This window comes from Massilia mucilaginosa, from assembly GCF_011682145.1.
Classification (GTDB): domain Bacteria; phylum Pseudomonadota; class Gammaproteobacteria; order Burkholderiales; family Burkholderiaceae_D; genus Telluria_A; species Telluria_A mucilaginosa.
Map to the genome: position 1 here is coordinate 1 of NZ_WHJH01000053.1, position 49,218 is coordinate 49,218.

Sequence of the window (49,218 nt, forward strand, 5' to 3'; positions counted from 1 at the left end):
GGTGGCCCCCGCCCGCCCCCCCCCCCCGGGTCCATTGCCGGGGCCCCCGCCGGGCCCCCCCCGCGCTAAAAACCCCCCCCGGGCCCCCCGCCCCCCCCCCCCCCCCCCCCCCCCCCCCCCCACGGCGGTTTTCATTTGCGCGCGTGGTTTGGTCGCCGGCACACAGCAATATCCCGAGACAAAGTGTCTCAATCTGGACATTTTCATGTTTCGCGCAACAAATGTTCTATTTTAGTTTTCCACAGGCGCGCCGCGCTGCTCTTCGGCAATAAATCCACTTTTCCCTGCTAAGCCCGCCATCCTGGTATTGACGGTCGGCAATGCACGTGTTGCTTCACCTAACGAAACATCCTCTTCTTGAGAAACACATTTCCAAATGTAAATACTTTGTCACGGAAACGTCATGCATAGTTGCGAGAATTCAGTTGTCTGTACCTATTCATGTTAACGGGATTCCTATGCGCCACCTCACCACCTTCAAGCTGTTCCGCCCGCTCGCCATCGCCCTGGCGCTGTCCGCCAGCCACGCCGCCATGGCATCCGAAGCCGACCATCAGGAATTCGAAGCCACCCTGCATGTGCCGTATGCGGCCGCCAGCGCGGCGCGCACCTTCACGCTCGCCTTCGACTACCCGCATGCCGAGCGTGCGCAGGAAGTGAGCTGGAAACTGGAACTGGTCAGCCCGGGCGGCCAGGTGGTCCAGCAATGGACGGGCGTGCAGCGCATGTTCCAGAAGCCGGTCGATGTCAAAGTGCGCTGGGCGGGCAAGTCCGGCCTGGCCGACGGGGTCTACCAGGTGCGCATGCAGGCGGTTTCCAACGACGCAGCCGAGCGCGGCCGCGCCCCGGACCAGTCGCCGGAATCCGTGGAGCGGCTGCTGGCGGCCGGCGCCGACGAGATGGTGGAACAAAGCTGGGACCTGGCGATCGGCAAGACCGCCCAGGTCGCCATGCCGGCCTTCCGGGCTTTGCCCACCAACAAGGTGAACGGCAAGGCGGGCGAGCTGTCGTCCGTGCAAACGGCCGCGCCCGCGCCCGGTTCGCTGCCGTACACCGTGTATTTTGCCAACCTGCACAGCCAGACCAATCACAGCGACGGCGGCGGCGCCCTCGGCAGCTGCAGCGGCTCGCAAGCGCCGCAAAGCGCCCCCTTCGGTCCGGCCGATGCCTTCGCCTACGCCCGCAACAAGGGGCTCGATATCCTCGCCACGTCCGAGCACAACCACATGTTCGACGGCTCCGACGGCACCAACAGTTCCGCCAGCCCGGCCACGGCCAAGGCCCTGTTCAAGTCCGGCTTGAGCGCCGCGGCCGATTTCAATGCCGCCAATCCCGACTTCCTGGGCGTGTACGGCATCGAATGGGGCGTGATCAACAACGGCGGCCACCTGAACATCTTCAACACCCCGGAACTGTTGCAGTGGGAGCTCAATAGCAGCGGCCAGCTGATCGGCGACACGCTCACGCCCAAAGGCGACTACAGCGGCCTCTACACCCTGATGCGCCAGCGCGGCTGGGTGGGGCAATTCAACCATCCTTCATCGAGCGGACAATTTCTGGTCGGTGGCGTGCCGCTCGGCTACACGGCTGACGGCGACGAGGCCATGGTGCTGTGCGAAGTGCTCAACACCTCGGCGTTCTCGACCAATACCAGCGAAACCGAAACCGGGCGCAGCAGCTTTGAAAGCGCCTGCAACAAAGCGCTTGAGTCCGGATTTCACATCGCCTTTGCCACTAATCAAGATAATCACTGCGCCAACTGGGGCGCCTCCTACACCAACCGCACCGGCGTCTTGATTCCCAACGGCACGCCGCTGACGCAAGCGAGCTTCATCGAAGCGCTCAAGGCGCGGCGCGTGTTCGCCACCATGGACAAGACCTCGCAACTGGTGCTTACCGCCAACGGCAAGGTCATGGGCGCGCGCATGACCAACAGCGGCCCGCTCAACCTGATCGCCAACTTCGCCAGCACCAGCGGCAGAGTGGCGTCGACGGTATCGATCGTCGAAGGCGTGCCGGGGCGCAAGGGCACGGTCAGCCAGCTCGCCAGCAGCGCCAACACCACCATCACCCCATCGGTGGGCGAGCACTTTTACTATGCCAAGCTGACCCAGGATGACGGCAAGATTTTGTGGTCCGCGCCGATCTGGGTGACGCAGACGGCGGGCGGCGGCGGGGGCGACACCACGGCGCCGACGGTCAGCGCGAGCCAGAGCGGCAGCACGGGCAACATCACGCTGGCGGCGACGGCGAGCGATGCCGGCGGCATCAGCCGGGTCGAGTTCTATGTCGACAACGTGCTCAAAGGTGTCGACAGCACCGCGCCGTACGCGCTCAGCCTCGACTCCGCGACCCTGAGCAACGGCAGCCACCAACTGACCGCCAAGGCGTACGACGTGGCGCTCAACAGCGCGGTATCGGCGCCGATCGGTTTCAGCGTCAGCAACGGCGGCACGGCGCAGCAGCAACTGCTGATCAATAGCGGATTCGAATCGGGCGTGAGTGGATGGGTGGCGTCCGGCGGCGTGATCAACGCGACGGGCCAGGCGGCGCGTGGCGGCAGCTGGAAGGCCGCGCTCAACGGCGAAGGCGCCGCCAACACCGACACCGTGTACCAGCAGGTGGCGATTCCATCGACGGCGACCAGTGCCACCCTGGCATTCTGGATCAAGGTGGTATCGAGCGAAACGACGACGACCAGCTCCTACGACAAGCTGAAAGTGCAAGTGCGCAGCGGCAGCAACGCCGTGCTGGCCACCTTGGCGACCTACTCCAACCTCAACAAAGGCAGCAGCTACGTGCAAAAGACGTTCGACCTGACGGCCTACAAAGGGCAGACGGTGCGGATCTACTTCGAAGGCGTGGAAGGCTCGACGATCCCGACGGCATTCCTGATCGACGACGTCACCCTCACGACGCAATAAGCAACACCCACACCGGGGTCAGAGCTCTAACACCCACACCGGGGTCAGAGCTCTGACTCGAAACTTTTTTGTTGCCGCCACACCGGGGTCAGAGCTCTAAATTGCAATTTTTTTGATAAAAACGGGGATGCGTAGCATTATCACGACAGAACCTTGTCCACTTCGCAGTTATCGAACCAATCTTGCCACACGCTGCGCCACCGGCAACTTGTAAAATCGGTATGGGTCGCCAGTTTTGCAATGTTTCGAATTAGAGCTCTGACCCCGGTTGTAGGAGTCGGAGTCGGAAATTGGTAGGAATTCAGAAGCCGAAGCGGGCGCCGGCGCCGAGCAGGGTGAGAATGCCGAGCACGGCGAAAATGGCGGCGGCGATGCCGTGCACCAGTTTCAACGGTACTTTGTTGGCAATCCGCTCGCCGAAATACACCGCCGGCACGTTCGCCAGCATCATCCCGAACGTGGTGCCGGCCACCACCGCCAGCATCGATTCGTAACGCGCCGCGAGCGCCACCGTGGCGATCTGGGTCTTGTCGCCCATCTCGGCCAGGAAAAATGCGATCAGGGTCGTCAGGAAGACACCGTATCGCCCCAAGCCCGGCTGTTCGTCGTCATCGAGCTTGTCGGGCACCAGGGTCCACGCGGCCATCGCCAGGAACGACACGCCCAGCACCCAGCGCATCACGTTCGGTCCGAGCAGGGTACTGACCCACGCCCCCACCGCCGCCGCAAACGCATGGTTGGCCAGGGTCGCCACCAGGATCCCCAGCACGATCGGCACCGGGCGCCGGAATTTGGCCGCCAGCAGAAAGGCCAGCAGCTGCGTCTTGTCGCCAATTTCGGCGAGGGCGACGATGCCCGTTGATACAAGAAAGGCGTCCATACAATGTGATCCGAGGGGCAAGCGCGGATCATAACAGAGCCGCCAGCGTCGCTGCACGCCACACGGCGCCGTCAATACGCGCCTGCGCGCTTTCGTCCGGCCTGCGGAAGTGATATTCTGCCTGCGCCAATCCACATGCCACCGACCCGGAAAGACCATGAAGACTTCGACCCTCCTGCGCGCCACCGCCTGCGCCGTATTCTGCCAATTGAGCGCCCATGCGTATGCCCTCGATCCCCTGAGCTACGCGCGTTACGACCAGGTGAAAACCAGCGCCCTGCACATGGACCTGAAGGCCGATTTCGCAAAAAAGACGCTGTCCGGCCACGCCGAACTGACCTTGAACTGGATCGATAAATCCGCGCGTATTCTGGACCTCGACACGCGCGCGCTGACCGTCTCCAAAGTACAGGCGCTTGATGCCAGCGGCAAGTGGGTCGGCGTGCGTCATACGATCGATAAACTCGATGCCGAAAAAGGCCAGGCCATGCACATCGACCTGGCCGCGCTGCCCGCGCAGCCGGAGAAGGTGCGCATCTACTACCGCACGTCGCCGAGCGCCACCGCGCTGCAGTGGCTCGCGCCGGTGCAGACCATGTCGGGCAAGCAGCCGTTCATGTTCAGCCAGTCGCAGACGATCGACGCGCGTTCGTGGGTGCCGCTGCAGGATACCCCTGCCGTGCGCTTCACCTATAGCGCCCACATCGAGGCGCCCAAGGACCTGCGCGTGGTCATGAGCGCCGATAACGATCTCAATGCCACCGGCAAGGGCGGCTGGGACTTCAAGATGCCGCAGCCGATTCCATCCTACCTGCTGGCCATCGGCATCGGCGAGATCGACGTGCGCGCCCTCGGTTCGCGCACCGGCGTCTACGCCGAACCAAAACGCATCGGCGCCGCCGCGTATGAATTCATCGATACCGAAAAGATGGTCGCCGCCGCCGAATCGCTGTACGGCCCTTATCGCTGGGGGCGCTACGACATGCTGGTGCTGCCGCCGTCGTTCCCGATCGGCGGCATGGAAAACCCGCGCCTGACCTTCCTCACGCCGACCATGATCGCGGGCGACCGCAGCCTGGTCGACCTGATCGCGCACGAACTGGCGCACAGCTGGTCGGGCAACCTGGTCACCAACGCGTCGTGGAAGCACTGGTGGCTCAACGAAGGCTTCACCACCTACGTCACCACCCGCATCCTCGAATCCTTGTACGGTTCCGAAGTGGCCGACATGAACCTGCAGCTCGAGCAGGAAGAAGCCATCGCTTCGCTGGCCACCATCCCGGCCGCCAAGCAGGCCTTGCTGACCAAGGACCCGGACACCTCGTCGGCCAACTACACCGATGAAGGCCTGGCCTACCCGAAGGGCGCGTGGTTCCTGCGCACCCTGGAGCAGCGCGCCGGCCGCGCGGTGTTCGATCCCTTCCTGCGCGGCTGGTTCGACCAGCATGCATTCCAGAGCGTGACCACCGAGCAGTTCGTGGCTTACCTGCGCAAGAACCTGCTGGCGAAAAATCCCAAGCTGCTGACCGACGCCGAACTGGAAGAGTGGCTGCACGGCGCCGGCATTCCGGCCAGCGCCAAACGCGTCGCCTCGACCCGCCTGGCCGCCCTCGATGCGACCCGCGCCGGCTGGCTGTCGGGCGCCACGCCGACCGCCAGGCTCGATACCAAGAAATGGACGTCCACCGAGTGGATGAAGTTCCTGAACGATATCGACAACAAGGCGACCGCCGCGCAGCTCAAGGAACTCGACCAGGCTTTCCGCCTCGCCAAGAGCACCAATAATGAAATAGCCTTCCGCTTCTTCCGCGCGTCGATCAACGCCGGTTATGCCGACGTGCGCATGCCGCTGGAAGCTTTCCTCATGAGCGTGGGCCGCCAGAAGTTCGTGGTGCCGCTGTATGCCGCACTGCGCGCCAAGCCGGCCGACAAGGTCTTTGCGGAGTCGGTCTACAAAAAGGCGCGCGCGCGCTACCATCCGGCCACGCAGACCAGCGTCGACAAAAAAATGGCAGGCAAATAAGAGGATCGGCACCGTGCTCCATTTGAACCGTATCGCGGCGGCGACCCTGCTTGCCTTGAGTAGTTTTGCGGCCGTCGCGCAGGCGCCAGCCACGCCAGGCGCCCCGGTCGCGGCCGGCGCGCCGGCGCGCGCCTATGACCTCGACGCCGATGTCGCGCGCGTCATGCAGACCTTCGATGTTCCCGGCATGGCGATCGCCATCGTCAAGGATGGCAAGGTGGTGGCTACGCGCGGCTTCGGCGTGCGCAAGCTGGGCGAACCGGCGCCGGTCGACGGCAAGACCATCTTCGAGGTGGCGTCCAATTCCAAGGCCTTCACCGCCGCCGCGCTGGCCATGCTGGTCGACGATGGCAAGCTGGAATGGGACGACAAGGTCATCAAGCACCTGCCCGACTTCCAGATGTACGATGCCTACGTCACCCGCGAGATGACGGTGCGCGACCTGCTGGTGCACCGCAGCGGCCTGGGGCTGGGCGCCGGCGACCTGCTGTGGTGGCCGACCACCAGTTTCACGACCGACGAAATTATCCAGCAGCTGCGCTACGTGCGGCCCGCCACGAGTTTTCGCAACAGCTACGCCTACGATAACCTGCTGTATATCGTGGCCGGCAAGATCATCGCGCAAAAGGCCGGCAAGCCGTGGGGCGATGCGGTGCGCGAGCGCATCCTCACGCCGCTGGGGATGAACACGACTACCACCAGCCTGGCCGAGAATGCGGGCAACCCCAACGTGTCGGCTCCGCACAGCAAAATCAACGGCAAGATCGCCGCGGTGCGCGCGCTGCCGGTGCCGAACGCGGTCGGCGCTGTGGGCATCAACACCAGCGCCGAGGATATCGCGCGCTGGATGACGGTGCTGCTCGATGGCGGCGCCATCGCCGCCGCGCCCAAGGATGCGCAGGGCAATCCGGCGCGCCTGTTCAGCGAGGCGCAGAGCCGCGAAATGTGGACCGCGCAAACGCCGATGAAAATCAGCGAACCGAAACCGACGCTGGCGGCGACCAGGCCGAATTTCTTCGCCTATGGCCTGGGCTTCCAGCTGCGCGACTACAAGGGCCGCAAGCTGGCCTTGCACGGCGGCGCGCTGCAGGGTTTCTATTCGCGCGTGGTGATGGTGCCGGAGGCGAAGCTGGGCATCGCGATCCTGACCAATGCCGAAAGCGGCGGGGCCATGACGTCGCTGCAGTATCGCCTGCTCGATCATTATCTCGATGATTCCCTCAATCCTGCGCCGAGCGACTGGATCACCTTGATCGGCGATGTGGAAACTGACATGCGTAACAAGGATTTGGCCAGGCAGAAAACCGCCAGCGCCACCCGCGCCGCCGCCTCGCGCCCGTCGCTGCCGCTGGCAGCCTACGACGGCGAGTACCACGACGCCTGGTACGGCGCGGTGACCATCAAGCCGGCCGGGGGCAAGCGGGTCATGAGCTTTACCCGCACGCCCGACCTGACCGGGGAACTGGAGCACTTCCAGCACGATACCTTCATCGTGCGCTGGAAGGAGCGCAACTTCAACGCCGACGCCTACGTGACGTTTTCGCTGAACCCGGACGGCAGCATCGAGCGCGTGAAGATGGCGCCGGTGTCGTCCGAGACGGACTTCAGCTACGACTTCGCGGACCTGCTGTTCACGCCCGCGAAGAAGAAGGACACCAAGGACGCCAAATAGGGCTTAGCCCTTCGGCAGCGCGGCGGTCAGGTCGACCCAGCTTTTCGGCTGCGGTTGGCCGCGTTCGCGCACGCCGAAAAAGCTCACCACCTGCTCGCCCTCGTTGTCGTAGAACTCGACCGAGGTCACGCCCGCGCGCCGCACCACCCAGCCGCTCTTGAAGGCGCTGTCGCGCAGGTGCAGGTTAAAGGCCGGATCGAGCACGTTGTACCAGCCCGCGCTCGGCGCCGTTTTTGTGATCTTGCCGCTGAAGATCTGGATCACCGCGCCGTTGCCCAGGAAGGACATGAGCGGCAACTGCTGTTTGGCCGCTTCGTCGAGCAGGGTGCGTACCGCTTCGGGTTTCAGGCGCTGTACCATGCCGGCCGGCGCCAGGCGCATCGCCTGTTCGCGCGTGATCTTGAATTCGGTCAGCAGGCGGTTGAACTGGTGCACGTCGCTCATCTCGTTCCAGGCCTGCTGGAATTCCTTGACATCGACTTTGCTGTCGGCCAGTTCGGCGGCTTTCGGCGCGCGGGCGGCCACCTTGAGCGCCGCGTTCTGTTCGGGATGGCGGAAGTCGGCCACCAGCTTGTCGAACACCGCCACGCCAGCGGCGTCTTTCGGATAGATCTTGTGGATCGCGGCGCCGTTCTCGTCGAAGAATTGCAGGCTGCGTTTGACCACGCCGTCGGAGCCCGGCTGCGCCACCGCGAATGCGTGCTTCCATTTCGAGAAGGTGAAGCGCAGGTCGATCTCGCCACCGAGGTAGCCGCCGGCGATGTTGCGCTGGCGCGCTTCGCGCTCTTCATCCTTCACCACCTCTTTGTCGTCCTCCGGCTGCGCTTTGACCTTGGTCGCCACGCCGGTGCGTTCGATCACGCCATTCTCGTTGCGCGTCAGCGCCAGCACGGTGCCCAGGTCGAGCGCGCGGCGCATGATTTCGCGCGGGTCGTTGCCGTCGCTGCGCAGGCGCGTGACGGTGCTGCCGATGCCGGTCGCCAGCAGGTCGGCTTCCGATACGCCGAGCGTGCGCGCGGCGTCGCGGATCATCACCTTGGGCTGTTCGGCGCGGAGCTGGCTCCAGCGCTCGCTCAGGGTGGCGGCGCCGGCGTGGCCGGCCAGGACAAGCAGGGCGCCGGCAATGGCCAGCGGAAGGGTGCGTAAGCGTTTCATGGAAGTCTCCGGGTGGTGAAAAAGAGTGGTTAGTACTGGAACGTCAGCATGGCCGCGGCATTGCGGCCGGGGCGTGTCTGGCGTTCGATGTCGGCCAGCGTGGCGGCGTCGCCGCCTGCGGCCAGCGAGCGCGATGTCGCGTAGTCCCAATAGCGCTTGTCGCCCAGGTTGTAGATGCCGACGTTGAGTTTGACGTTCTTGCCGATGTTCCAGTAGGCGGCCAGGTCGGCCACGGTGGCGCCGGCGATCCGGAAGCGCGCCACGCTGGTGTTGCCGATGGTGTCCGAAGCCGGCCGCTTGCCGGCGGTGGCCACGGCGCTCAGCGAGACGCCCCAGGCATCGCCCGGCGCATCGTAGGCGAGGGTGGCGCTGGCCTTGCGCGGCAGGGTGGAGGCCAGTTCGCCTTCCTTGCCGGTGCCGCTGTCGCGCGCCTTGCCGTGCGAGACACCGGCGGCCGCCGCAACGCTGTAGCCGGCCAGCCCTGGCGCCCACGTACCCGGCTCCGCGCGCAGCGACGCTTCGCCGCCCCAGGTGCGCGCGCTGCCGTTGTTCTCCGGCCGGTACAGGCCGCGTGTGATGGTCGGGTAGTTCACCGGGTCCGGCGCTTGCGCCACGTAGTCGATGAAGTTCTTGTACTCGGTGCGGAACACCGATGCGCTGATCTGCATGCCTTTGGCCGGGCTGCTTTTCACGCCCGCCTCGAACGCCTGGCTGGTTTCCTTTTTCAGGTTCGGATTGCCCAGCACCGCGTAGCCGACACCCGATCCGGTGTAGCTGAACGAGTCGTAGGTGCCGGTGCGTTCGGCCGCCGTCGGCAGGCGCGCGCCGCGATTGAGGCGCGCATACACCGACAGGTCGTCGCTCAGTGCGACCGACAGATTCAGGCTCGGGGTGGCGTAGGCATCGCTCTCGGGCTTGATCTCGCCGGCCGCCGATGGCACGGCGACCACGTAGCCGCCCAGGTTCTTGGGCGTGAGCTTGCGGTATTCGGCGCGCAGGCCGGGCGTGAGCGTGGCCTTGTAGCCGCCCAGCGCGAAGCCGAATTCGCCGCGCAGGTAGGCGCTCGCCTTGTCGCTGTCCATGTCGGCCATGCGGTTCTTCATCGTGAACTGGTGCGCACCGCTGGCGATGACGGTACGGTCTTCCAGCCACGGACGGCGCGTCCCGGTTTGCTCCCAGGCGGCGCCGTAGGCCAGGCTGAGCGAGTCGTTCAGCCTCAGGGTGGCGTCCGCCGCCGCGCCGGCGCTCTTGTTGAAGTAGCCGGTGTCGATATTGCGCAGGTAGGGCTGGTTGCCGGTGATATAGCGCGCGCGGGTGCGGTCTTCCACGCTGGCGTCCTGCAGATACAGGCGGCTTTCGAGTGTGTCGAAGATGCCGTTGGCGGCGCCGCTCATGCGATGCTCAACACTCACGCGTGTCCGTTTGGTGTGCGAATCCTGCAGCACGCCGTTCGGATACAGGCCGCCGGTCTTGTTGACGTAGCTGCGCGCGTTGTCGCGTTCATAGCCGTCCAGGGTCAGGCCGATGCGTTGGCCCTGCACTGGCGTCCACTGGAACTTGGCCAGCACCGCGTTCGAATCCCAGTCGTCCGGATTTTCCGCCACGCTGCCCTTGTTTTCAAGCTCCTTGCCGCTGCGGTGCACGGCCACGGCCAGCGCATCGAGGGCGCCGATGCGCGCGGCGCCGGTCAGGCTGTGCGAGCGGCTCTTGTTGGCGGCGCCGTAGCCGAGCGCATAGGCCAGGTAGCTGCGCTTGTCGTCGCTCAGGTAGTCGGACGGCGACTTGGTGGCAAAGGCGACGCTGCCGGCCAGGCCGGGCGTGCCCGCCGCCGCCGGGCCGGTGCCGGAGCCGATGCGCACTTCGCGGAACATGGCCGGGTCAAAATAGTCGCGTCCGATGCCGAAGGTGTTCATGGCGGTGCCGTCCGGCTTGGGGGCGGCGTCGGGCAGGGCGATGCCGTCGATGTCGAGGCTGACGCGATTGCCTTCGACCCCGCGGATATTGAAGCCGGTGTTGCCGGCGCCATCCCACACGCTGCCGCTGCCGCTGAAGGCGGCCGGCACGGACACCAGGGGCTCGTAGCGCGCAATGGCGCTCATGTCGCCGGCGTTGCGGCGCGCCAGTTCCTCGGCGCTGATGACGGCCACGCTGCCTTGCAGCGCATCGGCCGCCTTCTCCTTCTCGCGTACGGGGGTGACGACGATATCGGACAACTGCTGCGGCGCGCGCGGGCCTTGCGCATGCGCGCTGCCTGCGCCGAGGATCGCCAGCATGGCGGCGTTAAGGGTGGTGTTGAGAAGGCGGCGCGCTGGTGCGGCGGCAGGCCGGCGTGCAATCGCGCGTGCCGGCAGCGGGGTCGGAGTGGTCATGGTGGTCCAGGTCGAAGAGTGTCAGGCTGGCTCTCGGACCTGGCGACGCGGGCGCGTCGCGCAGGAACACTTGCTGGCGGGTGTCAAATGATAACAAGAATCATTATCATTTGCAATGCATCTCCACCCGGCGCGTGGCTGACGCGTGGCTTACTTGCGGTTCCAGACGTCCATCATGTCCTGGGTGCCCTGCAGGCGGATGCCGTTATCGGACAAGATACTTTCGGTAGCGTCGACCATGTCCTTGCGGCGCAGGACGATGTTTTCGCCGCCGCGCTGGTCGAAATGGATCACGATCAGCTCGTCCTTCGAGTCGCGCAGCAGCTGCACCATATGCGCCAGGCTGCGCACCGGGACCTTGTTCACCGAGTAGATCACCGAGCCGAAACGGTTGGAGTAGCCGGCCACCGATTTATGCGGGAAGAAGGGCGAGCTGACCACCACCAGTTCCTGGCGTTCCGGCGTCGGCGGGTCGCCGCGGCGCGTCACCAGCGGGCTGGCGATGTAGCTGGCGGTCGCCATCACGTTGACGCTCGAATTGAGAAAGGCCAGGAAGTCGGTGCTGGCGCGCGAGAGCACGATCGGACCGTAGATGAAGTACGACGGATAGCCGTTGTTCAGGTCCGCAATGAGCAGCTTGCGCCCGCCCACGGCCGGTACCTTGACATTCATGCTTTTGCCGGCGCGGACAATCGTCAATGGTACCGCGCCATCTTTGGTCACCTGCTGCACACGGTACTGGAAGCGCACGCGCAGGTTGGTGCCCAGCTTGACCATGCCCTGGTTGTCGATCGGCGAATCGCCGATGTGGGTGATCACGTCCCACTCCTTGAGCGGATAGGCCGCGTCGTTCTGGTTGGGGCGCTGCACCACGGCCCCGGCGACCGACTTGTCGAGTTTGAGGAATTCGCGCAGGACCGGGTTTTCCAGCGTCTGCACTTCGTCGGTCAGCGATGGCTTGCCGTCGTATTTGCCATCGGCGACATCGCGCAGGAACAGGTCTACTTCTTCGTTCGGGATGATGTAGCCGATGTTCTGGGTGTTGGCGGCGCCGCCGAAGGCCAGGCCCACCATCTTGTCGTTGGCGATGGCCGGCCCGCCGCTGTTGCCGGGGTTGATGGCGGCGTCGATCTGGATGCGCAGGCCGGTGGTGCCCATGCTGTAGTTGGCGAATTCGATGCGCGAGACGATGCCCTTGGTGATCGAGAGCGAGGTGCCGCCGGTCGGGTAGCCGTAGGCGAAGACCTGGTCGCGCACGTCCGGCAGCACGCTGGCGCGCGCGACCGGCGCGTGCGTGTCGAAGAACGATTCGTCGTCGAGTTTCAGGATGGCCAGGTCGATCCCGCGCGCGACCGCCACCACCGTGGCCGAGACCTTGCCGCCGGCCTGGCTGGCCTGCACCTGGACCTGGCTGGCGTAGCCGACCACGTGGGCGTTGGTGAGAATGCGCTTGCCGTCGATGACCACGCCGGAGCCGGTTACCTCTTGCGGCGAGGCCTTGGTCCACGGCTTGTACGGGTCCGGGCGGCGCAGGGTGGCGAACACCTTGACGACCGAATTTTCCAGGTTGGCGGGAATGGCGGCCACCGGCGCTGCCGGAGTGGCAGGCGAAACTGCGCTCGTGACATCCTGTGCCCCGTGGGCCAGTGAAGCGTGGGCCAGCAGGCTTGCCGCGGCAAGGGCGGCGGCGGCGGCGATACGCGATATGTTCATTGGGTAATTTCTGGTTGGGAGAAGGAGCGGCGAGCGTTCATCATACACGCGCGCGGCGCGCCGTTCCAGCGCCTGGCCGGGTGGAATCGGCAGGCAAAAAAACGGCCCCTTGCGGAGCCGTTCTTGTCTGTTACTGCTTCACGAACTTGAGCGTCATGCGGTCGCTCTCGCCGATTGCCATGTACTTCTCGCGGTCGACATCCTTGTTGGCCAGCACCGGCGGCAGTGCCCACACGCCCTTGTTGTGGTCAGCCGTATCCTTTGGATTGGCGTTCACTTCCGATTTGCCGGCCAGCTTGAAGCCGGCGCTTTCAGCCATCTTGATCACGTACGCTTCCTGCACGTAGCCGCTGTCGGCTTTCGGCGCCTTGCCGGCCGGCGCGCGGTGCTCCACCACGCCGAACACGCCGCCCGGTTTCAGGCTCTCGTGGACCTTCTTGAAGACTTCCTTGACCTTGTCGTCGCCGTTGCCGGTCCAGTTATGGATGTTGCGGAAGGTGACCACCAGGTCGGCCGTACCCGGCTTGGCGAAGTCGTACGCGGTCGGCACTTCGAACACGCCGCGCTGGACCTTGTCGAACATGGCAGGTTTCGATTCGAGCTTCTTGGTCAGGTTGGCGGCGTACTTGCGCGCGCCTTCCTTGGCCGACGTCGGCGACTCGCCGGCGGCGATCAGCTTGCCCTTTTCGCGCAGGTAGGGCGCCAGGATTTCGGTGTACCAGCCGCCGCCCGGCGACAGCTCGACCACGGTCATGGTCGGCTTGATGCCGAAGAAGGTCAGCGTTTCGTAAGGATGACGGGCGCTGTCGCGCGCGGCGTTGGCAGGGGTGCGCTCGGTGTTGGCGATGGCCGCCTTGAGTGCGTCGTCGGCGTGGGCTGCGCCGGCCATGCCTGTGGCCAGCATCGCGGCCAGGATCAATCGTTTCATGTTGTCGTCTCCGGTATCGGTAAGTACTGCGGGGGCGATGCAATATCGCCAACTAGCGCGATGATCGAGGATGCACGCTTGAAGGTCAAGCCGAATTTCATATGTACATACTGTCCGCCAGAGCGAGCGGACACAGCTGCGGACACTGCGGACAGCGTCCGCCGGACACTCGCGGATTCGCGAATCAAGCACTTAGCTTGTGGCACAAGTTTTGCGTATTCTTTTCGCCATTTTGCTGGTAAGGTTTCTGTTGATTTTTTGGTTCAGGCCAGCGATCGGCATGGTGCCGATGAGCAGAAAAACAAAGAGCGCCCGCGCAGTGCGGCGGGACGCGTACCTTGGTGGTGATTGTCAGGAGATACTATGGAACGACGTGCTTTTCTCAATATCAGCGGGCTCGCACTGGGCACGATGCTGGTGCCGGTGTTCGGCAACGCCATCGCCGCTGAAGAATTACTCAATCCCCTAGCGGCAAAGTTCAAGAAGACCCTGGCCGACGTGGCCCTCAATGCCGCCACCGGCGCCGGCGCGACCTACTGCGACGTGCGCATCGGCCGCTACCTGAACCAGTTCATCACCACGCGCGACCTGAACGTCGAAAGCGTGACCAACACCGAATCGGCCGGCGTCGGCGTGCGGGTCATCTGCAACGGCGCCTACGGCTTTGCCGCCACCTCCGACATGTCGCCCGATGCGGTGGCCGGCGCCGCGCGCCAGGCGGTCGCCATCGCCAAGGCCAACGCCAAGCTGCAATCCGAACCGGTGCGCCTGGCGCCCGTCAAGGGCGTGGGCGAAGTGGCCTGGGCCACCCCGATCAAGAAGGACTGGCGCACGGTCCCCATCAAGGAAAAAGCCGAGCTGCTGATCGCCGCCAACAAGGCCGGCATGGACGGCGGCGCGAGCTTCATGCAGTCGCTGATGTTCCAGGTGAACCAGCAAAAATATTTCGCCTCGACCGACGGTTCCTATATCGACCAGGACGTGCACCGCATGTGGATGCCGGTGTTCGCCACCGCCGTCGACAAGGCCACCAACAAGTTCCGCTCGCGCCAGGGCTTGTCCACGCCGGTCGGCATGGGCTACGAATACCTCGACGCGCGCGCCGAAGACAAGATCAAGGCCGCCGGCGGCGTCTGCACCCTGTACAAGAATTCCTACGACCTGATCGAAGACGCGCGCGCCTGCGGGCGCCAGGCCAAGGAAAAGCTGACCGCCAAGTCGGTCGCGCCTGGAAAATACGACCTGGTGCTCTCGCCCGAACACCTGTTCCTGACCATCCACGAATCGGTCGGCCACCCGACCGAACTCGATCGCGTGCTGGGCTACGAAGCCAATTACGCCGGCACCAGCTTCGCCACGCTCGACAAGTGGGAAACCAGAAAATTCAAGTACGGCTCCGAGCGCGTGAATATCGTGGCCGACAAGACCGCGCCAGGTTCGCTGGGCGCGGTCGGCTACGACGACGAAGGCGTACCGGGCAAGCGCTGGGACATCATCAAGGACGGCATCCTGGTCAACTATCAGGCAACGCGCGACCAGGCCCACATCATCGGCGAAAAGGAGTCGCACGGCTGCTCCTACGCCGACAGCTGGAGCAGCGTGCAGTTCCAGCGCATGCCCAACATTTCGCTGGAGGCGGGCAAGGCGAAACTCACGCCGGACCAGATGGTCAAGGATGTCAAGAAGGGCATCTACATCGTCGGCGCGGGCTCGTTCTCGATCGACCAGCAGCGCTACAACTTCCAGTTCGGCGGCCAGCTGTTCTACGAAATCAACAACGGCAAGATCGGTGCGCCGCTCGAAGACGTGGCCTACCAGTCGAACACCCAGGAATTCTGGAACGCCTGCAGCGCCATCTGCGACGAGAGGGACTGGCGCATGGGCGGCTCCTTCTTCGACGGCAAAGGCCAGCCAAGCCAGGTCAGCACGGTGTCGCACGGGTCGAGCACGGCGCGCTTCAATGGCATCAACGTCATCAACACCGCACGCAAGATCGGCTAAGCCAGGGAACCGCACATGAAGATTCTGACTCAAGAAGAAAGCAAGCGTATCGCCGACCGCGTGATGGCATTGACCCGCGCCGACGAATGCACGGTGCGCGTTTCCGGCGGGCGCACCGGTAACATCCGCTACGCGCGCAATAACGTCTCCACCGCGGGCCTGGTCGACAACGCCGACCTGGTGGTGCAGGTCGCCTTCGGCAAACGCCAGGGCACCGCCACCATCAACGAATTCGACGACAAGTCGCTCGAAAAAGTCGTGCGCCGCGCCGAGGACCTGGCGCGCCTGGCACCGGAAAACCCGGAGTTCATGCCGGCCGTGTCGAAGCAGGCGTTCAAGGCCTCGCAGACATTCAGCCGCGCCACCGCCGCCGTCGACCCGGAGTTTCGCGCGCAAACGGCGGCCTACAGCATCGAAGCGAGCCGCAGGAACAAGCTGGTATGCGCCGGCTTTTTCACCGACAGCCATGCGTTCCAGACCATCGCCAATTCGAACGGCGTGTTCGGGCATCAGGAAGAAACCAACGTCGACTTCACCTGCACCGTGCGCACCGAAGACGGACGCGGATCGGGCTGGGTCAAGCGCTCGGCCACCGACGTGGCGCGTTTCGATGCGCGCGAAGCGTCCGACGTGGCGATCGAAAAGGCCCTGCGCTCGGTCGACGCCAAGGCGCTGGAACCGGGCCGCTACACGGTGATCCTGGAGCCGGCCGCCACCTCGGACCTGATCGGCTTCATGCTCGCCGGTTTCGACGCGCGCCAGGCCGACGAGGGCCGCAGCTTCCTGTCGAAGAAGGGCGGCGGCACGCGCCTGGGCGACAAGCTGTTCGATGCGCAGGTCAATATCTGGTCCGACCCGTGGGACAAGGATGTGCCGGTGCTGCCGTGGGATGCGGGCACCATGCTGGCGCGCGAGCGCATGAACCTGATCAAGGACGGCAAGGTCTCGGCGCTCGATTATTCCTTGTTCTGGGCGAACAAGAAAGGCGTGCGCGCCATTGGCTCGCCGGGGAATATGATCATGGGCGGGACCGACAAATCGACGGCGGAACTGATCGCCGGGACCAAGCGCGGCGTGCTGGTCACGCGCACCTGGTACATCCGCGAGGTGGACCCGCAGTCGGTGCTGCTGACCGGTTTGACGCGCGACGGCACGTTTTACATCGAGAACGGCAAGATCAAGCACCCGATCAAGAACTTCCGGTTCAACGAAAGCCCGGTGACGATGTTGAACAATATCGAGGCGATCGGCAAGCCGCAGGTGATCGCGGGTGACGAGGTGCAGTATTCGATGCTCATTCCGCCGATGAAGGTCAGGGATTTCAACTTTACGTCCTTGTCGGACGCGGTTTAAGCGTTGCGCAGGGACGCGGCATCAATCATTCGATAGCCGTCGTCCCCGCGAAGGCGGGGATCCATAGCACATCGGCTAAACGACGGTGCTATGGGTTCCCGCCTTCGCGGGAACGACGGAGCCTTGCAAGCAGGAGCAAACAGTGGAACGACGTACCTTCCTGAAAATCAGCAGCGGCGCCGCCGGCGTCATGCTGGTTCCCGTGTTCGGCAACGCCATCGCGGCCGAAGAGTTAATGAACCCGGTCGCCATCGCGTTCAAAAAATCGCTGGCCGACGCCGCCATGAACGCCGCCACCAAGGCCGGCGCCACCTACTGCGACGTGCGCATCGGCCGCTACCTGAACCAGTTCATCACCACGCGCGACCTGAGCGTGGAAAACATCGTCAACACCGAATCGTCCGGGGTGGGCGTGCGCGTGATCGCCAACGGCGCCTACGGCTTCGCTTCGACCAACGACATGTCGCCGGACAGCATCGCCGCCGCCGCGCGCCAGGCCGTCGCCATCGCGCGCGCCAACAGCAAGCTGCAAAGCGAGCCGCTGCGAATGGCGCCGGTCAAGGGCGTCGGCGAAGTCGCATGGGCCACGCCATTCACCCGCGACTGGCGCACGGTGCCCATCAAGGACAAGGCCGAGATGCTCATCGCCGCCAACAAGGCGGGCCTGGACGCCGGCGCCAGCTTCATGACCTCGACCCTGTTCCAGGTGAATCAGCAAAAGTACTTTGCCTCGACCGACGGCTCCTACATCGACCAGGACATCCACCGCCTGTGGGCGCCTTTGAGCGCCACCGCCGTCGACAAGGCCAGCAACCGGTTTCGCACGCGCGACAGCCTGGCCGCACCGGCCGGCATGGGCTACGAATACTTCGACGCGCGCCCGGCCGACAAGATCAAGGCCGCCGGCGGCGTCGCCACGCTCTACACCAAGTCCTACGACATCGTGGAAGACGCGCGCGCGGCCGGCCGCCAGGCACGCGAAAAACTCTCCGCCAAGACGGTCGAACCGGGCAAGTACGACCTGGTGCTCTCGCCCGAACACCTGTTCCTGACCATCCACGAATCGGTCGGCCACCCGACGGAGCTGGACCGGGTACTCGGCTTTGAGGCCAATTACGCCGGCACCAGCTTCGCCACGCTCGATAAATGGCAGACCAAAAAATTCAAGTTCGGCGCCGACCGGGTCAACTTCATCGCCGACAAGAACGAACCCGGTTCGCTCGGCGCGGTCGCCTACGACGATGAAGGCGTGCCGGCCAAGCGCTGGGACATCATCAAGGACGGCGTGCTGGTGAACTACCAGGCCACGCGCGACCAGGCCCACATCATCGGCGAGAAGGAATCGCACGGCTGCTCGTACGCCGACAGCTGGAACAGCGTGCAATTCCAGCGCATGCCGAACGTGTCGCTTCAAGCAGGCAAGGAACGCCTGAGCCCCGACGAGATGATCAAGGACGTCAAGAAGGGCATCTACATCCTCGGGCGCGGTTCGTACTCGATCGACCAGCAGCGCTACAACTTCCAGTTCGGCGGCCAGCTGTACTTCGAAATCAAGAACGGCAAGATCGCCGGTCCCCTGGAAGACGTGGCCTACCAGTCCAACACCCAGGAGTTCTGGAATGCGTGCAGCGCCATCTGCGACGTGCGCGACTGGCGCATGGGCGGCTCGTTCTTCGACGGCAAAGGGCAGCCCAGCCAGGTCAGCGCGGTCTCGCACGGGTCCGCTACCACCCGTTTCAACGGCATCAACGTCATCAACACCGCCCGCAAGATCGGCTAAGGAGGCCACGCAATGAAACAGTTGAACCAGGAAGAAGCAAAACGCATCTGCGACCGCGTGCTCGGGTTTTCCAAGGCGGACGAATGCCGCGTGGCGATCAGCGGCACCCGCACCGGCAATATCCGCTACGCCCAGAACAGCGTGTCCACGGCGGGCCTGAACGAAAACATGCAGATGACCGTGAGCGTCGCCTTCGGCAAGCGCCAGGGCACCGCCTCGATCAATGAGTTCGACGACAAGTCGCTCGAAAAAGCTGTGCGCCGCGCCGAAGACGTGGCCCGCCTGGCGCCCGAGAATCCGGAATTCATGGCGGCCATCGGCAAGCAGGAATACAAGGCCTCAAACGCGTTTGCCCGCGAGACCGCCGCCATCGACCCGGAGTTCCGCGCCGAAGTGGCATCGCACAGCATTCTGGCGGGGCGCAAGAACAAGCTGGTGACGGCGGGCTTCTTTGTCGATAACACCGGTTTCGAAACCATCGCCAATTCGAACGGCGTGTTCGGCCACCACGAATTCACCAACGTCAGCTTCACCTGCACCGCGCGCACGGAAGACGGCCGCGGTTCCGGCTGGGTGACCCGTTCGGCCAACGATGTGCGCCGATTCGACGCGCGCGAAGCGTCCGCCGTGGCCATCGAAAAGGCGCTGCGTTCGGTCGACGCCAAGGCGCTGGAACCGGGCCGCTACACCGTGATCCTGGAGCCGGCCGCCACCTCCGACCTGGTGGGGCGCATGTTCGGCGCTTTCGACGCGCGCCGCGCCGACGAGGGCCGCAGCTTCCTGTCGAAAAAAGGCGGCGGCAATCGCCTGGGCGAAAAGCTGTTCGACGAACAGGTCAACGTGTGGGCCGACCCGTGGGACAAGGATGTGCCGGTGCGCCCCTGGGACACCGAATCGATGCTGCCGCGCGAACGCATCGACATCATCAAGAACGGCAAGATCGTCGCGCTCGATTACTCGCTGTTCTGGGCCAACAAGCAAAAGATGAAGGCGCGCGGCCGTCACGGCAACATGATCATGTCGGGCGGGTCCAAATCGCTCGATGAATTGATCGCCTCGACCAAGAAGGGCATCGTCGTCACGCGCACCTGGTACATCCGCGACGTCGATCCGCAATCGCTGCTGCTCACGGGCCTGACGCGCGACGGCACCTTCTACGTCGAAAACGGCAAGATCAAGCATCCGGTCAAGAACTTCCGCTTCAACGAAAGCCCGGTCTCGATGCTCAACAATCTCGATGAACTGGGCAAGCCGCAGATCCTGGGCGGCGACGGCATGAACTTCCAGATGATGATCCCGCCGATGAAAATCCGCGACTTCAACTTCACGTCGCTGTCGGACGCGGTGTAAGGCGGGCAGGGCGATGCGCAACTACGATTTCTACTTCACGCGCCTGATGTACGAGTCGGGCGACTGGGACGTGGACATCCGCATGCCCAGCAACGTGCTCAATTCGCTGGTGGAGTACACCACCCTGCGCGTCGATCCGGTCGAGCGGGTGATCGCGCTGGCGGACGCGAAGATGCTGGAGTCGCCCTTCTGCTACCTGGCCGGGCACAAGCTGGTGCAGTTCACGCCGGCCGAGCGCAAGAATTTCGAGCGCTACGTGCGCGGCGGCGGCTTTGTCTTCGTCGACGACTGCAACCACGATATCGACGGCCTGTTCGCCAAGTCCTTCGAGTCGGAAATGGCGCGCATCTTCGGCCCGAAGGCGCTCAGGAAGATCCCCAACAACCACCCGGTGTATTCGAGCTTCTTCCAGTTCGACGGCCCGCCCAACACCGGCAATGAGCTCAATGGCTGGGGCGACGACCTGGTGCACGACTACCTCAAGGCGATTGAGATCAACGGGCGCGTGCGGGTGCTGTATTCGAACAAGGACTACGGCTGCGAGTGGGATTACGACTTCCGCAACAAGCGCTGGCTGGTGGTCGACAATACCCGCTTTGCGGTCAATATCATTCAGTATGCTTTGGGAGCGTGACAGTGTCAGTAGCCTGGGAAGAAAAAGAAATCGCCGACCTGACGGCCAAGATCGGCGCGCTCAAGGCGAGCATGTCGAGCGTGATCATCGGGCAGGATGCAGTGATCGAATCGCTCGTCATCTGCCTGCTGGCGGGCGGCCATGCGCTGGTCGAGGGCGTACCGGGCCTGGGCAAGACCTTGCTGGTCAAGTCGCTGGCGCAAGCCACCGACCTCACATTCCAGCGCGTGCAGTTCACGCCCGACCTGATGCCGTCCGATATCATCGGTACCGAAATCCTCGAAGAAAATCAGACTACGCGCCAGCGCCTGTTCCGCTTCCAGCCCGGCCCCGTGTTCACGCAGGTGTTGCTGGCCGACGAAATCAACCGCGCGCCGCCCAAGACCCAGTCCGCGCTGCTCGAAGCGATGCAGGAACGGGCGGTGACCTTTGCCGGCGTGACCCACGCGCTGCCAGCACCATTCTTTGTACTGGCGACGCAAAATCCGATCGAGCAGGCCGGCACCTACCCGCTGCCAGAAGCGCAGCTCGACCGCTTTTTGCTGCGCATCGACGTCGGCTACCCGAGCGAAGATGAAGAAATGATGATGGTCTCGCGCACCACCCACGCGGGCCTGCTTGATGCGCCGCAGGTGATGGATGTGGACAGCCTGCTGCGCCTGCAAAAACTGGTGCGCGATATCGAAATCGGCGAACACCTGCTGCGCTACGCCACGCGCCTGGTGCGCGCCACGCGTCCGCAGGAGTCGCGCGTTGCCGCCGTCACCAAGCATGTCGGCTGGGGCGCCGGGCCGCGCGCCGGGCAGGCACTGGTGCTGGCCGCCAAGGCGCGCGCGCTGATGCACAAGCGCCTGGCGGTAACGCGCGACGACATCGGCGCCATGCTGCTGCCGGTGCTGGCGCACCGCGTGCTGCGCAATTTCGAGGCCGAAGCCGACGGCGTATCGATTGCCGACATCCTGCTCGCCCTGCGCGCCGAGATCCGCGCCGACAAGGATTAGCCATCGCATGCTGTCGACGTCCGCGCTGCTCGCGCACACCAATGACCTGAACCTGATCATCCGCCATGTGCTGGCGGGGCTCGGTCACGGCATTCATGCGGGCCGTGAGCGCGGCGCCGGCGTCGAATTTTCCGAGTACCGCGCTTATGCGCCCGGCGACGAATGGCGCCGCATCGACTGGAAGCTTCTGGCTCGCGCCGACCGTTACTATGTGCGCGAAGCGGAGCGCGACAGCCACGTGGCAGTCTGGCTTTGGCTGGACGCCACCGCATCGATGGCGGAGCCGAGCCGCAGCGGTGTGTCCGGCCTCGACAAACTGTGGTACGCGCGCACCATCCTGGCCTGCATCGCCGCCATCGCCCAGCGCCAGGGCGACGCCTTTGGCCTGGTCATCTGCAACGGCGAGCGCGTGCAGTTCACACCCGCCGCGCGCGGTCCGCGCCAGATGCAGCGCGTGCTGGCGCAATTGCAGCGCATCGAAGCGGGCGGCATGCTGCCCGATAGCGAGACCCTGCGCGCCAGCATGCCGTTCGTGCGCTCACCCAGCCTGGTGTTCGCCGCCAGCGATTTTCTCGACTGGCCTTCGAGCCAGGCCGAAGCCCTGCTGCGACTGCGCCGCATGCGCCACGACGTGCGCATGCTGTGCCTGCAAACGCGCGCCGAGTGCGACGCCAGTTTTCCTGCCGATTCAATCTGGCGCGATCCCGAAAACGCCGACGGCGTGTTCCGCTTCGCACCCGATACGGTCGGCGTGTACCGCAAGAACCGCGACGAACATGTCGAGCGCATGCTGGCGCAGTGCCGTCACAACGATATTGCGGTGCTGGCCACTTGCATCGAAGATCCCTTGCCCGCCGTGCTGCGCACCTGGTTGCGCCGGGGTGCGCGCGCATGACTGCGCTTTGGTGGCTGGGACTGGCCCTGCTGGCGTTGCCGGTGCTGTGGCACCGCCAGCGGCGCCAGCGCGTCCAGCAGGAGCCGCTGGCCACCGCGCGCTTCCTGCCGCGTACCGATCCGCAGCAACTACGCGTCTGGCGCTGGACCGAGCGCCTGCTGCTGCTGGTACGCTGCCTGCTGATCGTCGCCGTCCTGGCCTGGCTGGCCGACCTGGTGCTGCCGTGGCGGCGCGACGCGGTACTGATCCCCGCCGGTACCGATAGCGACTGGGCCGAGCGCCAGATCAGGCAGGCCGGCTTTTACGACGCCAGCTGGATCGCGGTGCCGGGCGACGATCCCTTTGCCTGGCTGGCGCGCCACGACCGCGAATGGCGCTCCGGTTCGCGCCTGCTGGTGCTAGGCAACGTGCCCATGCCCGCCGTGCCGCCACGCTCGCGCCACCAGATCGAGGTGCGCAGCAGGGCGCCGGCCTTTGCCAGGACCGAACAGCGCGTGGTCGTCGTCAGCAAGCGCGCGGCGCAGTGGCGCGCCCTGTTCGCCGCGCTCGACGGCCCGCGCCGCTACAAGGTCGACGAAACGCCTGAAGGCGCGGCTGAACTGGTGATCTGGGACGTGCCGCAAACGCCGCCCGCCGGCCTGCGCGCGCCGCTCTGGTGGGCCGCCGACGTCAAGGCGTTCCCGGAACTCGGCAAAGCGCCGCAGGTCGACGGCATTGCCTGTGCATCCAGCGTGCGTGGGCGCGTCTGGACGGCGGCGAGCTGGCCGCCGCTCGCCCCTGATGCCGCACGCGGCCTGTTCGAACACTGGCAGCGGCTGCACTATGCGCCGCTGCCCTACACCATGCCATCGCAAACGATCGCAGCCACAGCCACGGCTGCGCCGGCGCAGTCGAGCGGCGCCTTGCGCTACCTGCTGACGCTCGTGCTGCTCGGGCTCTTTGCCATGGAACGGATACTGGCCCATGCAAGCCGACGCTGACATCCTTGTCCGCTTGCGGCTCGCCGCCGTCCGCCGGCGAGCGCCGCTGTGGATCGCGGCCATCCTGCCTTGGGTGCTGCTGCAGTCGCTTCCTGGCGTCGTGGCGTGGGGTGTGTGGACGGCCTGGGATGGCCGGCGCCTGTTCTCCCGCGTAGATCGCGACTGGACCGGCTGGATCGATGCCACCGTGCCCGCGCTGGAAGACAGCACCGCGCTGCTGGCCGGCGCCACCAGCGCCATCGGCCAGCTCCAGCGCCGCCGCCTGCTGGCGCGCATCGCCACCACGCTCACCGACGACGTGCTGGCGGCCATCGCCAGGGAACGCGTGCGCTTCGATGCGCGCTGGGTCGCGTTAAGCGTGTGCGCGGCGCTGGCCTTGTTCGCATGGCGACTGGTGGAAGCCGTGCCGCCCACGCCGCACGAAGTGAAAGCCCTGATTGCAAAGCAGACCAGCGAGATTACCGTGCGCGTGACGCCGCCCAAATATACCGGTGTCGCCAAATCCGAGGGCGCGCCGCGTGAGTTGCAGGTGCCCGAGCACAGTGTCGTGGAATGGTGCCTGCGCGCGCCGCAGCCGGTCGATACGCCAATTGAGCTGAGCGACGGCCAGTCGCTCAAGATCGGCCGCGAGTGCGCGCGCTGGACCGCGACCGAATCGGTGTTCTGGCGCTGGCGCGGCGCGCGCTACAAGCTGCGCGTCATTGCCGACCAGGCGCCCGAAGTCACCTTGTCCGCGCCGCGCGAGATGATCCACACGCTCGCCCCGGATGCCGCCAGCGCCACCATCACGCTGGCGGTGCGCGACGATTACCAGGTACGGCGCGCCACCCTGCACCTGACCCTGGCGCGCGGCAGCGGCGAGAACATCCGCTTCAGCGACCGCGAACTGCCGCTGCCTGAGTCCAGCGACCCGCGCACGCGCAACTGGCACAAGCAGTGGACGCTGGCCGAACTGGGCATGGAGCCGGGCGACGAACTGTATTTCTTCGTGCGCGCGACCGACAACGCCGAACGGCCGCACACCACCGTCTCGCCGACCTACACCCTGCGCCTGCCCGGACCGGTGGAAGAGGGCGACGAGTCGTCGGCGCAGCCGATGCTGGTCAAGCCCGAGAACCTGCGCAGCCAGCGCCAGATCATCATCGACACCGAACAACTGCTGGCCGACCTGAAGGCCGCGCCAGGCATGAACCCGGCCACGGTGCGTGCGCGCAGCGAATCCATCGCCGACGACCAGGCCCAGCTGCGGCGCCGCTACGGCCAGTTCCTGGGCGAAGAGTCGACCCTGTTCGGCGGGGAAGAGCATCACGACGACGATGAAAAACACGACGTGGTCGCCGAATTCGGCCACACGCACGACCAGGCCGAAAACGCGACCCTGTTCGACGAGTCGACCAAGAAGATCCTGCGGCGCGCCCTGAGCGCGATGTGGGACGCCGAAAAGGCCCTGCGCGCCATCACGCCGAAAACCGCGCTTGCGCCCGAGCACAAGGCGCTTGAGGCGATCAAGCAGTTGCAGCAGGCCGACCGCATCTACCTGCACAAAACGGCCTTTGTGCCGCCGCCGCTCAAGGAAGAGATCCGCATGACCGGCGACGTTGCCGGCACCAAAAGCTACCGCCGCGAGCAGGGCACGGCGGCGGTGCCGATTCCCGACGAGCTGCGGCGCCTGATCGAAGCGCTCGATGGCGATGGCGCCTTGCCCGCCCTGTGGAGCCGCGGCGCGCACGAGTGGATTCGCGAACGCATCGCCAGCGACGAACAGCGCCTCGAAGCGCAGCGCGCCGTGCAGGATGTGGCGGACGGCTGCGCCACGTGCCGCCCGGTGCTGCGCGCCTGGCTGCGCGGCGCCATCACCCGGGCGCCGGTGCTGTTACAGGCCAAACCCGCCCCGCAAACCCCATTCACCCGCGCGCTGCGCAAGGAAGTCCCACGATGATTGCCGCAGGCCTGATTTTCCTGATCGGCGCCGGCAGCGCCGCCGTCTACCTGTGGCGGCGCCAGTGGGTCGACGCCTTGCTGATCCTGCTGGCCGCTGCGGCGCTGGGCGTGATCGTCGGCGACTTCAAGCTGCCGGCGGGGGTGGGTGGGACACTGTCGATCGACTCCGACGCCGAAGCGATCGACCTGAACGAGGCGGCGGCGGTGCGGCTTGCCGGCGACGGCCTGTCCGCCGCCCAGTGGCACGACCTGCCGGCGCGGCCCTTGCTCTGGGAGGCGCCCAGCAGCGAGGTGCTGCATCTGGATTTTCCGCGTGAGCTGACGCTGGGGCGCATGTTCGCGCTGACCGTGCGCCGCAGCCAGGCATCGAACTGGCGCCTGCAACTGCTGGCCGAGAACAAGCAGGTGCTTGCGGACGTTGCCGGCAACGGCGCGGTGCTGACGGTGCAGTGGCTGCCGCCGGTGGCCGAAACGCTGGTGCTCAGCGCGCGCATGCTCGACGCCAGCGGCAAGGTGCTGGCGCAGGGGCCTGTGCCGTTTTCGGTATCGGCGCAGGTGCCGCTGCAAGTGGTGGGGCGCTTCGGCGCACCATCGTTCGATGCGCGCACGCTCAATGAACTGCTGGTCAACAGCCATGCGGCGCTCGACTGGCAGGTCGTGCTGGGCAAAACCGTGACCCGCAACGAGTCGCCGCGTAGCGCGCTCACGCAGCCCAATTTGCTGGTGGCCGACGCCGCCCACGTGGAGCGCCTGGGCGACGGCGCGCGCGCGGCGCTGCTGGCGCAGGTGGCGGCAGGCACGCCGCTGGTGATCCTGGCGGCCAATGCGCAGGACAAGCAGCTGTGGTCGCGCGCCGTGCAGCTGGAACTGCGCGAGCAGGCCGAGGCCCGGCCTTCCGGCACGCCGCTGGCACTGGCATCAAGCCCGCTCAATCCGGCCGGGACGTTGGGCCAATGGCGTGCGGCGGGTGACCGCATCTGGACGCGGCCGTGGGAAAAGGGCCGCATCGTCTGGCTTGGCGTGGCCGACTGGCACCGCTACGCGATCAGCGAGCCGCAGGCGCTTGGCCTGTGGTGGCAGGGTGTGCTCGACCGCGCCGGCATCGAGCGCGCACAGGATGTGGCCTGGCTCGACCCGCAAGAGATGCCGCTGCCCGGCCGGCGCCTGGAAGTGTGCGCGCTCGGCGTGCAGGGCAACGTCACCTTCCCGCAACTGAAACAGACGCTCGCCTGGCAGCGCCGCCCGGACAAGGCCGACGCCTCCTGCGTGGCCGTGTGGCCGCGCAAGGCCGGCTGGCTGGCGATGGAAACGCGGGGCGAAAAGCCGGTCGCGGGCAAGCTGTACGTGTACGACAAGGCCGACTGGCCGCTGTGGCAGAAGGCGCAGCGGCGCGAGGCCACGGCGCGCTACGCCGCGCGCACGCCGGTTGCCGCGGCGGCGGGCATGGCGCCGCTGCCGGCGTGGCCGTTCGCGCTGCTGTTTGCGGCGGCGATGCTGCTGCTGTGGTGGCGCGAGCGGCGCTGACGGCTTGGCAAGTTCACGACTTCGGTTAAGATGCTGTTGCCAATCTGCCCGCCCCCCTTCACCCTGGAGTTTTGTCCGCATGGCCGCCCATATCCTGTCACGGCTGTTTTCCTTGCGCCCAAGCGCGCTCGATGCGCATCTGCTGGGGTTTCACGCGCGGCCCGGGCTCACCGGCATGACGCGCTTTGCGGTGGAGTTTCTCTACTTCGGCATCAAGGAAGCGCGCGCCTGCCTGTTCGCCGGGCTGTTCTTCGCGGCGGTGTTCCTGGTGCCGCGTACCGGCTTGTGGGGCGTGGCGCGCTACGACGTGCTGCTGATCGTGGCCCTCTCCATCCAGGGGGCGATGATCTGGTCGCGGCTGGAGACGCTCGATGAACTCAAGGCCATCACCCTGTTCCACCTGATCGGCTTTGCGCTGGAGGTGTTCAAGACCTCCGGCGCGATCCAGTCATGGTCGTATCCGGACTTTGCCTGGACAAAGGTCTTCGGCGTGCCGCTGTTCTCGGGATTCATGTACGCGGCCGTCGGCAGCTACATCATTCAGGCGTGGCGCTTGTTCGACCTGCGCGTCGAGCATCACCCGCCGTTCTGGATGGGGGTGGTGATCGCACTCCTCATCTACGTCAATTTCTTCACGCACCACTACATCGGCGACTATCGCTGGTATGTGGCGGCATGCGCGCTCGGGCTGTATGCGCGCTCGTGCGTCATCTTCCGCCCGCTCGACGTCGAACGCCGCATGCCCTTGCTGCTGGCGTTCGTGCTGATCGGTTTTTTCATCTGGCTGGCCGAAAACCTCAGCACCTTCTTCGGCATCTGGAAGTACCCCAACCAGCTTGGCGCGTGGTCGATGGTGCACGTCGGGAAGTGGAGTTCGTGGTCTTTGCTGGTGGTGATGACGTTTACGATCATCGTCAACCTCAAGCACATCAAGGCGCGGATTCACGTGCCGGCATAAAAAAGGCCACGCCGTCGCCGGCGTGGCCTGTTCATGCAACGTGAACCGGCTTAGAAAGCCCAGTCAACCTTCGCGTACATCTGACGGCCGTTGATGCCGATCGGGCAGGTTTCCCAGCAGCGGGTAAAGCCCAGTTGCGGGAACGGTGCGGCGCGGGTTTTGTCCCACTCGGTCGGGTAGGTGTCGAACAGGTTGTTCACGCCGAACGAGGCGCTGAGCTTCTTGGTGAACGAGTAGCGCAGCGACATGTCGACCAGCCATTTGGCTTCCCAGGTCTGGATGAACGGGGCGGTGAAGCCCTGGCCCTGCACTGCGCCGTAGTAGTTGGCGCGGGTGTTCACGTTCCATGCGCCGTTCGTGTAGTCGGCGGCGATCACGTGCTTCTTGCGCGGCTGGCCGCGTTCGATCAGGGTCACCTGGGCGTCGTCGAACAGCTGGGCGCCGGTCAGCACCGGCGACTGCGATTTGCGGTTCTTGACTTCGGTCTTGTTAAAGCCCATCTGGCCCGACAGCACCAGGGTCGAGCCGGGCCACTTGGTGGTGTGCTCGGCCACGATGTCCAGGCCGTCCGTGGTGGTGTCGATCGCGTTGGTGAAGAACTGGGCCTGGCCGACCTTGAGCGGATCGAGGATCGACTTGACCGGGCACTTGGAGGCCGGTACGCAGTTACCCGATTCCGGCGCGATGTTACTCGAGAAGACGATGCGGTCGTCGATGTCGATGCGGTACAAGTCGGCGGTGACCGAGAAGTTGGGCATCGGGCGCAGGATCATGCCGATGCTGGCGCTCTTCGAGGTCTCTTCCTTGAGCGGCGAGATGCCGAAGGCGCGCGTGACGGCGCTGCCTTCACGCGCGGTCAGCGTTTCGGTCAGCACGCCGGCCGAATTGAGGTTGGTCGAGACGGAGCTGTAGAACTTCTGCTGCACGCTCGGTGCGCGGAAACCGGTCGAAACGCTGCCGCGCAGGCCGAACTGGCGCGTCGGGTCGTAGCGCATGCTCAATTTGCCGGTCGTCGTGTTACCGAAGTCCGAGTATTTTTCGAAGCGCACCGCGGCCGCGACCAGCAGCTTTTCGGTGATGTTGTGTTCCGCATCGAGGTACATGGCGATGTTGTGGCGGCCCTGGTCCACTTCGGTGCCCGGCGTGTAGCCCGGGAAGCCTTGCGCACCCGATGCCGCGATGCCGCCGACCTGGTCGAAGATCTTGATGGCCGGGTTGTTGGTGCGGCCGTACTGGTACGAGACCGGGTCGCCCGCTTCGATCGCGTAGTTGTCGCTGCGGTACTCGAATCCGGTCGCCAGCTGCACGGTACGGTCGCCGAACTTGAGCGGGCCGCGGATGTCGGCATTGAAGGTGGTCTGGTTGAATTTGAGCTTGCCGGTGTCGGCTTCGAGCGGCGATTCGGCGTAGATGCCGCCACCCGGTTTCGGTTCGTACCAGTAGCTGACGTTGATCGAATTGCGTTCATGGAAACCGAGTTCGCTGCGGCCGTGGTTCACGCTCACGTCGAACTTCCATTCGTTGGCCAGGTCGCGCTTGTAGCCGACGGCGAACGAGGCGTCCTTCACAGTGGTCATGATGTTCGGCAGGTAGCCGTTCGGGTACACGGCCGGCACGGTGCGGCCGTCGCCAGGCGAGCGGAAAAAGCCCGCCGAGTCGCCGGTACGCTTGGAGATGCCGCCGAAGGCATAGAACTCGCTGCTGTCGTCGATCGGCAGGCCCGCATTCCACCACAGGTAGGCGTCCTTGGCCAGGCTGTCGCCGATGCGCTGGGTCACGCGTGGCGGATTGACGCGCTCGGAGTCGACGCCGGCGCGGTTGGTTTCGTTGCGGCGGCGGCCTTCGACCGACAGATTCAGGTAGCCGCTTTCGCCCAGCTTGAAGCCGGTGTTGGCGCTGCCGGAGATCAGGTCGCCGTCGCCTTCCGAGGTGGTGCCGATGCTGCTGCTCAATTGCGTCTCGTTGGTCTGCTTCTTGAGGACGATGTTGATCACGCCGGCGATGGCGTCCGAACCGTATTGGGCCGCCGCGCCGTCGCGCAGCACTTCGATGTGGTGAATGGCCGACAGCGGAATGGCGTTGATGTCGGTACCGGCCGAGCCGCGTCCGATGGTTTGCTGCACATTGACCAGTGCCTGCTGGTGGCGCCGCTTGCCGTTAACCAGCACCAGCAGCTGGTCGGGACCGAGGCCGCGCAGGGTCGCAGGGCGGATGATGTCGGTGCCGTCGCTGATAAACGTCGAGGTGAAGTTGAACGACGGGTCCAGGGTTTGCAGCAGCTTGCCCAGTTCCAGCGGGCCGGCGGTCTGCATGTCCTTGATGTTGATCAGGCCGACCGGCGCGGCGGTATCGAGCGAGGTCTTGGCGGTCGAGCGCGAGCCGAGGATTACGACGGAAGCGGGGCTGTCTTCGCCGCTGCGGGCGGCTGGAGCTGCGCCCTGCTGCGCGTAGGTGCTGTTAAGCGCGAGCAGGAGCGCCGATGCGAGCAAGGTGCGTTTGAGGTGCGGGCTGCCTGGGGTATTCGTCATGTAGATGTCTCGTTGTCGTTTTCATTTTTAGGGAATTCACTGGACACACCCTCGTGGGGCCAGCCAATGTGAAAACGATACTACCTGACGAGTTTTGCGACGTGCAACGAGTCATGTGAGAGTGTTGTAAATGCGTGCAATGGCAGCAATCCGCAGCAAAATGTAGTGCTTGTACCTACAAAAGGCTGTAATCTCGACTACGTACACCGCGCGCGCGCATCACTTATGCGCTCACGTTATATGCTTAGAACCTGCCTCGGTAGAACGGCGCCGGTTCTTATCCCTGCTGGTCCTGCATCCAGCCTTTCAAACCTGTCACCCAGTTCTTGGCCGGCAGGTTCATGCTCTTCTTGATGGCCCCCGCGCGCTCGTACAACACCGAAAAATCGATCGACGGCGCGCGCTTGAACGCCACCACGATGATGTTCGCGTCATGCACTTCGGGTAGCCACACCACCGCATCGAACACCAGTTCCATGTTCTGCAGGTTCTTGTCGTAGCTGGCAAAGTCGCCGAACACATTGGTGGTCATGATGCCGTCGTCGGACAGGCAGTCCATGCAGGCCTGGTAGAACTCGGGCGAATCGAGCACCGGGCCGCGCGCGTCTTCGTCGTACAGGTCCACCTGCAGCACGTCGACCTTGCCGTGATTGGCCGGATCGAGCACGAAATCCATCGCATCCATCTGGCGCACGTCCAGGCGCGCGTCGTTCGGCGGCAGGCCGAAATGCGCGTGGCAGACGTCGATCACGTTGGGATTGAGTTCGGCCACCGTCACCCGCGCCTGCGGGAAGCGCTGGTAACTGAACTTGGTCAGGGCCGCGCTGCCCAGTCCCAGCTGGACGATGTGTTTCGGATTGTCGAGGAAGAGCATCCACATCATCATCATCTGCACGTATTCGAGCTCGATGTTGTCCGGCTTGGCCAGGCGCATGGCGCCCTGCACCCACGAGGTGCCCAGGTGCAGGAAGCGCACGCCCTTGAATTCGGTGATGGTGGCCGGCGGGTGGCCGGGTGCGTCGAAACGGGTGGAAGTGGGTGTGTCGGACATCGCGCGCGGAGAAGAAGTGGAAGCGCGATCTTACCATTTGCCCGCCGCTGATTACGCGGGCAGGATCAGGGTCACCGTCAGGCCGCCGCCGTCGCGGTTGCCGAGCGTGATGCGTCCGCCGTGCGCTTCGGCGATTTCGCGCGCCAGCGCCAGGCCCAGGCCGGTGCCGCTGCGCTTGGTGGAGTAGAACGGCACCAGCGCATTGGTCAGCACCGCGTCATTCATGCCCTGGCCGCGGTCCATCACCTCGATGCGCAAGCTGCCGTGCGCCTGGCGCACCCGCAGCGCCACCTCGCCCGCCGGCGAGCCCGATTCGTGGGCGTTCTTGAGCAGGTTGAGCAAGGCCTGCTCCATCTGGGCCGGGTCGAAGCGGGCCGCTTCAAGCGGCAAGGCGCCGGCTACCGTCAGCGTCACCTGCGACGCCAGTTGCTCGACAAAAGCGGGCCATGGGCATCGTTCCATGCGCGGCGAGGGCAGCTTGGCGAAGCGCGCGTAGCCGAGGATGAAGCTCTCCAGGTGGCGCGTGCGCTCTTCGATGGTTTCCAGGATTTGCGGCAGGCGCTCGGTCTGGCCGCGCCGCACCAGCTCCGCGCCCGAGTGGGCCAGGGAGGTCAGGGGCGCGAGCGAATTATTCAATTCGTGGCTGATGACGCGGATGACCTTTTTCCAGGTCTGCACTTCCTGGCGTCGCAGTTCGTGGGTCAGCTGGCGCAGCAGCAGCAATTCATGCTTGCGGCCATTCAGGCTGAAGCTGCGGCGCGCCAGGTGGTAGACCTCTTCTTCCTCGCCGTCGCCGGCGGAAAACAAGCCGTCGCCACCGCGCGCCAGCGCGTCCACCAGCGCCGGCGAGGCCTGGCTGAGGATGTCGGACAGGCGGTGGCCTTCGAGCTTGCGGCCTTCGCCCAGCATCTGGCGCGCCGACAGGTTGGCGTAGACGATGGCGCCGGGACTGCCCGCCGCGTCGTCGACCAGCAGCATCGCCACCGGCGTGTTCTGGACCATGGTATCGAGCAGCAGTTCGCGCTGCACCAGCGCCAGGCGCTGTTCGCGCAGCACGTTGCCGAGCGCGTTGTGGGCCGCCACCAGGTCGGCCAGTTCGTCGTTGCGCGGCCAGTGCAGGCTGAAGGAAAAGTCGCCGTCCTTGTAGCTGGTCACCGTGCCTTCAAGCGCGCGGAACAAAGACAGGATCGGACGGATCTGGGCGCGCAGGGCGATCACCGCGACCGGCACCACGCAGGCCAGCGACAGGGCCAGCACCAGCGGCGCGCGCCCCGGCAGCAGGGAGTCCAGTCCCAGCGCGATGCTGATCCCGAGGGCCAGCAGGGCGCCGACCAGGATGGAGCAGCGCGTCATGAGCGAAAGGCGCAGCGACAAGCGCGGTGACATGCGCATCGGCTAGCGCGCGATCCCGAGCCGCTCCATGCGCCGGTACAGCGCCTGGCGCGACAGGCCCAGGTCGGCCGCAGCCTGCGCCACCACGCCGTTGGCGCGCGCCATGGACTGCACGATGGCGTCGCGATCCGGCTCCACTTCGACGCTTGCCGCAACCGTGACCGGCAGCCCCAGGTCGGCGGCCTTGATGATGTCGCCGGCGGCCAGCAGGCTGGCGCGCGCCATCACGTTTTTGAGTTCGCGCACATTGCCGGGCCAGGCGTGCGCCAGCAGCGCGGCCTGGGCGCAGTGGTGCAGGCTTTTGCCGCGCGCCAGAAAACTGCTAGCCAACGGCAAGATGTCGGCCGGGCGCGCCGCCAGCGCCGGCAGGCGCAGCTCGATCACGTTGAGGCGGTAGAACAGGTCTTCGCGAAAGGTGCCGGCGCGGATCATCGCGCCCAGGTCGGCGTTGGTAGCGCTGATCACGCGCACCTTGACCTGGCGTTCGCGGTTCGATCCAAGGCGCTCGAAGCGCCCGGTTTCGAGCACCCGCAAGAGCTTCATCTGGCCGGCCAGCGGCAGGTTGCCGATTTCATCCAAAAACAGGGTGCCGCCGTCGGCCGCTTCGAACTTGCCTTCGCGCGCGCGCGAGGCGCCGGTGTAGGCGCCCGCTTCGGCGCCGAACAGTTCGGCCTCGATCAGTTCGGCCGGCAGCGCGCCGCAATTGAGCACCACGAACGGGCCGCCGGCCACCAGCGAATTGGCCTGGATGATCTCGGCGATGCGTTCCTTGCCGGTGCCGTTGGGACCACTGATCAGCACCGGCACGTCGGCCCGCGCCACCTGGCAGGCCAGGTGCAGCACACGTTCGGTGGCGGCGTCCTGCCACACCATGCCGCGCAGGTCGAAGCCCTGTTCCAGGTCGCGCCGCACGCGCCGCTCCTGCTGCACGCGCTGGCGCAGCGAGCGGTTGGCCTGCCCCAGTTCGATCAGGTTGGTCACCGTGGCGATCAGGCGGTTGTCGTTCCAGGGCTTGGACAGATAATCGGCCGCGCCCGACTTGACCAGGTCGACCGCCGCGTCCAGGTGGGTCCAGGCGGTCAGCAGGATCACCGGCAGGTCGGGGTGGCGCCGGCGGATGTCGCGAAACAGCGCCGTGCCTTCCTCGCCCGAAGTGGTGTCGGCCGAAAAATTCATGTCCTGGATGACCAGGTCCACGCTGGTATGTTCCAGGATGGCCAGGCCTGCTTCGGGAGAGGTGGCGCTCAGCGCACCGATGTCGTGCAGCGAAAACAGGACATCGAGTGCGATGGCGACGGCGGCGTTGTCGTCGATGATCAGTACAGTAGGCATGGGCGCTAGCATACCATCGTAACCGTCAGACGCTGCGGGTGGCAGTGGCCGGCGAGATCGAGGCGGCGCGCCAGGCCGGCCCGTACACCGCCGCCATGCCGAGCACCCAGAACACGCCCGCGCCCACCACCAGGTAGGCCAGCGGCAGGCGCGCCATCTCGAGCTGGGTCACCAGCAGCTGGTTCAGCGCGGCCGACAGCGCCACCCCGCAGGCCACGCCCACGCTGGTGATCATGAAGTTCTCGGTGATGAAGTAGCGCAGGATGTCGACCCGGCGCGCCCCCAGCGCGCGCCGCACGCCAATCTGCTTGCGGCGCTGGGTGACCCACAGGCTGGCCATGCCGACGATGCCGCTGGCGGTAATGAGCAGCAGCAGCGCGCTGACCGCGATCAGCATCCACGACAGCGCCATGTCGGCCCGGTAGCGTTCCTTGCGGTGCTCGTCGACGGTTTTCATGGTGATGATGGCGCGGCCCTGGTTACTGGCGCGCATGGCCGCTTCCGCTTCCTTCATGACGCGCTCGCGCTGCCCGGCCTCGGCGCGCACCGCGAACATGGTGGCGCCGAATGACTTGCGCATCGGGACGATCAGCGCGTAGGCGCCGCGCGGCGCCACTTCCGCGCTCTGGGTTTGCAGCGTTTCGATCACGCCGATCACGGTGGCGGCGTTGGCCTCCGCCCCGGTGCCGAAATAGACGGTCTTGCCGACAGCCTGGGTCGAGCCCGGCCACAGCGCGGCGGCCAGCGCCTTGGTAACGAGCACGGACTTGGGAAACAGTTCGTCGGGCGAGGTATTGCCGTCGATGTCGACCACATCGGCCGGCATCAGGTCGCGTCCTTCCGCCAGGTTCAGCCCCCAGGTCTTGACCAGCGAATCGCTGGTGTAATACAGCGAGGCGGGAGCGCTGTCTTTGCGTGACGTGCGCGAGTTGGCCAGGCTGGTGGTCCAGCCGGACTGCGACATCGGCGCCTGGCTGGCAAACGCCATCGAGGTAACACCGCCGATGGCGCGCAAGGCCCTGGTTTCAAGCTCCTGGCGCGCCAGCTGCTCCTCGTGGCTGCCTTCGACCAGATGGCGGATGCGCAGGTAGAACACCTTACCCTCGTCGGCAATGCCGCTCGGGCGCGCCGCCACTTCCTGGCGCACGCTCACGATGTGCAGCGCGTTGGTGAGGATCGCCAGGCTGATGGCCACTTGCAGCGCCACCAGGATGGCGCCGGTTTTGCTGCGCATGAGCGCTGACAGGATGGGACGGATTTCCATGACGGGTCTTTCGTAAGTTACTGCGATTTGAGTTGAATGGCGGGCGTGACCTGGCAGGCGCGCCAGGTCGGCAGCAGGCCGGCCAGCATGGCGGCGCCGAGCGCCATCAGGAAGGTCATGCCCAGCATCCGCCAGTCCATGTTGGCGATGGCGTTGAGCTCCTTCGACTGCATGCGGATCAGGGCCAGCGCGCCGAAGGCCAGCACCAGTCCGAGCAGGCCGCCGGCCAGGCCGATGACGGCGGTCTCGGTCAGGAACTGGCGGAAGATCTCCTTGCGCGAGGCGCCCAGCGCGCGCCGGATGCCGACCTCGGAGGCGCGCACCGAGAATTTGGCCAGCAGCAGGCCGACGGTGTTGACCAGGCAAAGCAGCAGGAAGCCGAAGGCCAGCCAGGCCGCCAGGCGGCTGTCGTTGGCCACCACCTTGCGAAATTCGAGCCACTGCATGACGTCGTACAGGCGGTTTGGCTGCTTGCGCTTGAGGCGCCCCAGCTTGCGCTGTTCGGCGGCGTAGTTGTCGAGGTAATCCTGCAGCTCGGCGCGTCCTGCGGCGGTTTTGGTCTCGAAGAAGACCTGCAGCCAGGTGCATTCGGAATCGAGAAAGCCCTGCCATCCGGGCTCCGCGCGGCCACGGCAACTGACGCTGCCTTCCGGGCCCGTCTCGTGCCGGATCGCGGTGGCGAACGGCAGCATGATCTCGTCTTCGTCGCCGAAGGCGCCGCTGCCGATCAGGCGATAGAACTTGGGTACCGGCAGCCAGGGTTTGAGCACGCCCACCACCTGGAACTGCGTGTCCTTCAGGCGTATCCGTTTGCCGACCGGGTCGACCGCGCCGAACAGCTTCTCGGCCAGCGCCTGGCTGAGGATGACCACATCGGCCGCTGCCCGTTCGTCGGCGTCGGTCCAGGCCTGGCCGTGCAGGAAGGGCACGTCCATCATGGCGAAAAAGTCGCGCGTCACGGCGATGCCCTTGACCGACATCACGGCCAGGTCGCGGCGCTCGGTCTCGAGCGGCGTGGAGACGCCGTACAGCACAGTGCGCCGTTCGCCCTGGCCGCTCTTGAGGAAATTGGTGGCGTCGGTGTAGCTGGCCTGCGGGTCGCTGCGGTCTTCGTCCTCGGGATTGAAGCCTTCGCTCGGGCCGTTGTCGACCCGGGGCACGAACAGGCGTTCGCTTTTTTGCGGAATCGGATTGCCCGACATGACGTGCAGGATGGTCAGGGTCGAGACGCTGGCGGCCACGCCGATGGCCAGGGTGAGCACCATCAGCGCGGTCAGCGCGGGATTGCGGCGCAGGCTGCGGATGCCCAGCAGAAGATAGTACGAAAACATGGATGCTCCTTATGCGGCCTGGCCGGATGCTTTGGCGCCGGCCAGGGTGGACGGCGTGCGCACCAGGTCCGACACCTGGCCGTCGATGATGTGCACATTGCGCTGCGCGCGCACCGCCAGTTCGGGGTCGTGGGTGACCATCAGGATGGTGGTGCCCTGGGCGTTGATTTCTTCGAGCAGTTCCATCACCCCGCGCGCCATTTGCGTATCGAGGTTGCCGGTCGGTTCATCGGCCAGCAGCAGCTTGGGCGAGCCGGCCAGCGCGCGCGCGATCGCCACGCGCTGCTGCTGGCCGCCCGACAGTTCGGCCGGATAATGCTTCATGCGCGAGGCCAGGCCGACCTTGGAAAGCGCGTCTTCGATGCGCTCCTTGCGTTCGGCGGCGTTGAAGCCGCGGTAGCGCAGCGGCACGTCGACGTTGTCGAACAGGGACAGGTCGGGAATCAGGTTGAAGCCCTGGAAGATGAAACCCAGTTTTTCGTTGCGCAGGCGCGAGCGGGCGTTGTCGTCCATGCCCTTGACGTTGACGCCGTCGAGCACATACTCGCCGTCGGTGAATTCTTCGAGCAGGCCGGCGATGTTCAAAAAACTGGTCTTGCCCGAGCCGGACGGGCCGGTGACGGTGACGAATTCGCCCGGGGCGACGTGGATCTCGAAGCCGCGCAGCGCGTGGGTTTCGATCATGTGGGTGCGGTACACCTTGCTCAGGTTGGTCATGCGCAGCATGGGAAGTTCCTCTGGTTGAAGTTCAATTCGTGATGGAGACGCGGGCCGCGTTGGCGAAGGTGTCGGTGCCGGCGATGACGACCTTGTCGCCCGGTTTCAGGCCGCTCAGGATTTCAACCGACGACACGCTGGTCGCGCCCAGTCTGATCGGAGTGCGCACCGCCTCGCCGCCCTGCACGACATAGGCGAAGCGCCCGCCTTCGCTCTCGACGAAGGGGCCGCGCGGCAGCAGGATGACGTCGCGCTTTTCTTCGATCAGCAGGCGCGCGCTGACGCGCTGGCTCTGGCGCAGGCCCTTGGGCTGGGCGCCGTCGAAGCGCACCCGCGCCAGCACCTGGTTCTTGACCACTTCGGGCGAGAGGGCCGAGAGCTTGCCGCTGGCGGTGGCGTTGCCGAGCGCGATGTCGGCGCTCATGCCCAGGCCCATGTCGTCGACGTAGGTTTCCGGGACTTCGAGTTCGACTTCGAGGCGCGACAGGTCGACCAAGGTCATGAGGGCCGCATTGGCCGCCACCACGCTGCGGTTCTGCACCGACAAGGTGCCGATGAAGCCATCGACCGGCGCGCGCACCGACAGTTCATCGACGCGGCGCTGGGCGTTGGCCATCGACAGGCGCTGGCGATCGAGTTCGGCCAGCTTGGTTTGCAGCGCCAGGCCGACATCGTCGCCTTCCAGCGTGGCCGCCTGCGAGGCGTGGCGCGCGCGGATGCCGGCCGAGTTGAGCGCGTCCTTCGCTTTCTGGTAGTCGATCTTGGCGATGATGCCTTCCTGGACCACGCTGTCGTAGCGTTCCAGGGTGCGCTGGGCCGACAGGCGGTCGATTTCGGCGGTGTCGGCTTCGCGCTGGGCCAGCAGCTTCTGCTTTTTGGCCAGGATGCGCTGGCGCGCCACTTCCGCTTCGAGCTGCTGGTAGCTCGATTGCTCGCGTTTGAGCGCGTCCGACAGGTCGGGCGATTCGAGCAGCGCCAGGACCTGGCCCTTCTTGACCGTGTCGCCGGCGGCCACCTTGAGCGTGACCGTGGCCGGCGCGGTGGCGTACAGGGTGGGACTGACGGCGGCCACCACGCGGCCGTTGACCGAGGCGTCGCGCACCAGGGTGCCGCGCGTGACTTCGGCCACGCGCAGGCGCGCCGCGCTGACCGCATGCTCGCTGGCGCGCCAGGCCGACAGCAGCAGGGCCGCGCCGCCCAGCGCGCCCAGCACCAGTGCGGCGGCGAGGATGCGGCGCTTGGCCTTGTGCGCGGGCGGCGCGCTGATGGTGGCGTCCTGGGAAGAGGTATCTCGGATCATGGTGGTTGTCTGAACAGTAAATGACAACATTAATGCAGGAAGCGTGCCATGCCTTAAGTAACTGATTCATATGGTTTTTACGCCCGGCCAGAAGGCTGTCCGCGCTGTCCGGACAATGCGTATGGACAGGCGCCGGACAGTGGCGACTTGCATTTTGTTAATTAATCCACATCTTGCAGGCAGGCCGCGCGCTCCGTGCCGCCAGACCAGAAAGGCAGTATGTCCGCGTTCGTCTCGAAGTTGTCCGCCCTGTGGGTGCTGCTGGTAAGCCACTTGCGTGCTTTGCTGATGATTCCCGACAGGGAGCCGGTCGATTATGGTTTCGTCGCCAGCGACGTGGCGCAGCTGCACCGGCTCTGTTCCGACCCCGCGCGCGGGGCACTCGACGACGCCACCTGGAAAGACCTCCTGCTCGATGCCTACCGCGCGCAGTTATCGAAAGAGGTCAGCATCTTCGGCCAGCAGGTGCTGTACCGGCGCCTGCGTGCAGGGCTGGACGATGAGGCTTGCGCCGCGGTGGGCGAGCGGGTGCGCGCATTGATGCGCGACCCGGCGCGCCTGGCCGCGCTGCACCGCGACTGCACCTCGCTGCGCCATGCGGAACAGGAGATCGCCACCTTGCTGTTCGACGACGCCGCGCCGCCCGTGCCCTGGTGGGTGGGGAAGACCTGGCCGCTGCCGATCCTGCTGCTGGCGTCGATCGCCGCCGTCATCGTCACGCCGGCCGCGTGGCTGGCCACCGGCGTGGTGGCCTACCTGTTAATGAGCACCCAGATGCGCTACTACGAACGGGTGGACGAGTGGGACCGTTCGATGAACGCGCTGCAGATGCTGCTGCGCACCTCCAGCATCCTGGGCGCGCGCGACGATGCGCTGCTGCTGCCGTTCGCCGCACCGGCGGCGGCGGCGGGCAAGCTCAATCGCCAGCTTTCGCGCCCGCCCATGGTGATGATGACGCCCGGCGCGCGCACTTACCTGGACTGGTTCATGCTCGACAATGTGAACCATTACTACAAGGGCGTGCGGCTGGTGCATGGCCATCTGGATTTTTTGCGCGCGTGCTTTGCGCGGGTGGGCGAGCTGGAAGCCGATATCGCGCTGGCGCGCCATCTGCTTGAAGCACCGGCCCTGTGCTGGGCCGAACGGCATGCGCACGGCGCGCTGGCGCTGGAAGGGACCGTGCATCCGCTGCTGCCGCGGGCGCAGGCGCTGTCGGTCAGCCTGGCCGGCGGCGGCGCCTTCATTTCGGGCCAGAACGGCATCGGCAAGAGCACCTTGCTGCGCACCGTGGGAGTGAACCTGGTGACGGCGCGGGCGTTCGGCTTTTGCTATGCGCAAAAGGCCAGGGTGCCGGACCTGCCGGTCTACACCAGCATGCAGAGCGAGGATTCGCTGTTCGGCGGCGAGAGCCTGTACATGGCCGAACTGCGGCGCGCGCAGGAACTGCTGGCGGCGGCGGACGGGCCGCATCCGGGCATTTGCATCATCGACGAGATTTTCAGGGGCACCAATCACCTCGAATCGGTGTCGGCCGCCGCCGCGGTGCTCGATGTGCTGGCGGCCAGGGGGCTGGTGCTGGTGTCGTCGCACAACCTGGTGCTGGCGTCCCTGCTGGCGCAACGGCTCGCGCCCCTGTGCGTGCGGCTCGACGGCGCCGGGCGGCTGGTGCTGGAACCCGGCGTGCTGGCCCATACCAACGGCATCGCCCTGCTGGCGCAACGCGGTTTCGGCAGCGCCATCGAAGAACGCGCGGGCAGGGTGTTCGACTGGCTCGACGGCTATCTGGCGCATCCGGGCGATTGCGACGGGGTGCTGGCCGGCAGCCCCGTGTCAGGGTAGCGGCCCGGCAGGCTTGCGCAGGGTGCGCCATGCCGCCAGGGCGAAGGCGACCGAAAACAGGCCGAGCGACAGCACGCTGGCCATGACGCGCCGCCCGTCGAGCAGGTCGCCGATCCACAGCCACGGCATGATGGGAGCGCAGATCAGGGTGTAGGACAAGGGAAAAAACGCATTGGGGGGCGCGATCAGCAGCGACAGGCCGGTGGCGAGCGCGCTGACGGCGAGGTACCAGAACACGAGCCGCAGGCTGATGCCGATGAATTTCTTCATTTGTCGCGCTTGAGCGGCGTGCCCTTGTCGATCACTTCGCGGCAGTCGCCCTTGAAGGTGGCGTTGTCATAGTCGCTCCAGCCGTAGCTATCGACGTAGCGCTTGTGCTGCCGGAAGCCGGGATTGACGAAACTCCATTCCAGGCGTTCGCCCGGATAGCGGATGTCGGCCAGGTCGAGCAGGGTGTGGAACATGTTCTCGGTCGCCAGGCGCGCGCCCCGGTGGCGCCGCAGCTGTTCCACCTTGCCCGGATAGCGCGCCTGGTACTGGTCGGAATACCAGAGCAGCGCCGGCACGTGGAAGTCGTACTGGGTATTGTGGCCGTGGAAGGCCAGCTTGCAGCTGTTGTCGTACAGCGCCTGGCCATGGTCGGACACGTACAGCATGGCGCTGCGCTGCTGCGACGCCTTGAGCTGCCCAATCACGCTGGCCAGGAACCAGTCGGTATACAGAATCGTGCTGTCGTAGCTGTTATTGAGCTGCGTCTTGAGCGCCGGGTTGCTGTAGACCGGCTTGTCGATGCCGAACAGCGATGGCTGCCAGCGGTCGAACTGCTTGGGATAGCGCTGGCTGTAGTTCCAGTGGCTGCCCAGCGAGTGCAGCACGATCAGTTTTTTCGGGGCCGGGTCGGCGATGGCATTGCGCAGCGGGTCGAACAGGATCTCGTCGAAGTTCGAGCTGTTGGTAAAGCCGCCCAGGTTGAGGAACTGGATCACCTCGGCCTCTTTGGCGAACACCGACACCGGCGTGTCGAATTCGCCGAACGAGATCTGGTTCGACAGCCAGTAGGTCTTGAAGCCGGCTTCCTTGTAGGCGGTCAGGAAGGATTTTTCGGCGAAGCCGTCCTTGAGGCTCTGGGTGGCCGGTTTGCGCGAGATGATCACCGGTACCGACAGGCGCGTGGCAGAGACCGAGGTGACCACGTCGGGCAGGGTCACCAGCTTGGTTTCTTTTCCGAGCAGGGGATTGGTCTCGCGCGCGTAGCCGTTCAGGCTCCAGCGGTCGAAGCGCGACGATTCGCCGAGCACCATCACCACGATCTCGGGCTCGGTGTCGGGCGCGGCCTGGTGCGCGCCGAAGCGGAAATGGCTGTTGCGCTGGACCAGTGAGGCCAGGTGCTTGCGTTCTTTATAGAAGTCGACCCCGCGCGCGGTGATGCCGAAGGGCCAGGTTTGCGCGAAGGCGCCGAATTCGAGCGGTAGCACGGCCCAGTGCGGCAGGGGCGCGGACTTCCAGCCTGTCCAGGCGGCGCCGGCGCCGGCCTTGCTGGCGCTGGCGGGCGCCTTGCCGGCGGCGGGCGCCGCGCTGGTGGCGGGGGCGCGCGGGGCGACGCCGAATTCGTGGCCGTAGGCCCACAGGCCGGCGCCGATGGCCAGCAGGCCCAGGGTCAGCCAGCGCGAGCCGTCGTCCCAGTCGAGGTCGCGCGCGCGGCGGGCCGCCTGGAAGGAGGTGACCCACCAGGCGATGACGGCGGCCATGACGGCCAGCATCAGCCACACCGTCTTGCCGAGAAACTCCAGCGCTTCCTTGGGACTGGTCTCGGCAATGATGCCCAGGTGATGGGTGGAAATGCTTTGGCCGTAGAAACTGAACAGGTAGAGCTCGGTCGGTAGCGCCAGGAAGGCGGGAATCAGCAACCAGTGGAACCAGGCGGGACGCTTGAACAGCGCCCACACCGCCACCCACGCCACCGCTTCGATGCCGAGCACCTGCCACGGACGGTCGAGCCGTTTGCCCAGCAGCATGGGAAAGAAGGGGATGGCGGACAGCGCCGCGTAGGTCAGCAGCAGGTACAGCGGGGCGGGGCGCAGCAAGTGTCGCATCAGGGAAAGGTGGGGCCGGCGAAATTGGCCATTATCCGGGGTTTTTCATTCTCGCTGCCAAATATTCGAATTCGCACACGCGCAGGAGTGGCGGCCAGCGGCGCCTTGCGATCGGCGACGACGGGGGCGGCATTTTATAAATTGAATAAAGCTTTGTTATAATGATATTGTTCTGAAGTTCATTATGTGGGGCGACGAATCGTTTCTTTCGGGAGAATGTTAACTTTACATTCTTAATAGTGAAGTCGCACTGTCTCGCGTAAAAAATTGTGGGCGGCAATGGCGGAAACATGGCTGGCGCCCGGGATCTGGCAATCAACAACATCGCTTAAAGGCTGACTATGGCACTCGATTTGGAAAAATTTGTAAAACATTTGAAGGACAATGCGCTGCCGGGATTCGGAGAGGGAAAGTGCGCCACGCATGTACGCAAAGCGCTGCAGGCAGGCGGCGCCTTCGTGACGCCGAATGTCGCGTCCGCGAAAAATTATGGCCCGGTCCTGCTTCAAATCGGCTTCCGCGAAATTGAAGTCACGGACCCGGGCAGCTTCCGCTTTATCAAGGGCGACGTGATGGTCATGCAGCCATATACCAACGGTAATATCAATGGGCATGTGGCCGGGTATAGCGGAAGCAGATGGATTTCCGATTTCGTTCAAACCGATTTCTGGGCAGGCCCCGGATACCGCGCAGAAAAGCCGGCCTATGTCGTCTACCGTTATTAAGCGCCTGTGCGCGGCCGTGGTTTTTGCGGCATTGAGCGCCGTTGCGGGCGCCGCTGAGAGCAACCATCCGCCCAAATTCGTGCAGGACCCGATCCTGGGCCTGCGCCTGCCTGTGGCGAACCTGAAACTCGATCCGGTATCCGAAGAGATCCGTGCCCTGTGCGTCCAGATGGCCGACAACGAGAACTGGACCGCGCGCCAGTGGACCTTCGGCGAAGCAAAGTCTGCCGACGCCACGTATTACCTCGCGAGCGGCTACTTCAAGCGCTGGCATCCGCAACGCGGCCAGCGCCGCTATTTGCAGCCCGATGACGGCGGCGTGTATCAGGTCGCAGGCGGCAAGTGCAATGGCGACCCGGCCCGCGAAACCTTCGCTGTGCGCGATGCCAGGCAAATCCCGCACGAGGTGCTGCAGCAGCTCGCTGCCGATCTGGTCGCGCGGCTGGAGCGCGCCGCCGGCGGCCCGGAGCGCTTGCGTGCCGAAATCAAGAAGCAGCGTATCGACCTGCACAAGCTCTCGCCGGAACTGCGGGAAGCGTTCAAATCCTACGCCGCGCCCGTCAAGTAGTTTGCTTCATGGCCGATGACACGCAACGCCCCGGATAATCTATCCGGGGCGTTGCGCTTTTCGGAATGCGCATCGCGCAAGCTGCCAATGCGTTTGTCAATGACGTTATCGGCGAGATCAGTCGCGGTAGCTAGCGGAATGAAATGGATGACCATCAGGCTGTTATAATGGCAATGTTTTTATACTAATAACCTGATTGAGAGCAGATCCATGAAAACCACTATTCGTATTGCAGCGCTGACCATGTCGATCCTGGCTGCGGGCGCGGCCTCGGCGATCGACCTCGGCGGCATGCTGGGCGCGGGCAAGGACCTGGCCAAGGCCGCCACCGTCAGCGACAAGGACGTGATCGAAGGCTCGCGCCTGATGATGCGCCAGATGGACAAGGAAGAAAAAGTCGCGCCGGCCGGCAGCAAGTACGCCAAGCGCCTGGCGATGCTGACCAAGGGCCTGGAAAATGAAGACGGGCTGAAGCTGAACTTCGCGGTCTACCAGTCCGATGACATCAACGCCTTCGCCACGCCGGACGGCAGCATCCGTATTTACGCCGGCCTGATGGACCTGATGAACGACGACGAACTGCGCGGCGTGATCGGCCACGAAATCGGCCACACCAAGCTTGGCCACGCGGCCTCGCAGATGAAAAAGGCGCTGTTGCTGTCGGCCGGCACCAAGGCGGCGGGCGCGAGCGGCAACCAGATCGGCGGCATGGTCGCGGCCAACGAAGAAACCATCAAGGCCTTCGGCAATGCGCAGTTCTCGCAGTCCGATGAAACCTCGTCGGATGACTATGGCTTCAAGTTCATGCAGAAGCACAAGTACGATGTGCGCGCCATGGAATCGGCCTTCCGCAAGCTGGCCAAAGGCGAGGCCAGCGAAGGCAGCATGATGGCCAGCCATCCGGGCTCGAACGCGCGCGCCGACCGCATGAAGGCGGCCGCCGACAAGCTGTAACTGTCGGCCCGCCGGCGGGGAGACACCGGGGTCAGACCCCCAAAAGAAAAACCGGGGTCTGACCCCGGTGCCCGGTGTCTCACCCCCGTCACATCCCCCGTCCCGCATAGCATGATCGCCCCAGATTCGCATTGCCAAGCGTTAAACTGTTTGACTGCCTGCCACTTCGCGTCTATACTCGCGAGTTCTCGATTTTATTCTGCGCATTGTTTACGCATTCAGCGCCGCTCCTCGCAGGGCGGCTGTCGGTGCCTCCCCTGCGCAGTCCTCGGGACTCCGTTTCAGTCCCCGGACAGTTGGTCCGGGTTATTCATGTTGTAATTTTGTTGGATTTATAACGATGCCAACCATCAATCAACTGATTCGCAATCCACGCGTCGCTCTGACCGTGAAAAGCAAATCGCCGGCGCTGGAAAACAGCCCGCAAAAACGTGGTGTTTGCACCCGTGTGTACACGACGACCCCAAAGAAGCCAAACTCGGCTCTGCGTAAAGTCGCCAAAGTTCGCCTGACCAACGGTTTCGAAGTCATTTCGTACATCGGCGGTGAAGGCCACAACCTGCAAGAACACAGTGTCGTGCTGCTGCGCGGCGGTCGTGTAAAAGATTTGCCGGGTGTGCGTTACCACATGGTTCGCGGTGCACTGGATACCCAGGGCGTCAAAGACCGTAAGCAAGCTCGTTCGAAATACGGTACGAAGCGCGCTAAAGCAGGCAAGAAGTAATTTTTCGCCCCGCTTTCACTAGAAGTTTAACGAGTTGAACCGACCGTAACGGTCGAGTAAGTGGATGGCTATGATGGCCTCCGCGAGTGCGCACAGCGCGCTCAACTGAAGATAGGAAGGAATTGATATGCCACGTCGTCGTGAAGTACCCAAGCGCGAAATCTTGCCAGATCCAAAGTTCGGTAACCAAGATGTCGCCAAATTCGTCAACGTACTGATGCTGTCCGGTAAAAAATCGGTCGCAGAAAACATCATCTACGGTGCATTTGAGCACATCAAGCAAAAGTCCGGCAAAGACCCGCTCGAAGTGTTTGCAACCGCGATCAACAATGCCAAGCCGATGGTCGAGGTTAAGTCCCGCCGCGTCGGTGGTGCCAACTACCAGGTGCCAGTTGAAGTTCGTCCGGTTCGTCGTATGGCGCTGTCCATGCGTTGGTTGCGCGAAGCCGCAAACAAGCGCAGCGAAAAATCCATGCCGCAACGCCTCGGTGGCGAATTGATGGAAGCCGCTGAAATGCGCGGTGGTGCTATGAAGAAGCGGGACGAAGTTCACCGCATGGCAGAAGCGAACAAAGCGTTCTCGCATTTCCGCTTCTAATCAATTGGCCACATCCCGGTTTGCACGATTGTGCAAGCCCGGGTGCGGCCATGTATCTGTTGTTCGAGGCCGGGCTCATTTTGTTCACAAAATGCCGCTCGGTTTTGTCCATTAAAAGATTTAGGAATAATTATGGCACGCAAGACCCCCATTGAGCGCTACCGCAATATCGGTATCTCGGCTCACATCGATGCTGGCAAGACCACCACGACCGAGCGCGTCCTGTTCTACACGGGCGTGAACCACAAGATCGGCGAAGTGCATGATGGCGCGGCCACCATGGACTGGATGGAGCAAGAGCAGGAACGCGGTATCACGATTACCTCGGCTGCAACGACCTGCTTCTGGAAAGGGATGGCTAACAATTTCCCTGAGCACCACATCAACATCATCGACACCCCGGGCCACGTTGACTTCACGATTGAAGTTGAACGCTCGATGCGCGTACTCGACGGTGCTTGCATGGTTTACTGCGCAGTGGGCGGTGTTCAGCCACAGTCGGAAACCGTATGGCGCCAGGCGAACAAGTACAAGGTGCCACGTCTTGCTTTTGTCAACAAGATGGACCGTACCGGCGCCAACTTCTTCAAGGTCTACGAGCAGATGCGTGCTCGCCTGAAAGCGAACCCGATTCCGCTGCAGATTCCTATCGGTGCCGAAGACAACTTCAAAGGCGTCGTCGATCTGGTCAAGATGAAAGCCATCTACTGGGACGACGCGTCGCAGGGCATGAAGTTCGACTACCGCGATATTCCTGCTGAGTTGCAAGAGCAGGCTGCCGAGTGGCGTCTGAAGCTCGTCGAAACCGCTGCTGAAGCGAACGACGAACTGATGAACAAGTACCTGGAAGAAGGCGACCTGTCGGAAGCCGAGATCAAGGCTGCTCTGCGCCAGCGTACCATCGCCTCGGAAATCGTCCCGATGATGTGCGGCACCGCGTTCAAGAACAAGGGCGTGCAAGCCATGCTCGACGGCGTGATCGAATACCTGCCATCGCCAATCGACATCCCGCCAGTCAAGGGTATGGACGAAGACGACCAGCCGACCACCCGTAAAGCGGAAGACGACGAGAAATTCTCGGCGCTGGCATTCAAGATCATGACCGACCCATTCGTGGGCCAGCTGATCTTCTTCCGCGTCTACTCGGGCATGATCAAGTCGGGCGACACCGTCTACAATCCGATCAAGAACAAGAAAGAACGTCTTGGCCGTATTTTGCAGATGCACGCGAATCAGCGCGAAGAAATCAAGGAAGTCCACGCCGGCGACATCGCCGCCGCGGTCGGCCTGAAAGACGCGACCACGGGCGAAACCCTGTGCGATCCATCGTCGATCATCACGCTGGAAAAAATGGTCTTCCCTGAGCCGGTGATTCAGCAGGCTGTCGAGCCGAAAACCAAGGCTGACCAGGAAAAAATGGGCCTGGCGCTGAACCGCCTGGCACAGGAAGATCCTTCGTTCCGCGTGAAAACCGATGAAGAATCGGGCCAGACCATCATCGGTGGTATGGGCGAGTTGCACCTGGAAATTATCGTTGACCGCATGAAGCGCGAATTCGGCGTTGAAGCGACCGTCGGCAAGCCACAAGTGGCTTACCGCGAAACGATCCGCAAGGTGTGCGAAGAATCCGAAGGCAAGTTCGTCAAGCAGTCGGGCGGTCGTGGTCAGTACGGTCACGTTGTCCTGAAGATCGAGCCGCAAGAAGCCGGTAAAGGTTTCGAATTCGTCGACGCGATCAAGGGCGGTACCGTTCCACGCGAATACATCCCTGCGGTTGAAAAGGGTGTGCGCGGCACGCTGAACGCCGGCGTGATGGCTGGTTATCCAGTGGTCGACGTCAAGGTCACGCTGTTCTTCGGTTCGTACCACGATGTGGACTCGAACGAAAACGCGTTCCAGATGGCCGCTTCGATGGCATTCAAAGATGGCTGCCGTAAAGCATCGCCAGTCATCCTCGAGCCAATGATGGCCGTGGAAGTGGAAACGCCGGAAGACTACGCCGGTACCGTGATGGGCGATCTGTCGTCCCGCCGCGGTATGGTGCAGGGCATGGACGAGATCCCAGGCGGCGGCGGCAAGATCATCAAAGCCGAAGTGCCACTGTCCGAAATGTTCGGTTACTCGACCTCGCTGCGTTCCGCAACGCAAGGCCGTGCTACCTACACGATGGAATTCAAGCACTACTCGGAAGCGCCTAAGCACGTTACCGATGCAATCGTTACTGCTAAAGCCAAGTAATTAAGTTTCGTCCGTTGGGGACCAGGGCAGGGCTCATCGCCGCTGCCCTTTCCTCAACGTGATGAGACGATTGCGGGACAGAGCAGGGTTCATCGCCTTTGCTCTGTCCTCAACTGAATAAATTGAATTGCCGGGCGCGCCCATAAGCCGCGCTGGCAACAAACAAAAATTGTAAAAATAGTCTTTAAAGGAAGATCAAAATGGCAAAAGGTAAATTCGAACGGACCAAGCCGCACGTCAACGTGGGCACCATCGGTCACGTCGACCACGGTAAAACCACCCTGACGGCAGCGATCGCAACCGTTCTGTCGAAGAAATTCGGCGGCGAAGCAAAAGCATACGACCAGATCGATGCGGCACCGGAAGAAAAAGCACGCGGCATCACCATCAACACCGCGCACGTCGAGTACGAAACGGCTAACCGCCACTACGCTCACGTTGACTGCCCAGGCCACGCCGATTACATCAAGAACATGATCACCG

At 64.5% G+C, this 49,218-nt stretch carries 37 protein-coding genes; 22 read left to right on the top strand and 15 right to left on the bottom strand.

The window, feature by feature from the left end; translation table 11 throughout:
- The first annotated feature begins 458 nt into the window (after positions 1-458).
- Positions 459-2,924 (top strand): CehA/McbA family metallohydrolase, encoded by a 2,466-nt coding sequence (locus tag F2P45_RS27795; RefSeq protein ID WP_166881464.1) that lies wholly within the window; start codon positions 459-461, stop codon positions 2,922-2,924.
- A 301-nt stretch (positions 2,925-3,225) separates the two neighbouring features.
- Here the strand turns inward: F2P45_RS27795 and F2P45_RS27800 are convergent, their stop codons facing one another.
- Positions 3,226-3,804, bottom strand: coding sequence for a TMEM165/GDT1 family protein (locus F2P45_RS27800; protein ID WP_166881465.1), 579 nt, complete (start codon positions 3,802-3,804; stop codon positions 3,226-3,228).
- A gap of 157 nt (positions 3,805-3,961) precedes the next feature.
- On the opposite strand from F2P45_RS27800, the gene F2P45_RS27805 reads away from it, so the two are divergent.
- Both F2P45_RS27805 and F2P45_RS27810 read left to right on the top strand, forming a co-directional pair.
- Positions 3,962-5,827, top strand: coding sequence for a M1 family metallopeptidase (locus F2P45_RS27805; RefSeq protein ID WP_166881466.1), 1,866 nt, complete (start codon positions 3,962-3,964; stop codon positions 5,825-5,827).
- A gap of 13 nt (positions 5,828-5,840) precedes the next feature.
- Complete coding sequence (locus F2P45_RS27810; RefSeq protein ID WP_166881463.1) at positions 5,841-7,499, top strand: serine hydrolase; 1,659 nt, start codon at positions 5,841-5,843, stop codon at positions 7,497-7,499.
- 3 nt (positions 7,500-7,502) lie between these two features.
- On the opposite strand, the gene F2P45_RS27815 is transcribed toward F2P45_RS27810, so the two are convergent.
- The 4 genes from F2P45_RS27815 to F2P45_RS27830 all read right to left on the bottom strand — a co-directional run bounded on the left by F2P45_RS27815 (position 7,503) and on the right by F2P45_RS27830 (position 13,664).
- On the bottom strand, positions 7,503-8,654 hold the full coding sequence (locus F2P45_RS27815) for a hemin-degrading factor (protein ID WP_166881467.1): 1,152 nt from the start codon (positions 8,652-8,654) through the stop codon (positions 7,503-7,505).
- A gap of 29 nt (positions 8,655-8,683) precedes the next feature.
- On the bottom strand, positions 8,684-11,023 hold the full coding sequence (locus F2P45_RS27820) for a TonB-dependent receptor domain-containing protein (protein WP_166881468.1): 2,340 nt from the start codon (positions 11,021-11,023) through the stop codon (positions 8,684-8,686).
- A 150-nt stretch (positions 11,024-11,173) separates the two neighbouring features.
- Complete coding sequence (locus F2P45_RS27825) at positions 11,174-12,736, bottom strand: S1C family serine protease (RefSeq protein ID WP_166881469.1); 1,563 nt, start codon at positions 12,734-12,736, stop codon at positions 11,174-11,176.
- Between the two features lie 130 nt (positions 12,737-12,866).
- Positions 12,867-13,664, bottom strand: a complete 798-nt coding sequence (locus F2P45_RS27830; RefSeq protein ID WP_166881470.1) for a class I SAM-dependent methyltransferase — start codon at positions 13,662-13,664, stop codon at positions 12,867-12,869.
- A 363-nt stretch (positions 13,665-14,027) separates the two neighbouring features.
- Here F2P45_RS27830 and F2P45_RS27835 point away from each other — a divergent pair, with 363 nt between their 5' ends.
- From F2P45_RS27835 to F2P45_RS27885, 11 genes are all read left to right on the top strand, one after another.
- Complete coding sequence (locus F2P45_RS27835) at positions 14,028-15,665, top strand: TldD/PmbA family protein (protein WP_166881471.1); 1,638 nt, start codon at positions 14,028-14,030, stop codon at positions 15,663-15,665.
- Between the two features lie 15 nt (positions 15,666-15,680).
- Positions 15,681-17,018: a TldD/PmbA family protein gene (locus tag F2P45_RS27840; protein ID WP_166881472.1), complete on the top strand. Its 1,338-nt coding sequence runs from the start codon at positions 15,681-15,683 to the stop codon at positions 17,016-17,018.
- Positions 17,019-17,160: 142 nt separating this feature from the next.
- The gene (locus tag F2P45_RS27845; protein ID WP_166881473.1) at positions 17,161-18,798 is read left to right on the top strand and encodes a TldD/PmbA family protein; all 1,638 of its coding nucleotides are present in this window, start codon (positions 17,161-17,163) and stop codon (positions 18,796-18,798) included.
- 12 nt (positions 18,799-18,810) lie between these two features.
- Complete coding sequence (locus F2P45_RS27850) at positions 18,811-20,148, top strand: TldD/PmbA family protein (RefSeq protein WP_166881474.1); 1,338 nt, start codon at positions 18,811-18,813, stop codon at positions 20,146-20,148.
- Positions 20,149-20,161: 13 nt separating this feature from the next.
- Positions 20,162-20,782, top strand: coding sequence for a DUF4159 domain-containing protein (locus F2P45_RS27855; RefSeq protein WP_166881475.1), 621 nt, complete (start codon positions 20,162-20,164; stop codon positions 20,780-20,782).
- 2 nt (positions 20,783-20,784) lie between these two features.
- Positions 20,785-21,783 (top strand): AAA family ATPase, encoded by a 999-nt coding sequence (locus F2P45_RS27860; RefSeq protein WP_441295251.1) that lies wholly within the window; start codon positions 20,785-20,787, stop codon positions 21,781-21,783.
- 7 nt (positions 21,784-21,790) lie between these two features.
- Entirely contained in the window at positions 21,791-22,678 is an 888-nt protein-coding gene (locus F2P45_RS27865; RefSeq protein ID WP_166881476.1) for a DUF58 domain-containing protein, read from the top strand.
- Positions 22,675-23,658, top strand: coding sequence for a BatA domain-containing protein (locus F2P45_RS27870; protein ID WP_166881477.1), 984 nt, complete (start codon positions 22,675-22,677; stop codon positions 23,656-23,658). Before F2P45_RS27865 ends, F2P45_RS27870 begins: the two co-directional genes overlap by 4 nt.
- Positions 23,642-25,597, top strand: a complete 1,956-nt coding sequence (locus F2P45_RS27875; RefSeq protein ID WP_166881478.1) for a DUF4175 family protein — start codon at positions 23,642-23,644, stop codon at positions 25,595-25,597. The genes F2P45_RS27870 and F2P45_RS27875 overlap by 17 nt, the downstream gene beginning before the upstream one ends.
- Positions 25,594-27,123 (top strand): hypothetical protein, encoded by a 1,530-nt coding sequence (locus F2P45_RS27880; RefSeq protein WP_166881479.1) that lies wholly within the window; start codon positions 25,594-25,596, stop codon positions 27,121-27,123. Before F2P45_RS27875 ends, F2P45_RS27880 begins: the two co-directional genes overlap by 4 nt.
- 175 nt (positions 27,124-27,298) lie before the next feature.
- On the top strand, positions 27,299-28,081 hold the full coding sequence (locus tag F2P45_RS27885) for a DUF817 domain-containing protein (RefSeq protein ID WP_229505341.1): 783 nt from the start codon (positions 27,299-27,301) through the stop codon (positions 28,079-28,081).
- A gap of 50 nt (positions 28,082-28,131) precedes the next feature.
- Here F2P45_RS27885 and F2P45_RS27890 read toward each other — a convergent pair whose 3' ends face one another.
- The 8 genes from F2P45_RS27890 to F2P45_RS27925 all read right to left on the bottom strand — a co-directional run bounded on the left by F2P45_RS27890 (position 28,132) and on the right by F2P45_RS27925 (position 38,996).
- Positions 28,132-30,609, bottom strand: a complete 2,478-nt coding sequence (locus tag F2P45_RS27890) for a TonB-dependent receptor plug domain-containing protein (protein ID WP_166881481.1) — start codon at positions 30,607-30,609, stop codon at positions 28,132-28,134.
- A gap of 277 nt (positions 30,610-30,886) precedes the next feature.
- Positions 30,887-31,660: a spermine/spermidine synthase domain-containing protein gene (locus F2P45_RS27895; RefSeq protein ID WP_166881482.1), complete on the bottom strand. Its 774-nt coding sequence runs from the start codon at positions 31,658-31,660 to the stop codon at positions 30,887-30,889.
- Between the two features lie 51 nt (positions 31,661-31,711).
- The gene (locus F2P45_RS27900) at positions 31,712-33,046 is read right to left on the bottom strand and encodes a sensor histidine kinase (protein ID WP_166881483.1); all 1,335 of its coding nucleotides are present in this window, start codon (positions 33,044-33,046) and stop codon (positions 31,712-31,714) included.
- Positions 33,047-33,055: 9 nt separating this feature from the next.
- On the bottom strand, positions 33,056-34,384 hold the full coding sequence (locus F2P45_RS27905; protein WP_166881484.1) for a sigma-54-dependent transcriptional regulator: 1,329 nt from the start codon (positions 34,382-34,384) through the stop codon (positions 33,056-33,058).
- A gap of 25 nt (positions 34,385-34,409) precedes the next feature.
- The gene (locus F2P45_RS27910) at positions 34,410-35,648 is read right to left on the bottom strand and encodes an ABC transporter permease (RefSeq protein ID WP_166881485.1); all 1,239 of its coding nucleotides are present in this window, start codon (positions 35,646-35,648) and stop codon (positions 34,410-34,412) included.
- Between the two features lie 17 nt (positions 35,649-35,665).
- Positions 35,666-36,979, bottom strand: a complete 1,314-nt coding sequence (locus tag F2P45_RS27915) for an ABC transporter permease (RefSeq protein ID WP_166881486.1) — start codon at positions 36,977-36,979, stop codon at positions 35,666-35,668.
- Positions 36,980-36,988: 9 nt separating this feature from the next.
- Positions 36,989-37,705: an ABC transporter ATP-binding protein gene (locus tag F2P45_RS27920; RefSeq protein WP_166881487.1), complete on the bottom strand. Its 717-nt coding sequence runs from the start codon at positions 37,703-37,705 to the stop codon at positions 36,989-36,991.
- Between the two features lie 22 nt (positions 37,706-37,727).
- Positions 37,728-38,996, bottom strand: a complete 1,269-nt coding sequence (locus tag F2P45_RS27925) for an efflux RND transporter periplasmic adaptor subunit (RefSeq protein ID WP_166881488.1) — start codon at positions 38,994-38,996, stop codon at positions 37,728-37,730.
- A 219-nt stretch (positions 38,997-39,215) separates the two neighbouring features.
- Here F2P45_RS27925 and F2P45_RS27930 point away from each other — a divergent pair, with 219 nt between their 5' ends.
- Positions 39,216-40,835 carry a MutS-related protein gene (locus F2P45_RS27930; RefSeq protein WP_229505337.1) on the top strand — a complete coding sequence of 540 codons (1,620 nt, stop codon included), beginning with the start codon at positions 39,216-39,218 and terminating at the stop codon, positions 40,833-40,835.
- Here the strand turns inward: F2P45_RS27930 and F2P45_RS27935 are convergent.
- Together F2P45_RS27935 and F2P45_RS27940 are read right to left on the bottom strand one after the other, a co-directional pair.
- Positions 40,827-41,105, bottom strand: coding sequence for a hypothetical protein (locus F2P45_RS27935; protein ID WP_166881489.1), 279 nt, complete (start codon positions 41,103-41,105; stop codon positions 40,827-40,829). The two genes, F2P45_RS27930 and F2P45_RS27935, sit on opposite strands and share 9 nt — an antisense overlap.
- Positions 41,102-42,928 carry a phosphoethanolamine transferase gene (locus F2P45_RS27940; protein WP_166881490.1) on the bottom strand — a complete coding sequence of 609 codons (1,827 nt, stop codon included), beginning with the start codon at positions 42,926-42,928 and terminating at the stop codon, positions 41,102-41,104. The genes F2P45_RS27935 and F2P45_RS27940 overlap by 4 nt, the downstream gene beginning before the upstream one ends.
- A gap of 341 nt (positions 42,929-43,269) precedes the next feature.
- Between F2P45_RS27940 and F2P45_RS27945 the strand changes: the two genes are divergently transcribed.
- The 7 genes from F2P45_RS27945 to F2P45_RS27975 form a co-directional block, all read left to right on the top strand.
- On the top strand, positions 43,270-43,653 hold the full coding sequence (locus tag F2P45_RS27945; RefSeq protein WP_229505338.1) for a hypothetical protein: 384 nt from the start codon (positions 43,270-43,272) through the stop codon (positions 43,651-43,653).
- Positions 43,634-44,221 carry a hypothetical protein gene (locus F2P45_RS27950; protein WP_166881491.1) on the top strand — a complete coding sequence of 196 codons (588 nt, stop codon included), beginning with the start codon at positions 43,634-43,636 and terminating at the stop codon, positions 44,219-44,221. Before F2P45_RS27945 ends, F2P45_RS27950 begins: the two co-directional genes overlap by 20 nt.
- A 210-nt stretch (positions 44,222-44,431) precedes the next feature.
- The gene (locus tag F2P45_RS27955) at positions 44,432-45,175 is read left to right on the top strand and encodes a M48 family metalloprotease (RefSeq protein ID WP_166881492.1); all 744 of its coding nucleotides are present in this window, start codon (positions 44,432-44,434) and stop codon (positions 45,173-45,175) included.
- A gap of 340 nt (positions 45,176-45,515) precedes the next feature.
- Complete coding sequence (gene rpsL, locus F2P45_RS27960; RefSeq protein WP_025603541.1) at positions 45,516-45,899, top strand: 30S ribosomal protein S12; 384 nt, start codon at positions 45,516-45,518, stop codon at positions 45,897-45,899.
- A 127-nt stretch (positions 45,900-46,026) separates the two neighbouring features.
- A complete protein-coding gene (gene rpsG / locus F2P45_RS27965; RefSeq protein ID WP_054265804.1) occupies positions 46,027-46,497 on the top strand; it encodes a 30S ribosomal protein S7 in 471 nt (156 codons plus the stop codon).
- Positions 46,498-46,629: 132 nt separating this feature from the next.
- Positions 46,630-48,735, top strand: coding sequence for an elongation factor G (gene fusA / locus F2P45_RS27970; protein ID WP_166881493.1), 2,106 nt, complete (start codon positions 46,630-46,632; stop codon positions 48,733-48,735).
- 200 nt (positions 48,736-48,935) lie between these two features.
- A partial coding sequence (locus tag F2P45_RS27975; protein WP_229505339.1) for a GTP-binding protein occupies positions 48,936-49,218 on the top strand: 283 nt, incomplete at its 3' end.

Coding starts and splice junctions, on each gene's coding strand:
- F2P45_RS27795 (WP_166881464.1), top strand. CDS start 459: ATGCGCCACCTCACCACCTTCAAGCTGTTCCGCCCGCTCGCCATCGCC.
- F2P45_RS27800 (WP_166881465.1), bottom strand. CDS start 3,804: ATGGACGCCTTTCTTGTATCAACGGGCATCGTCGCCCTCGCCGAAATT.
- F2P45_RS27805 (WP_166881466.1), top strand. CDS start 3,962: ATGAAGACTTCGACCCTCCTGCGCGCCACCGCCTGCGCCGTATTCTGC.
- F2P45_RS27815 (WP_166881467.1), bottom strand. CDS start 8,654: ATGAAACGCTTACGCACCCTTCCGCTGGCCATTGCCGGCGCCCTGCTT.
- F2P45_RS27820 (WP_166881468.1), bottom strand. CDS start 11,023: ATGACCACTCCGACCCCGCTGCCGGCACGCGCGATTGCACGCCGGCCT.
- F2P45_RS27825 (WP_166881469.1), bottom strand. CDS start 12,736: ATGAACATATCGCGTATCGCCGCCGCCGCCGCCCTTGCCGCGGCAAGC.
- F2P45_RS27830 (WP_166881470.1), bottom strand. CDS start 13,664: ATGAAACGATTGATCCTGGCCGCGATGCTGGCCACAGGCATGGCCGGC.
- F2P45_RS27835 (WP_166881471.1), top strand. CDS start 14,028: ATGGAACGACGTGCTTTTCTCAATATCAGCGGGCTCGCACTGGGCACG.
- F2P45_RS27840 (WP_166881472.1), top strand. CDS start 15,681: ATGAAGATTCTGACTCAAGAAGAAAGCAAGCGTATCGCCGACCGCGTG.
- F2P45_RS27850 (WP_166881474.1), top strand. CDS start 18,811: ATGAAACAGTTGAACCAGGAAGAAGCAAAACGCATCTGCGACCGCGTG.
- F2P45_RS27855 (WP_166881475.1), top strand. CDS start 20,162: ATGCGCAACTACGATTTCTACTTCACGCGCCTGATGTACGAGTCGGGC.
- F2P45_RS27865 (WP_166881476.1), top strand. CDS start 21,791: ATGCTGTCGACGTCCGCGCTGCTCGCGCACACCAATGACCTGAACCTG.
- F2P45_RS27870 (WP_166881477.1), top strand. CDS start 22,675: ATGACTGCGCTTTGGTGGCTGGGACTGGCCCTGCTGGCGTTGCCGGTG.
- F2P45_RS27875 (WP_166881478.1), top strand. CDS start 23,642: ATGCAAGCCGACGCTGACATCCTTGTCCGCTTGCGGCTCGCCGCCGTC.
- F2P45_RS27880 (WP_166881479.1), top strand. CDS start 25,594: ATGATTGCCGCAGGCCTGATTTTCCTGATCGGCGCCGGCAGCGCCGCC.
- F2P45_RS27885 (WP_229505341.1), top strand. CDS start 27,299: ATGACGCGCTTTGCGGTGGAGTTTCTCTACTTCGGCATCAAGGAAGCG.
- F2P45_RS27890 (WP_166881481.1), bottom strand. CDS start 30,609: ATGACGAATACCCCAGGCAGCCCGCACCTCAAACGCACCTTGCTCGCA.
- F2P45_RS27895 (WP_166881482.1), bottom strand. CDS start 31,660: ATGTCCGACACACCCACTTCCACCCGTTTCGACGCACCCGGCCACCCG.
- F2P45_RS27900 (WP_166881483.1), bottom strand. CDS start 33,046: ATGTCACCGCGCTTGTCGCTGCGCCTTTCGCTCATGACGCGCTGCTCC.
- F2P45_RS27905 (WP_166881484.1), bottom strand. CDS start 34,384: ATGCCTACTGTACTGATCATCGACGACAACGCCGCCGTCGCCATCGCA.
- F2P45_RS27910 (WP_166881485.1), bottom strand. CDS start 35,648: ATGGAAATCCGTCCCATCCTGTCAGCGCTCATGCGCAGCAAAACCGGC.
- F2P45_RS27915 (WP_166881486.1), bottom strand. CDS start 36,979: ATGTTTTCGTACTATCTTCTGCTGGGCATCCGCAGCCTGCGCCGCAAT.
- F2P45_RS27920 (WP_166881487.1), bottom strand. CDS start 37,705: ATGCTGCGCATGACCAACCTGAGCAAGGTGTACCGCACCCACATGATC.
- F2P45_RS27925 (WP_166881488.1), bottom strand. CDS start 38,996: ATGATCCGAGATACCTCTTCCCAGGACGCCACCATCAGCGCGCCGCCC.
- F2P45_RS27930 (WP_229505337.1), top strand. CDS start 39,216: ATGTCCGCGTTCGTCTCGAAGTTGTCCGCCCTGTGGGTGCTGCTGGTA.
- F2P45_RS27935 (WP_166881489.1), bottom strand. CDS start 41,105: ATGAAGAAATTCATCGGCATCAGCCTGCGGCTCGTGTTCTGGTACCTC.
- F2P45_RS27940 (WP_166881490.1), bottom strand. CDS start 42,928: ATGCGACACTTGCTGCGCCCCGCCCCGCTGTACCTGCTGCTGACCTAC.
- F2P45_RS27945 (WP_229505338.1), top strand. CDS start 43,270: ATGGCACTCGATTTGGAAAAATTTGTAAAACATTTGAAGGACAATGCG.
- F2P45_RS27950 (WP_166881491.1), top strand. CDS start 43,634: ATGTCGTCTACCGTTATTAAGCGCCTGTGCGCGGCCGTGGTTTTTGCG.
- F2P45_RS27955 (WP_166881492.1), top strand. CDS start 44,432: ATGAAAACCACTATTCGTATTGCAGCGCTGACCATGTCGATCCTGGCT.
- rpsL (WP_025603541.1), top strand. CDS start 45,516: ATGCCAACCATCAATCAACTGATTCGCAATCCACGCGTCGCTCTGACC.
- rpsG (WP_054265804.1), top strand. CDS start 46,027: ATGCCACGTCGTCGTGAAGTACCCAAGCGCGAAATCTTGCCAGATCCA.
- fusA (WP_166881493.1), top strand. CDS start 46,630: ATGGCACGCAAGACCCCCATTGAGCGCTACCGCAATATCGGTATCTCG.